Source organism: Actinoplanes sp. NPDC049802, assembly GCF_040656595.1.
GTDB lineage: Bacteria > Actinomycetota > Actinomycetes > Mycobacteriales > Micromonosporaceae > Actinoplanes.
Genome location: NZ_JBFAMR010000047.1, coordinates 1 through 57,059, shown reverse-complemented (window position 1 = coordinate 57,059; position 57,059 = coordinate 1). Strand labels below are relative to the sequence as shown.

The following is a 57,059-nucleotide window of genomic DNA, read 5'->3' as shown; positions in this document are numbered from 1 at the left end:
GCCGGTACATGGCCTCCACCTGTTCGCCGGTCATGCCGATGCCGTCGAGCAGTTCGCTCGCGACGGTGCCGTCCAGGGTGCGGGCCCGCATGTAGGAGCGCATCGCGGCGAGCTTCATCAGCACGCCCCCGGCGGCGGCGGTGTCGCCGGCGGTGAACAGCGAGGCCAGGTACTCGACCGGGATCCGCAGGTCGTCGATGGTGTGGAAGATGTCGTCGGCGTCGGTGTCGTCGCGGCCGGCGGCCCCGGCGGCGTCCAGCACCGGCGACAGCGGCGGCACGTACCAGACCATCGGCAGGGTGCGGTACTCCGGGTGCAGCGGCAGGGCGATCCGGTACTCGCTGATCAGCTTCCACACCGGGGAGGCCTTGGCCGCGTCGATCCACTCCTCGGGGTGGCCGGCCGCGCGGGCGGCCGCCTGCACCGCCGGGTCGTGCGGGTCGAGGAAGACGGCCCGCTGGGCGTCCAGCAGCTCCTCCTCGGCCACGGTCGCGGCGGCCATCACGGCGTCCTCGTCGTACCAGAGAATGCCGAGGTAGCGGAGGCGGCCGACGCAGGTCTCGGAGCAGACGGTGGGCTGGCCGGCCTCGATGCGCGGGAAGCAGAACGTGCACTTCTCGGCCTTGCCGGTGGCGTGATTGACGTAGACCTTCTTGTAGGGGCACGCCGACACGCACATCCGCCAGCCGCGGCAGCGGTCCTGGTCGACCAGGACGATGCCGTCCTCCTCACGCTTGTACATGGCGCCGGACGGGCAGGCCGACACGCACGCCGGGTTGAGGCAGTGCTCGCAGATCCGCGGCAGGTGGAACATGAAGGTCTTCTCGAACTCGAACTTCACCTTGTCGGTCAGGTTCCTCAGGTTCGGGTCCTGGTCCATGGTGTCGCCGCCGAGCGAGTCCTCCCAGTTGGCGCCCCACTCGATCGACATGGGCTCGCCGGTCAGCTTCGAGTACGGCTTCTTCACCGGGGTGTCGGTGAGCCCGCCCGGCGCGCTGACCAGGATGTCCTTGTCGAAGGTGGCCGGCTCGTAGTAGTCGTCGATGGTCGGCAGGTCCGGGTTGGCGAAGATTCGGGAGAGGCGCTTGGCCCGGCCGCCGGAGCGCAGCACCAGGCGGCCCTTGGCGTCCAGTTTCCAGCCGCCCTTCCAGCGGTCCTGGTCCTCGTAGTGCTTCGGGTAGCCGATGCCCGGCTTGGTCTCGACGTTGTTGAACCAGACGTACTCGGTGCCCTCCCGGTTGGTCCAGGTCTGCTTGCACGTCACCGAGCAGGTGTGGCAGCCGATGCACTTGTCCAGGTTCATCACCATGGCGACCTGTGCGCGGATCCGCATCAGTACTCAACCTCCTGGGTGCGACGGCGGATCACGGTGATCTCGTCGCGCTGGCTGCCGATCGGGCCGTAGTAGTTGAACGCGTAGGTGAGCTGGGCGTGTCCGCCGGCCAGGTGGGTGGGCTTGACCAGCAGCCGGGTCATCGAGTTGTGGTAGCCGCCGCGCCGGCCGGACTTCTCCGCCTTCGGGACGTTCACGGTGCGCTCCGGCGAGTGGTACTGGAAGACGGTGCCCTCGGGCATCCGGTGGCTGACCACCGCGCGGGACACGACGACGCCGTTGCGGTTGTGGGCCTCGACCCACTCGTTGTCGCGTACCCCGATCTTGGCGGCGTCCTGGACGCTCATCCAGATCACCGGGCCGCCGCGGGACAGCGCCAGCATCAGCTCGTTGTCGTGGTACATCGAGTGGATCGACCACTTGGCGTGCGGGGTCAGGAAGCGGACCGTCACTCCCCCGTCGACGGCGTCGCCGGGCTTGCCGAAGTGGCGGGCCATGTTCAGCGGCGGCCGGAAGGCGGGCAGCTGTTCGCCCAGCTCGGCGACCCAGTCGTGCTCGACGAAGAAGTGCTGCCGGCCGGTGACGGTGTGCCACGGCTTGAGCCGCTCGACGTTGATGGTGAACGGCGAGTAGCGGCGGCCGCCCTTCTCCGAGCCGGACCACTCCGGGCTGGTGAAGACCGGCTGCGGCGCCTCCTGCGTCTCGGAGTAGGTGATCCGGTCGTTCTCGTGGCCCTCGATCAGGTCGGTGAACCGCTGCCCGGTGCGCTTCTCCAGCTCCTGGAAGCCGGCGTGCGCGACCCGGCCGTTGGTGGTGCCGGAGAAGGAGAGGATCGCCTCGCACATCCGGTCGGCGGTGGCCAGCGACGGCCGGCCGTCGATCACCCCGTTCTGGTGCTTGAGGTAGTCCACCTCGGGTTTCACGTCGACCGTGATGGCCTTGGTGGTGGTGCCCAGCTTCTCCATGAGCGGGCCGACCGTACGCATCTTCGTGCCGATCAGCGTGTAGTCGCGCTCGATCTCGATCAGCTTCGGCATGGTCTTGCCGGGGACCGGCGCGCACTCGCCGAACTTCCAGTCGCGGACCCGGCCGCTGGGCATGGCCAGCTCGTCCGGGGTGTCGTGCTGCAGCGGCGCCGCGAGCACGTCGGTACGGGTGCCGAGATGCACGACAGCCAGCTCGCTGACCTTGTCGGCCAGCGCCAGGAACGTGTCGTAGTCGGTGTGCGCGTCGGCGGGCGGCTCCACGGCCGGGCTGAACGCGTGCACGAACGGGTGCATGTCGGTGGTCGAGATGTCGTGCTTCTCGTACCAGGTGGCGGCCGGCAGGACCACGTCGGCGTGCAGGCCGGTGTTGGTCATCCGGAAGTCGATCGCGGTGAGCAGGTCGAGCTTGCCGACCGGGGCCTCGTCGCGCCAGGCGACGTCGCGGGGCCGGCTGCCCGGCTCGCACTCGGTCGCGGTCGCGGTGCCCTCGACGCCGAGCAGGTGGCGCATGAAGTACTCGTTGCCCTTGCCGGACGAGCCGAGCAGGTTGGCCCGCCACAGGGTGAGGCAGCGGGGGAAGTTGGCCGGGTCGTCCGGGTCCTCGGCGACCGTCTTCAGCGTTCCGGCTTGCAGCTCGTCGATGATGTACTGCTGCACCGGCTTGCCCGCGGCGGCGGCGGCGGACGTCAGGTCGAGCGGGTTGCGGTTGAAGAACGGGTGCCCCGGGCTCCAGCCCATCCGCTGTGCCGCGGCCACCGTGTCGGCGAACGCCATGCCCTGGAACCGCCCGGCGCCCAGCGGCGACGCCAGCTCGTCGGCCGGCACCCGCTCGTAGCGCCACTGGTCGGTGTGCAGGTACCAGAACGGGGTGGACGCCTGGTGGCGCATCGGCCGCTGCCAGTCGAAGGCGAAGCTCATGTGCTGCTGGCCGGTGATCGGCCGGGCCTTCTCCTGGCCGACGTAGTGCGCCCAGCCGCCACCGTTCACACCCTGGCAGCCGGTGAGCGTGACCAGGGAGATGAAGGCGCGGTAGGTCATGTCGGAGTGGAACCACTGGTTGGCGCCGGCGCCGAGGACGATCATCGACCGGCCGTTGCTGCGCTCGGCGTTGCGGGCGAACTCGCGGCCGATCTTGATGGCGAGCCGGGCCGGCACGCCGGTGATCTTCTCCTGCCAGGCGGGGGTGTTCGGCGAGCCGGCGTCGCCGTAGCCGGTCGGCCACTCGCCGGGAAGGTTGCCGCGCCGCACCCCGTACTGGGCCATGACCAGGTCGAACACGGTGGTGACGAGGTGCTCGCCGACCTGCCGGACCGGGACGCCGCGGCGGACCGTCGCACCGCCCTCGGTGTCGCCGACGTCGAAGCGGGCCAGGTCGATCTCGGCGACGTCGCCGGACGCCAGGCCCAGGGAGGGGACGACGTCGCCGAGATCGAGGTTCCAGCGGCCGGGCTCGGCGTAGCGGAAGCCCAGCGAGCCGTTCGGTACGACCAGTTCGCCGGTCCGCTCGTCGACCAGCACGGTCTTGTGCTCGCCGCCCTCCTCGCCGAGGTCGGCGGCGGTCAGGAAACGGTCCGCCTTGCCGTCCACGATCGTGACGAGGAACGGCAGGTCGGTGAACTTGCGAACGTAGTCGGCGAAGTAGGGAACCTGCCGGTCGCGGAAGAACTCGGTCAGGACCACGTGGCCCATCGCCATGGCGAGCGCGCCGTCGGTGCCCGGGTGCGGGGCCAGCCAGTCGTCGGCGAACTTCACGTTGTCGGCGTAGTCCGGTGACACCGCCACGACCTTGGTCCCCTTGTAGCGGGCCTCGGCCAGGAAGTGCGCGTCCGGCGTACGCGTCACCGGGATGTTGGAACCCCACATCATCAGGTAGGTGGCGTTCCACCAGTCGCCGGCCTCCGGCACGTCGGTCTGGTCGCCCCAGATCTGCGGCGAGGCGATCGGCAGGTCGGCGTACCAGTCGTAGAAGCTCAGCAGGGTGCCGCCGAGCAGCGCGTGATAGCGGGTGCCGGCCGCGAACGAGGCCATCGACATGGCCGGGATCGGCGAGAATCCGACCACCCGGTCCGGCCCGAACGTCTTCACCGTGTAGACGTGCGCGGCGGCCATCAGCTCGATCGCCTCGTCCCACGACGCCCGCACGAAACCGCCGCGCCCGCGCTGGGACTTGTAGGCCAGCGCCTTCAGCGGCGTCTCCACGATCTCCGCCCACGCGGCCACCGGGTCGCCCAGCCGCTGCCGCGCCTCCCGGAACATTTCGGCCAGAACACCCCGGAGGTACGGGTGACGCACACGCGAGGGCGAGTACTCGTACCAGGAGAAGGACGCCCCACGGGGACAGCCGCGCGGCTCGTAGTCGGGCGTGTCCGGCCCGGTCGTCGGGTAGTCGGTCGCCTGGTGCTCCCAGGTGATCAGCCCGTCCTTGACGAACACGTTCCACGAGCAGGAGCCGGTGCAGTTGACACCGTGGGTCGAGCGGACCACCTTGTCGTAACGCCACCGGTCGCGGTAGAACGCGTCCCATTCGTTGCCGTCGACCTGGTGCAGGGTGCGCCCGTGGTCGCCGATCGTCTCGCGGGTCAGGAAACGCCGCGCGCCCAGCAGAGGGCCGGTCCCGGGATCCAGTGACACGATCTTCAGTCCTCCGCGATGAGGGGGCGGGGCCGGGCGGTCGCCTGGCACGGGTCAACCCTCTCGAAAAAGGGGCCGGTACGCCTGAGCCAGGCGTCCCGCAACCGACAGGCCCTAGGTCCCGGTGCGGCGGGCCCTCGGACCACCGTGGACGGATGCGGTGGAAGCCGCTCGACCGGCTAACGTCGTCGGCGTGCCAGAGATCCGTCCCTACCGGGCCGGCGACCGCCGGGCCCTCTACGACATCTGTGTCCGCACCGCCGACGCCGGCGGCGACGCCCGCGGCCACTACGCCTCCGACGATCTGATGGGCGACCTGTTCGCCGGGCCCTACGCCCACCTGGAACCGCACCTGGCGTTCGTCGCCGACGACGGCGGGGAGGCGGTCGGCTACGTGGTCGGGACGGCGGACACCGCCCGGTTCGCGCACCGCTACCGGGCCGAGTGGATTCCGCTGCTCGGCGACCGCTACCCGGTTCCGCCGCCCCCGCCGCGCACCCCCGACCAGGACATGCACGCCCTGCATCACCACCCGGAACGGATGCTGGTCCCCGGCCTCGACGGTCATCCGGCGCACCTGCACATCGACCTGCTGCCGCCCTATCAGGGCCGCGGGCTCGGCCGCCGTCTCATCGAGCGTTTCCTCGGTACGGTCGGCGTGCCCGGTGTGCACGTCGGCATGCTCACCGCCAACGTGCAAGCGCGCGGCTTCTACGACCGGCTCGGGTTCGCCGTTCTGCCGGTGCCGGATCCCGGTCCGCTCACCTATCTGGGGCTGTCCCTGCCGTCCGGCCGCTGAGCCGTACACGGCCGGTGGCCGGGGCGGCGTCACGCGTACCGGGAAAGGTGGGTGACGGAATCACCCACCTTCACCGGGCCGTCAGTCGCCGGAGAGGTCGCGGCCGATGCGCCAGGCGGCGATCGGCAGGGCGGCCGCCGTCCAGATGAGAACCCACAGCAGGCCGCGGGTGGAGCCGCTCGCGGCGGCCAGGAAAGCACTGAAGATCATGTCGCCTTCGAGCTGGTAGAGAATCCCCTCGACGAAGAGCAGCCAGCCCAGGTAGCCGGCGATGAGCCAGAGCGGCTTGCGGATGACGGTGGCGTTGGCCACGCCGAAGACCGCCAGCAGCGGTGCGACGAGCAGCGTGTGCAGGTAGCGGTCGGACTCTCCGGAGGCGACGACCGCGATGCCGCTGACCGACACCAGGACCACGCCGAGGCCCAACGCCACCAGGGACTGCGCGGCCAGCACCTTGAGGCGGTTCGGCTCGCCGAGGAAGAGCAGCATGGCGGTGCGGTGCTGATAGTGCTGGCAGGTCACCATGACGGCGAGGCCGAAGGTGCCGATGCCGGCCATCAACGCCCAGAACTCGTCGCTGAGGTAGCCGGCACAGGCCGCCACGATGCCGAACCCGATCAGAGCCAGGACCGAGGAGCGGACGGTGACGGTGCGGTAGAGCTCGCTGCGCAGTACGGCGATCATCGGGCCTCCGCCACGCTCAGGAAGACGTCTTCGAGATGCTGGGTCTCGGCGATCAGTTCGTAGATCGGGATCCGTTGTTCGAGGGCGATGTCGCCGGCCTGTTCGGGGCTGAGGCCGGCCACCCAGAGGGTGCGTCCGTCGGTGGCGACCGAGGCGCCGGCCTGCTCGTACGCCGCGGTGAGCCGCTCGTGGTCGCCGCCGCGCACCCGCAGCTGGGTGCCGGCGCGCAGCTCGTCCAGCGGGCCGGACCGCAGCACCCGGCCCTCGCCGATGATGACCACGTCGTCGACGAGCAGTTCCAGCTCGCTGAGCAGGTGGCTGGAGATCAGCACGGTGCCGCCGACGTAGGCGTGGTCGCGGAGCAGGCCACGCAGCCAGGCCATGCCGGGCGGGTCGAGGCCGTTCGCCGGCTCGTCGAGGATCAGCACGGAGGGCTCGCCGAGCAGGGCGGTCGCCACGGCGAGGCGCTGGCGCATGCCGAGCGAGTACTCGCCGGAGCGTTTGCCGCCGGCGTCCGCGAGGCCGACGTACTCCAGCAGGGCGACCGCTCGTTCCCGGGAGGCGCCGCTCAGTCTGGCCTGGGTCATCAGGTGGGCGTAGCCGGTCTGGCCGGGGTGGCTCAGCCCCTGTTCCAGAACGGCGCCGACCTCGCGGAGGGGGTTCTTCAGGTCCCGGTAGCGGCCGCCGTTGATCAGCGCCTGGCCGCGGGTGGGGCGGGTGAGGCCGAGCAGCATCCGCAACGTGGTGCTCTTGCCGGAGCCGTTGAGCCCAAGCAGGCCGGTCACCCGGCCCGGGGCTGCGGTGAACGACACGTCCGCAACGGCGTGCACCTGGCCATAGGTCTTCGTCAACTCACGGGTCTCGATCATCGCCAAGATCATTTACGCCCGTGTCAAGTCACCTAGCGTCACGAATCGGTAACGACTACTGGAGGGTGCTTCGGGACCCCCGGGGGCGCGACCGTAATCGGGCAGGGCCGGCGCCGCGACCCCGGCGATCCGGTGATCCCCGGATGCGTACGGCCGGCACCGGCGGTCCCACATCCGGGGCGACTTGGTCTAGCCTCCCGGGCAGACTCGTCGAGGAGGAAGCCCATGGGCGCCGGACTGTCCCGCCTGAGCACCATCTACCGCCAGGGCGCCCTCGGGCGGCGGCCCACCGTCCCGGCCGACTTCACCGAACTGGAACGCCGGGCCGAGCGGGCCAGCAGCGCGAAGGCGTGGGCGTACGTGGCGGGCGGCGCCGGCGAGGGCCGCACCATGCGGCGCAACCGGGCCGCCTTCGACCGGTGGGCGATCGTGCCGCGGATGCTGTCCGGGCATGTCGAGCGGGACCTGTCGGTGATGCTGCCCGGCGGCCGGCACGACACGCCGGTGCTGCTCGCGCCGGTCGGGGCCGGCGCGCTGATGGGCGCCGGCAGCGACCTGAAGATCGCCCGGGCGGCGGCCGCCACCGGCACGGCCTACGTCTTCTCCAATCAGGGCTGCACCCCGATGGAGGACTGCGCGGCCGCGATGGGCGACGGGTCCCGCTGGTTCCAGCTCTACTGGAGCAAGGACGAACGGCTGGTCGACAGCCTGATCGGCCGGGCCGAGGCGGCCGGGGCCGCGGCGCTCGTCGTCACCCTGGACACCACGGTCCTGGGCTGGCGGCCGCAGGACCTGAACCTCGGATCGCTGCCGTTCAGCCGCGGCCAGGGCATCGCCCAATACACCTCCGACCCGCGGTTCCGCGAGATCGTCGCCGGGCGGCCCGCGCAGCCGGCCGGGCAGGTGACGCTCGGCGCGATCCGCACCCTGCTCGCGATGACCCGCAACCACCCCGGCGGGTTCTGGGGCAACCTGCGGTCGCCGGCGCCGCGGGCCGCGGTCGAGACGTTCCTCGACATCTACTCCAACCCCGGCCTGAGCTGGGAACACCTCGCCACGCTGCGGGGCCGGACCGGGCTGCCGATCGTGCTCAAGGGCATCCTGCACCCGGACGACGCACGGCGCGCCTTCGACGCGGGCGTGGACGCGATCGTGGTGTCGAACCACGGCGGCCGCCAGATCGACAATGCGATCGCCTCGCTGGACGCTCTGGTCACCATCCGGGCGGCGCTCGGCCCGCGGCCCACGCTGCTGCTGGACAGCGGCATCCGCACCGGAGCCGACGTCTTCACGGCGCTCGCCCTGGGCGCGAACGCCGTGCTGCTCGGCCGGCCCTACATGTACGGTCTGGCACTCGCCGGGCAGAGCGGTGTAGAGGACGTGATCCGCAACGTGATCGCCGAACTCGACCTCACGATGGCGCTGGCCGGCGTCCCGGACATCGCGTCGATCACACGGGACTGCCTGGTCGAAGCGTGACCCGGGCCCGCCGGATCGTCCCCGCGCTGGCCGCCACGAACACGGCCAGCACCACCGGGATCCACAGCGCCGTGGACAGGCCCACCACGGTCGCCGCCGCGCCGATGACGATCGGCCCGACGAGGAAGCCGACATAGCCGATGCTCACCACCGTCGACAGGGCCCGCCCGGCACGTGCCGGATCGGCGGCGGCGGCGGCCGAGAAGAACTGCGGCGCTACACACGACAGGCCCAGCCCGAGCAGGCCGAATCCGGCCACCCCGGCCGCCGGGCTCCCGGCCAGCAGCCCGGCGCCCAGCCCGGCCGCGGCGATCAGCCCACCGGCCCGGACCAGGACGACCGGACCGAACCGGGCGGCCAGCCGATCACCGAAGATGCGGCCGGCCGTCATCATGATCGCGAAGGCGGCGTAGCCGTAGGCCGCGAACGCCTCCGAACTGCCGAGCTCGTCACGCAGGTAGACGGCGCTCCAGTCGGCGGCCGCGCCCTCGCCGACCAGGGTGCACAGGACCACCACGCCGAAGAAGAGCAACAGCGGGCCGGGACCGCCGCGGCCCTTCTCCTCGGCCGGGGCCGCGGGCGCCGGGGTGGACGGCAGCACCCGACGCGACGACCAGACGGCCACCGCCAGCACGGCCAGGCCGACACTGAGCAGGGTGACGCCGATGCCGATGGCGAGGTGGGCGAAGAGGCCGCCGAGCAGCGCGCCGACGAAGCCGCCGATGCTGTAGACGGCGTGGAACGACGACATCACCGGCCGCCCCATGGCGCGCTCGACCTCGGCGGCATTCGCATTCATCGCGATGTTGAGCGTGCCGTGTCCGGCGCCGAAGGCGAACAGGGCGATCGACAGGGTCACGAGGCCGCCGCTGAAGCCGGGCGGGATCAGCAGCAGGCCCTCCAGGATCGCGGCCGGGGCGAGCACCTTGGAGCTGCCGAAGCGGTCGGTGAGGCGGCCGATCAGCGCCATCCCGGCGATGCAGCCGGCGGCGAAGGCCAGCAGGGCGATGCTGAGGCGGCCGTCGGTCAGCCCGAGTTTCTCCTTGACGGCCGGGATCCGCGCGGTCCAGACGCCGAGGGCCACCCCGAACAGCAGAAACACGAGGGAGGTGGCAATCCGGCCACGGCGCACGAGATCCATGGTCAGCACCCTAGACGCGCCCTCTGACAGAATCGTTCCATGTCGATCGGTCGGTCCCTGGCGCCGTTGCTCCTGCTGGCCGGATGCGCGGCGGAGGAACCGGCGCCGCGGCCGGCGCCGACCGCCTCCTGCCCCGCGGTGATCGACCACGTGGCCGAGCCACCGGCGAGCTACCGCGTCATCGGCGGGAACGTGGCGCTGCCCGGCCCGGGCACGGTCCACCGGACGAACGAGTCGGGTTCCGGGCCGACCCGGTTGTTCGCCAAGTTCGGGCTGCTGGTCCGGGCCGGCACGACCACCGAGCTGAGCCTTCCGCCGGAGTGGGGTGAGCGGGCCCGGCTCGGCTGGGGCCAGCAGGAGCCGGCCATGGCGCAGACGGTCTCCGGGTGCCCGCCCGGGTGGGGTGACGGTGAGTGGTCGGTCTTCGCGGGCGGCCTCTACGTGGCCGAGCCGGACTGCGTGCCGATCCGGGTCGGGCCGGACGCCACGGCCGAGCTCTCCGCCGGGACGCCGTGCAGTCGTCCCGGCGGATGAGGACGTACGTCCCTGCCCGCCGGGGATACCGCCGACAAGACTCAGCGTCATGGTTCAAACACTCCTCAGCCTGGTCGGACTGACCCTTCTCGGCGCCGCCGTGGTCCTGGTCTTCCAGGGCCTCGCGGGCCGCCGGCAGGTGACCCGCGAGCTGGAGCACCAGCGCATCTCCTTCCCCGCCGACGGTCTGCCGGCCGCGCTCGGCGGGTACGCCGGACGACCGGTCCGCACCGGGACCGAGGCCCGCGCCTACTCGGAGATGATCGGCGCGCACGTGCTGGCGGCGACCGGCGGCCGCACGTACGCCGAGGTCTCCGCCGAGGCGCAGCGCAACGCCGGTGACGAGAAGCTGGGCAAGCTGCGGCAGACGGCGTTCATGGGCGAGACGCTGCGCGGGGCGCTGCTCGGCGCCTATCAGGCCTGGCAGGTCACCCTGCTCGTGATCGGCCTGGGCGTGCTGTGCGCCGCCATGGGGGTCGGCTTCCTGGCCTTGGCCTGGCAGTAGGCGACGACGGGCGCCGATCACCTGTGGGCGGCGCCCAGAACGAGAGGTGCGGCGGCCATCCGGTCGCCGCACTCGTCCGCCGGCAGGGGCTTCGCCATGAGGTAGCCCTGCCCGTACCGGTAGCCCATGTCGCGCAGCCGCTCCAGCTGGGCCAGGGTCTCGATGCCCTCGGCGACCGCCTTGAGGTCGAGGTGTTCGACGAGCTGGGCGACCGCGGCGGCGACCGCGAGGCGGCCCCGGTCGGCGCCGTCGGCGATCCCGTCGACGAACGACTTGTCCAGTTTCAGCACGTCCACCGGGAAGGCGCGCAGCAGGCTCAGCGACGACTGGCCGGTGCCGAAGTCGTCGAGCGCGAGGCGTACACCCATCTCGTGCAGGTCCTGCAGCGCCTCGGCGACGCGCGGGCCGTCGACCACCGACGACTCGGTGACCTCCAGGATGAGGTTGCGCGGGGTGAGCCCGGTCTCGGAGAGCACGGCCGCGACCTCGTCGACGAAACCGGCCTCGCGCAGTTGGCGGACCGCCACGTTGACGTTGACCGCTTCGACCGCCTGATCCCCCAGACGTTCCTGCCAGCGAGCCAGCTGCGTGCACGCCTCGCGCAGCACCCACGCGCCGAGCGGCACGATCAGGCCGGACCGTTCGGCGACCGGGATGAAGTCGCCGGGCGAGACGAACCCGCGTTCCGGGTGCTGCCAGCGCACCAGCGCCTCGCAGCCGTGCATCCGGCCGGTGACCAGGTCGTAGACGGGCTGGTAGAGCAGCCGAAGCTCGCCGCCCCGGAGGGCGTCGTGCAGTTCGCCGGCGAGCCGGGCGTGCTTGACCATGTCCTGGCGCATCCGCGGCTCGAACCGGGTCCAGGACGCCTTTCCGGACTCCTTGGCGGCGTACATCGCGATGTCGGCGTTGCGCAGCACCTCGTCGGCGGTCTCCCCCGGCTCGGCGATCACCACACCGACGCTGGCGTGCAGAAGGAACTGCTGCTCGCCGGTCTGCACCGGCCGGCCGACGGTGTGCTGGAAGCGGGCGGCGGCGGACTCGATCCCGGCCGGGTCACCGGACGGCAGCAGCACCGCGAACTCGTCGCCGCCGAACCGGGCCACGCACTCGCGGTCGCCGTCGGCGCTCTGCTGGAGCCGCTCGGCGACCTGGCGCAGCAGCTGGTCGGCGGCGGCCGGGCCGAGCGTGTCGTTGACCATCTTGAAGTCGTCGATGTCGATCAGCAGCACGGTGGCGGGCCGGCCGTGGTCCAGGCGTTCGGTCAGGGCGATCGTGAACCCGGTGCGGTTCGGCAGGCCGGTCAGGTTGTCGGTGAGCGCCAGGCGCTCCAGCTCGGCCTGCTGGCGGCGGATGGCCCGCAGTGCGAGCGTGTTCTCCCGCAGGGTGAGCAGCTGGCGGACCACCATGACGGCGGCGATCAGCACCGCCCCGCCGATCACGGCACGGCCGCGCATGTCCAGGTCACGGGCGGAGACGACGATGACCAGCACGGCGGTGCCGGTGACCGCGACGAACTGCAGCGGATCGGCGATCGACCAGCGCGGCCGTCGCGGCGGCTGCACGTCCAGGACCCGGCTCTGCCGGTGGGCGGCGACGCACATGGCCATCCCGACCAGCGGATAGCCGAGCACCGACAGCAGCAGCATGCCCATCTCGGTGCCGCCCAGGAACAGCACGACGGCGATCAGGCCCACCAGCGGGGCGTTGGCCAGCACGGCCAGGGCCACCGGGTCGACGCGGCCCTCCGGGCTGACCGCCGCCTTGCCGAACACCACCAGCGCCAGCAGACAGCCGACACCGACCACGGCGGCCGCGATCTGGGTGGCCACCGCGGTGGTCTCCGGGACCGTGTTCAGCACCACGTAACCGAAGAACACCGCGCCGGCGGCGGTCACCGCGAGGCCGTCGAGCATCAGCCGGGCCCAGTCGAGGCGGGTCCGTGAGACCAGCGGGACGTGCCGGAACGCCAGCATCGCCAGGGTGAGGCTGATCAGCGTGGGGACCGCCTCGTAGACGGGCATGCCGGGGACGCCGGTGGCGCCCCGGACCATGGCGGCGATCGTGCTGGGCACCAGGGCGGCCGCGGAGAACGACCAGAGGACCCAGAATCCGCGTACCGGGGGCAGCGCGGCGGCCTGCCGGCTCACCCGCAAGCAGGCGAACGCCGCCGCGGAGAGCACCACGGTGCCGCCCAGGTTCCCCCAGACGCGATCCTCGGGGTCCCGCACGCCGAGCCAGGCGAGCACGGCCACGAGCGTGGCCAGACCCACGATCAGGGGTACGCGCAGCGCTCTGTCGGATCCGCTCATCTCGGTTACCGATTCGGCACCCGGCCCGATCTTCTGAGCCGCAGCGACCGTCGTCGAACCGTAATTTGATCTTCGTACATGTGATCGACTAGCGTGGCTGTGTGATTGCTGTGCGAATTGCCACCGCCGTGCTTGCCGGCGTTTCCCTGATGGGCCTGGCCGCTTGCGGCGACGACAAGGCCACCACCGCCGCCGAGCCCCCGAAGCCGGCCGCCACCACCGCGGCGGAGGCTCAGCCCACCGCCGAGGCCGCCGAGGCCGCGCCCGCCGACAAGGTCATCTGCGAGGACGCCGCCGAGGCGGCGACGTCCTTCAAGAAGGCGCTGATGACCATCATGAAGACCACCGGCGGCGACATTCCCAAGAAGGACGCCGCGGTGTTGCTGAGCGAGTACGCCGCCAATCTGGAGAAGGCGGCCGGCAGCTCGGACACCGCGGTGGCCGTGGCCCTCAAGGCCAACGCCGCCGCGGCCGCCACGGCCGCCGGGGCTGCCGACCCGGCCACCGCCGCCGACACCCCGGAGTCCGCGAAGGCCTCCAAGGATTTCAACGCCGCGTGCAAGGCCGCCGGCGTCAAGACCAACCTCTGATCCGTCCGTGAGGATGTCCCGGCGTGCCGCGCACGCCGGGACATCGCTGTCTCACGGGTTGGCGAACAGCGGGGTGCTCAGGTAGCGCTCGCCGGTGTCCGGCAGCACCACCACGATGGTCTTGCCGACGTTCTCCGCCCGCCAGGCCAGCTCACGGGCCGCGTGCAAGGCCGCGCCGCTGGAGACGCCGGCCAGGATCCCCTCGGTACGGGCGAGCTGGCGCCCCGCCGCCCGGGCCTGCTCCACGTCGACCTTGACCACCTCGTCGTAGATGGTCGGGTCCAGCACCTCGGGCACGAACCCGGCGCCGATGCCCTGGATGCCGTGCGGCCCGGACTGCCCGCCGGACAGCACCGGCGACTCCACCGGCTCGACCGCGTAGACGCGCAGCTCCGGCCGCTTCTCCTTGAGCACCTGGCCGACACCGGTGAGGGTGCCGCCGGTGCCCACGCCGCCGACGAACAGGTCCACCTGGCCGTCGGTGTCGTTCCAGATCTCCAGGGCGGTGGTGCGCCGGTGCATGTCCGGGTTCGCCGGGTTGTCGAACTGCATGGGCAGCCAGGCGCGCTGCTCCTCGGCGATCTCCAGGGCCTTCGCCACGGCGCCCTTCATGCCCTGGGCCGCGGGGGTCAGGACCAGCTTCGCACCGTACGCCAGGAGCAGCGCCCGCCGCTCGGCGCTCATGCTGTCCGGCATGGTGAGGGTCAGCCGGTAGCCGCGGGCGGCCGCCACCAGGGCCAGCCCGATGCCGGTGTTGCCGCTGGTGGCCTCCACGATGGCGGATCCGGGACGCAGCTCCTCGGTGGCCTCGGCGGCCTCGATCATGGCGAGGGCGATCCGGTCCTTGACGCTGCCGCCCGGGTTCGCGGACTCCAGCTTGGCGACCAGCTTCGCCGGCAGTCCCGGCTCGAACCGGGTCAGCCGCACCATCGGGGTCCGGCCGATCAGCTCGGTGACGTCGTTGTAGATCATTTCCTCGCTCCTGCGTTGTGTGGAAGAGAGTCGGGGACGATTACTGCGGCGGGGGCCCGCACGCGCGCGCCGGCGGGGACATCGGCGACGACCAGGGCCATGGCGCCGATCTCGGCGCCGTCGCCGATCCGGACCGGGCCGAGCACGGTGGCGCCCACCCCGAGGGTGACCCGGTCGCCGACTGCGGGATGGCGGCGGCTGCCCTTGGCGTCCCGCTGCCAGCCGCGGCCTCCGAGGGTGACCTGGTGGTACATGGTGACGTCGTCACCGATCCGGGCGGTCTCGCCGATCACGACGCCGGCGCCGTGGTCGATGAAGAGCCGCCTGCCGACGACCGCCCCCGGGTGGATCTCGATGCCGGTGAGCAGGCGCGTCACCTGGGAGAGGAAGCGGGGCAGGAACGGGACGCGAACGCGGTACAGCAGATGCGCCACGCGGTGGCCCCAGAGCGCCCACAGGCCGGGATAGAGGAGCACCTCGGCGACGCGGACACCGTACAGAGCGGGGTCGCGCCGGCAGTAGGCGCGGAGGTCTTCCAGCACAGGGAGATTCCTAGGTCGGAGCGTGAACGGGCGCGGGTCGGCTCAGTAGCCGAGACAGCGCTCGTCGAAGACGCGCCGCACGTGCGGGCCGGCCATCGGCACGGCGAACCGGTAACCGGCCAACCGTCGCTGGGCATCCCGCTCACTCATGGCGGCTAGGCTATCCGATCACCGGCCCGGCCGGTCAGAGCCGAAGGTAGTGGCGGGGGTGACCTTCGGCTCTGGGCAGAGTGCCGATCGGCGCCTACGTTCGGCCGGTGAGCTCCACGCCGACGCGACCGGCCCGCCGCCTCGTCCGGCAGTTCGTTCCGCCGCAGCACGGGGCGTGGGCGATGTTGCTGCTCCCCTATCTCGCCGGCCTGGTGGCCGCCGGATTCCGGTGGCCGGACGTGCCGCTGCTGATCGCCTGGCTGAGCGGCTACCTGCTGTCGTACTACGTGTTCCAGGCGGTCAAGTCGCGCCGCCCGGCCCGCTACCTGCCCCAGTTCCGGGTGTACGCGCCCGTCGTCGCGGTCGCCGGCGCCGTGGTGCTGTTCGCCGAGCCGGCGGTGCTGTGGTTCGCCCCCGCCTACGCCGTCCTGCTCGCGGCCAACACGTGGTACGCCTGGCGCCGCCGGGAACGGGCCCTGCTCAACGACCTGACCTCGGTCGTGCAGAGCTGCCTCATGATCCCGGTCGTCACGGTGATCGCCGGGGCTCACCCCCGGGAGACCGCCGGTGCGTTCGTGATCGTGCTGCTCTACTTCACCGGCACGGTGCTCTACGTGAAAACGATGATCCGGGAACGCGGCAGTACGGCGTACCGGAACGCCTCTGTCGGATATCACCTGGCCGCGCTCGCCGCGGCGGCCGTGATCAGCGTCCCGGCCGCGCTGGTCTTCACGATCCTGCTGCTCCGGGCCTGGGCGCTGCCCGGCCGCGCCCTGACGCCGAAGCGGGTGGGTTTCGTGGAGATCGGCGCGAGCGTGCTGGTGCTGCTGGCCGCCGTATCAGGACAGTAGGGTCCGCACCCCGGACACATAGGTGCGCCGGTCGATGCCGCCGAGCAGGATCTTCTGCAGGATGTAGCCCTGGACCAGGCCGAACAGGGCCGCGCCGGCTCCGTCCACGTCGGCATCCGGCGGCAACTGGCCGGTCGCCAGGGCCTTCTCGGCGGTCGCCGTGGCCCGCTCCCGCACCCGCCCGTAGATCTCCGCGACCAGCGCGCCGAGCTCCGGGTCGTGCACCGCCTCACCCCACACCTGCACGGCGATCCGGATCGTGCCGTCCTCGGCCGCGGCGTCGTCGATGATCCCCAGCAGCCGATCCAGGATCTCCGGGATCGGCGGCATCGGGTCGAGCGCGAGCAGCCCGTCGAGCAGCCCGGTCACGGCCGAGATCTTCTCCCCGGCGATCGCCGTGATCAGCTCGTTCTTGCTCTTGAAGTAGCGGTAGAACGCCCCGACCGAGAGATCGGCCTCCTTGATCACGTCCTGCATCGACGTCTGATGGAACCCGTTGCGCACGAAACACCGCGCCGCGGCGTCGATGATCTGCCGGCGACGGGCGGCGAGATGAGCTTCGGAGACGCGGGGCACGTCAAGACCTTAGACAACGAGGGTACGCACGTGAGCAGCGGTCGATCGCGGATCGCTCACGGACGGACAGCCGTCAGGGCCGCATCTCGTACGCCCCGGCCAGGGCGAGCACCTGCTCCCGGACGGCGTCGTCGCGCTCGGGGCCCGGCACCGGGCGGCGTACGTGGGCCAGCGCCCAGGCGGCCTGTTCCCCACCCAGCGGATGACAGCGCCGCCACCGACGGGCGTGTCCGTTCGCGGGCGGCGACGCCCTGTAGCCGATCTTGTTCGGCTGGTCGTGGGCGCGCCGTCGCTCGCCGGAGACAGCCGGGCGCTTCCGGGTCACTACTGTCGGCTCGGCTGCGGGGCGGCAGGCGGCTGAAACTCACTGCCCGGCTCACCGGTAGAGTCGAGGGCACGGCTCCCGTATCCAGTCGCAGGTCGCCATCGGAGGCGCGATGACCGCTCGGCTGGCCGGACGCCGATGAGAAGACACGCGTTTCGGGCATGAGCCGTACGGCGGGACGCGTCCAGCAGCCCGCCGCAACGGTCTCGACAAGCTTCGCCGCCGCTTGGCCGTTCACCTGGCCGGCGCGCACGAGGCTCGATCGCTGCCTAACCTTGAATGAACCACCCAGAGGACAAGCAGTGGCTCCTTCGGCTCTGTCCTGTTACCACCTGTGAAGGAATACAACGCATGATCAGTGTGCAGGAGCTCGCCCGGCGACTCAGCGATCTCGGCCCCCAGACGGTGACCAGCCATGACGTCGAGGATTTGGCCGATGCGGCGGGTGTGCGTATCGACCCGGGCCGGGGAATCGACGCCGGCCAGGCCAAACAGATACTGGACCTGATGTCGCCGCCGGTGCCTTTCAGCGCGGCCGCGATGGTGGCGTCGCCCTGGCCGCCGCCGGAGGCCGTCCGCCCCGCCGTTGCTCCGATGGTGTTCTCCAGCCCCGGCACCGTCGACGCCCCGTCCGACCTGCCGGCGCGCCCCCGCAGATCCGGGCAGTCACATCCGGAGCGGCCCCGCTCACGGCGACCCCGGTGAGCACCAGCGACTCGTAGGCGGGAGTCGGCTGTTCGAACCGGTGGTTCTCACTCGGCAACTGCCGGCTGACAGGCGTCCTCCCCCAGGCACAGGATCGTCGGATACCGTAGCGCCGATCATCGAAGAGTCTGCATGGAGGACATTCCCTGATGCCGATCATCGCGCCGCGGCAGATTCCGACCTGGGCACCAGCCGAGCGGCCGATTGAAAACTTCCAAGAGGGTCATAAATGGACCGCCACGGGCAGCAACCTCGGGTCGTCGAACCTCAACGACACCAGTGAGTTCGTGCGCGGCACGCAATGCGCGTCCATCACCACCGCCGGCAACGCCACCGCAACCGTTCAGGAGCAGGCCAACATCCAGCTGCTGGGCGGTCCGGCACGCGATCTCAACAATCGAGCGATTCGACTGACGTTCAAGGTCGACGACACCAGCAAGCTGCGGTGGATCAACTTCTACGTCGGGACGTCCGCCTTCGCGAACAACTTCAGATGGCGGATCTACACCAGACAAAGCACCCAGAATTGGGTCCAGTCCGGCGAATGGGTCATTGTCACGCTGCAATGGGGCGACCTGTCAGGAGCCGGCGGCAACTACACGTTGTCGGCCAATCGAGTGCCGTCCACGCGAAGCGGCTTCACCGATATGCGGTTCTCGGTCATCGATGCCGGCACCGGACCGTGTCACGTCAAGCTGCAGTCGGTCGAGTTCATCGCGGACACGAGGGTGACCTACCCCAACGGCCTGGTGTCGATCACCTTCGACGACTCCTGGTCGGACGTTTTCGACAACGCCCGGCCCGCGATGGACACCTATGGGTTCCGCGGCACCACCTACACGATCGCCGAGCACATCGGCAAGGCCGGCCGCTACACGCTGCCGCAGCTCAAGGCTGCGCAGAACAACTCCGGTTGGGAGGTTGCCGGGCACTCGTTCAAGGCCGCCGCACACGAGAAGCGCTACGACGGCGATACCGCGGAGGCGGTCGATGCCGACGCAGCCGGCCTGCGCGGCTGGCTGGTCGACAACGGCTTCCGCAGCGACTCCTTCGCCTACCCCGGCGGCCGATTCGGTAAGACGACCGACGGCGTACCGGTCGAATCGATTGTCGCGCGGTACTTCTCTACCGGCCGATCGATCATCGCCGAGGACAACCGCGAGATTCCCAGCGCGCCGATGCCGCACCGGCTGCGGTCACTGACCGGCATCAGTTCGTACAGTACGGGCGCTGCCAACCCGCTCACGCTGACCCAGCCCGGCGGCATGCTCGACCGTGCGCAGCTGGCGGGTGGTTGGCTGATCTTGTGTTTCCACCGGGTGGTGACCACCAATCCGACCGACCCCGCCCAGTGCTCCAAGAACGATTTCGAATCGATCATGAAAGCTATCGCGAACCGCGGTATTCCAGTCCTGCCGGTCGGCGAGGTCATGAAGTGACCGCACGCCACTTCCCGTCGGGAAGTGGCAGCGGCCGTGCCGCGCTTCCTTCGGAAGGGAGCGCGGCACGGCCGGGTTCACGAACGCAGACCCTCGACGTGCTCGATCATCCGGGCGCGCTGCTCGGCATCGGGCAGAGGGCCGCGAAGCGCCGCCATGTTCTCCCGCACCTGAGCGACACTCCCGGCAGGCGGAAGAACCACCGTGACGGCCGGATCAGCCAGAACATACTTCAGGCAGAACACTCTCCACGTGAGGGCACCGAAGGCGGCAGCCCACCGGGGCACCGGACGGCCATCGACGAAATCCTCGGCCGGCAGGTTCACCACGACACCGATGCCGCGTTGCACGGCGAGCGGCAGCACGTCCTCCTCAGCTTCCCTGTCAAGGATCGAGTACCGGAGGCGGACCACGTCCACCTCGGCGTTGCGCATCAGGATCTCGAGCGCCGGGTGATACCGGCGCTCTGCGTGCCCGACGCCGATGTGCCGGATCCTGCCGGCCCGCTTCCATTCACCGAGCAGCGGCAGCACATCCTGAACGTCGACCAGATCATCGACATGCAGGAGGTCGATGACGTTGCGGCGCAGCCGCCGGCGGAATGAGTCCAGCTGCTCGCCGAGCATCCGCCACTGCTCCTCGCCGGCGCCGGTCCAGAGCCTCCGGCTGACGAACATGTCGCCGGTGATACCCGACTCCACGGCAGTCTTGCCGAACCGGGCCTCGACCGAGCCATCCAACCGTGAAGTGTCGATCACCCGGCCACCGGCGCCCCAGAACGCTGCCAGCACAGCCGGCAGGTCCGACTTCTCGTCGGCGGCCAGACCGACAGCCGGCAGCTTCCTCCTGGTCCGCCCCAGATCGCGGACCGTGTCACCCTGATGCTCGATCTCTGCGGCCCGCGCGACGCTGATCGGCCCGGCCACACTCGACGCGAGCGTACCGGAACCGGTCACCAGACCGGCTGCCAGCACACGCCGCCTCGTGACCCGGCCAACCAAAGACGCCGCCGGTACCTGATCCACAGATGTCACGTCGCACCTCCGTGCACACCACCGGCCGCATCCGACAACCGCCGTGCAGGTAGCACGGTGGTCGAACACGGACCCTAACCTCCCCTGCACAGAGAGGCCTCGACTGATCGGGGTCAGTGAAAGGAAGGTTCACCTGGCCGGCAAGGTTAGAGATCATTCCTCAGTCCGCCGCCGGACAGGCTTGCATAAACTGATCAACTGAAATCGACCGTGACAGCAACGGAGCTGCCCAACCAGCCCGTCCAGCACACGGCGCCAGACAGGGCCGTTGCGTTCTCGCGGGAGGACGCTCCGAGCTGGGATGACGTCGAGGGATCGGCCCCACCGGTCTTGGTGCCCTGCGTCTTGACCTGGTTGAACGCGTCAGTCTGGGTGGTGACCGTCTGCCCGTTCCTGGTGGTGGACTGCAGGGTCCTCGGGGCGTGTACCGGTAGGTGGCGCCGGCGGTGTCGGACACCAACTGGTTGCGCTGGTCGTAGACGAACGTCGTGGTGCCCGCTTGTGCCCGGTTACCGGAATCGTCGTAGGCGTACACCACCGGGGTGGTGCCGTTGTCCCACAGGGTCAGCCGGTTGGCGAGGTCGTACTCGTAAGTGTTGGCCGACGCCCCGTTGAACCCGGTGGTCGTCTTCTTCTTCGGGCCGTAGTTGAGATTCCATTCGGTCGCCGTGCTCGATGGTCGACGTTGCGGGGACCGCGATGACCGATATGGGGTTCAACGTGCCCGAGTGGGAGACAAGCCGGTCAACTCAGTGACGCTATGATCTCCGCGACCGGAGCGGGGCGGGCCGCCGCGAAGCCGGTGCCGGCCCACAGGTTGAGCGCCCCGGCGTCGCCCTGCTCGGCTGCCGCCGCACGGATCGGCGCGGTCAGATGGTGCACGGCCGGATAGCCGACCGGCGCGACCGCCGAGTACTCGTCGGTGAACCGGTTCCGCAGCGCCCGCGCCGGCTGCCCGGTGAACGCCCTGGTCACCACGGTCTCGCGGGCGCCCGACGACAGCATCGCGGCCCGCTGCGCCGGGCGGGTGCCGGCCTCGTCGGCCAGGAGGAACACGGTGCCCGCCTGCACCGCGACGGCGCCCGCCGCCAGCACCGCGCGCACGTCCCGGGCGGATCCGGCGCCACCGGCCACGATCACCGGCACGTCGGTCACCGCCCGGATCGCCGCGAGGATCTCCAGCGCCGTCGTGGTCCCCCGGTAGCCGGCCGGGCTCGTCGTCGAGGCGTGGCCGCCGGCCGTCCCGGCTTGCGCGATCAGCAGATCAGGCGCCACGGCCAGAGCCGGCACGGCTTCCGCCGCGGATGTCACGGTCACTGCGACGAGGCTCCCGGCCGCCTGTGACGCCGCCACGACATTTCTCTCCGGTACGCCGAACGTGAAACTGACCAGCGGTGGCGCGTACGCGGTGGCGAGGTCCACCTTCGCGTCGAAGTGGTCGTCGTCGCGCAGGCGCAGCGGGGGCAGGTCCACCCCGTACCGGTCGGCCTCGGCCTGGAGCAGGCGGCGGTAGCGTTCCAGGGCGGCGACGTCGGATGGCGGGCGGGACGGGACGAAGATGTTCAGCCCGTATCCGACACCCGCGGACCGGACGGCGCGCAACTCGTCCTCCACCGCCTCGGGGGACTTGTAACCGGCCGCCAGCAGACCGAGGGCGCCGGCCCGGCCGGCGCCGATCACCAGCGCGGGGGTGGACGGGCCGCCGGCCATCGGGGCGACCACCAGAGACCGGATCAGATCACGCATTCGCCGACCCTATTACGCCTGCTCAACACCGGGACGAAACGCGGTCGTGCTTCGCGGGCGGCACCAGGAATGGCCGCCCGGATGCGGGGAACAGAGGTCGTATGACCCAGCCTGATGACGACGCGCGTGCCCCTGACGACGACGCCCCCGCGCCCGGTGACGAGACTCGCCTGCCCGGCGATGTGAGCGGCGCCGCGGACCCTGCCCTGCCGGACGACCCGGAGCCCGCCGATCTCAGCGGAACGACCATCGAGCCCACCGACTAGACAGCGTCCGGAAGGAGATTCCATGGGAACCCCCACCAAGCTCGCCGCCGTCACCGGTGCGTCCAGCGGCATCGGCCACGAACTGGCCCGGCAGTTCGCGAAGAACGGATACGACCTGGTCGTCGTGGCCGAGGACGCCCGGATCCACGAGACCTTCCACGACCTCGGGGTGACCGTCGAGGCGGTGCAGGCCGATCTGGCCACCTACGAGGGAGTCGAACGATTCTGGGCCGCCGTCACCGCCACCGGGCGGCCGCTCGACGCGATCGCCATCAACGCCGGTGTCGGTGTCGGCGGGCCCTTCGCCGAGACCGGCCTCGACGACGAGTTGCGGCTCGTCGACCTGAACGTGCGGTCGTCGGTGCACCTCGCCAAGCGGGCCGTCCGCGCCATGGTGGCCCAAGGGTCGGGCCGGATCCTGTTCACCTCGTCCATCGCGGCGACCCAGCCGGGACCGTTCGAAGCGGCGTACGCGGCGTCGAAAGCGTTTCTGCTCTCCTTCTCCGAGGCGTTGCGGGAGGAACTGGCGGCCGAGGGTGTGACGGTCACCGCGCTGATGCCCGGGCCCACCGACACCGAATTCTTCGAGCGTGCCGGGATGACCGACACCCGGGTCGGGGCCGGCGACAGCAAGGACGACCCGGAACGGGTCGCCGAACAGGCCTTCGAAGCCCTGATGAAAGGCAAGGACCATGTGGTCGCCGGGTCGGTCACCAACCGGCTGCTCGCGGGGGCGTCCAAGGTGACCCCGGAGACCGTCAAGGCCCGCGTCCACCGGGCCATGTCGGAGCCGGGCTCCGGTACGGACTGAGGTCACGCCCGTACCGGATCGGTGAACCGTCTCCCGGCGCGCAGGCCGTTGATCAGCCGCGACACGGCGGCCGGCCCGTCCTGCGCGCCGGCCCAGCGGCTGACCACACGGGGCGGCCCACAGGTTGGCCCATCGACGGCTGCGCGCTCCGCGACGGCAGGCGCTGCCCGCCCGGCGGCGCCGGACCGCGAGGCCCGGCCGTCCCGCTCCCCCGGCGGCTCATGGAGCGCGGGCGATGTCCACGGCCGTGCCGCCGGGGGAGGAACCGTTTGCTCAGGCAGCAGCGAGCGCCGGTCACGGCCCGGCGGCGCCGGCCGGCAAGGGGATCCGGATCGTCTCGATCCAGGACGGTGGGTCATCGCCGCCGTCGCCGATCAGCCCGGCGACGACCCGGACCTGACCGGGCCGGACCTCCGGCCACGGGGTGTGGCCGTCGGTCAGGACGATGACGATGTGTGGTCGTTCCGGTCCTTTCATGGCCTGTTCGATGCCGACGCGCATGTCGGTGCCGCCGCCTCCTTCCAGCACGACGTCGCCGACGGTGGCGGCCCGGCGAACCGCGTGTACGTCGGCGTCACAGGCGAGCACGGTCACCCGGTTGCGGCCGATGCCGACCGCCCGGAGCACCCCGGCGACCTCGCCGAGCACGGCCCGCAGCTCCTCGTCGCCCATCGAACCGGACGTGTCGACGACCACCGCCACCCGCGGCATCGGGCGGCGCAGGCTCGGCAGCACCACCCGGGGGACGGCGGCCCCGCGCCGTGACGGGCGCTGATAGGTGTAGTCGACCGCCCCGGAAGCCCACGATGCCGCCTCGCGGATCGCACCGGTGAGTGCCCGCCGCCAGTCGACCGTGGGTTCGAGGATCGCGTCGGCCCAGCGCCGCCACCCCGCCGGGATCCGGCCCCGTCCCTTCGCGTGGGCCCGCATCTCCTGGGCGGTCAGCCGGCGGATCGCGGCCGCCTCGACCCCGCTGACCCGGGCCGCGTCCGAGGACTCCCACGGCATGGGGCGGCCGTGCGCGCCGGATCCGCACTCCAGGTGGCGGTGACCGGCCGGGATGCCGGGCAGGTACTGCTCGAACATCCGGCCGTCGGGAAGGCCGAACATCTCCGGGCGCATGGCTCCGGACGGCAGCGACGAGAGATCGTCGTTGATCTCGCAGTCCTGGGCGACGTTGACCCGGTGATGGTCGTGCCGGTATTCGGGGACGAGCAGCGCGGCCCGCCCGTGATGGTCACGCAGCAGGTGGGCCGCCTCGTGAATCCAGACGGCTGCCAGCTCGTGCACCGGCGTGGCCGCCACGAAACGGGGATTCACGTAGCAGCGCCAATGCCGGTCCACCCCCATCGTCGGCACATCGACGCTCGGCACGACGGTCAGGCTGAAGAGTGCGGACGCCAGATAGGGCTGGCCGCCGGCCGCCTTGAGCCGTGCGGCCAGCAGTTTCGTCCGGTCGAGGTGCTGCGCCGCGGTGCCGGCCCGCTCCACGGCCCCGGCCGGCCGGGTGTCCGAGCGGCCGGCGGATGCCGGATCGGCTCGGGCGCCGCGAGCCGGCCGAGGATGCCGTCGAAGTCGCCGGGGTCGGCCAGGCCGCGATCCGGATCGCTGATGGCCGGGCATCGGATGATCATGCCGACGTCTCCCCGCGGTCGTGGTCGGGTGGCGAAGCGGCCGGATTCGAACCGGCGTCCTCCTGCTCGATGCCAAGGCGCGACGACCTCTGCGCTACGACTTCGCCGTGCCGGAGCATACGCGGCGCCACCGGCATCTCCGTGCGGTTCTCAGCCGCGCAGCCGTTCGAGTCCGTCGAGCAGCAGGTCCAGCGTGAACTCGAACTCGACCCGGCTGTCGCACCAGCCGAGCTCGGTCTCGTGGGTCTCGCTGGCGACCATGGCGGTGAGGTGCGGCAGGACGTCGGCGACGGCGCTCAGGTCCTCGTCGGCGCCGTCGCCGGCCGAGGTGCTGAACATCTCCTGGACGAAGCCGAGCGGCATGCTCCCGAAGGCGTGCAGCGCCCGGTGGGCCAGCCGGTAGGTGAATCCGCCCTCGACGAGGGTGCCGAGGATCGCGTCGTAGTAGAGGTAGACGCCGAACGGCACGGACCCGCGCGAGCCGAGCAGGCCGGGGCCCCACGGGTGGCGCAGCATGACCTCCCGGGCGGCGAGGAACCGGCCGCGCAGCCGGGACCGCCAGTCTCCGGCCTCGACCCGGCCGACGGCGTCGAGGATTTCGGCGACCAGGGTCTCGGCGACGCCGTCGAGGAGGGCGTCCTTGCCGCGCAGGTGGTGGTAGAGCGACATGGCCTCGACGCCCAGGTCGGCTCCGAGGCGGCGCATGGTGACGGCGGCGAGCCCGTCGGCGTCGGCGATCGTGACGGCGGCCGCCAGGACGCGTTCGCGGCTGAGCGGTTCCTTGCGCACGGCTGCTACCTTACACAGTAAGACCAGCCTTACGACGTAAGGGAAGAATCATGCCCTCGCTTCGCACCGCTCGGATGACCGGCGCCTTCTATCTCGCACTCGCCGTCACCGGGATGATCGGATTCCTGCTGTTGCGCCCCCGCCTCGACGAGGGGGCGGCCGTCGCCGAGCACCCCACCCTGGCCCAGGCCATGGTGTTCGTCGAGTTGCTCACCGTGCTCAGCCAGGCGCTCGCCGCCGCCTGGTTCTACCGGCTGTTCCGTTCCGCCGACCCGGTGAGCGCCGCCGGCGTCGCCGCGTTCGGTGTGGTCAACGCGGTGGTGATCCTCGTCAGCGCGGCGATGCTGAGCACCGCCGCCACGACTGATCCGGCGACCTCGAAGACCCTGTTCCTGATCAGCGAGAACCTCTGGTCGGTCGGCGGGATCTTCTTCGGGCTCTGGCTCATCCCGATGGGCACGGCCGTGCTGAGCACCGGCTGGATGCCCCGCGCCCTGGGCTGGGTGCTCGTCGCCGGCAGTGTCGGCTACGTGGCCAGCGCCCTGGTGAAGGCCCTGGCCCCGGACGCCGCGACGGTCGCCGACCTGCTGACCTTCCCGGCCTCGGTCGGCGAGTTCTGGATCGTCGGCTATCTGCTGATCTTCGGCGTCAAGGAGCGTCAGAGCGGCGGTTCACCGAAGGTCGATCTGATCCGGTGAAAGTCGCGCAGCCGCGGCTCGGTCGCCCCGGAGACCCAGCGGCTGACCGTCTTGGCGGACACCTCGAGCCGCCGGGCCGCCGCCTCCAGAGTCAGCCCCTCCGCGCGTAACCGGCCCGCGAACCAGGCGGCGAACGACGGCGGCGCCGGCACGGCCACCCGGGTTCCCCGGGCCGGCTGTTCCGGCGCCTTCTCCACCGCCGGTGCGGCCGGCGCGGACGACGAGCTGAGCACGTCGATCTCGGCGCCGGACGGGAAGACCCGCAGCGACACCTGGATGGACGGGCTCACCCCGGCGGCGTCGAGCAGCACGTCGGCGACCCGCTCGCAGAGGTTGCGCACGTCCTCGTCGGACACCGGCGTGCCGGTCAGCTGCCGCCGCAGGAAGGCCCGCACGTCGGGCAGCGCCGACGGCCGCGCCGGGAACGCCTGCGCGACCACGGTGAGCGGCAGGATCTCGACATCCGGCAGCGGCACGCCCCCGATGGTACGGAAACCGGCCGTACCCGAACGAGTGACAACGAACGTGACGGATACCCGCCTAGGCTGAACCGATGCTGCACGTCCTCTGGATGAACGGCGGGCTCAGTTGCGACGGCGAGTCGGTGGCGATCACCGCGGCCACCCAGCCGAGCATCGAGGATCTGGTGCTGGGCGCGCTGCCCGGGGTGCCGCCGATCGAGTTGCACTGGCCGTACCTGGACTTTCAGAACGGCCCGGCCTTCATGGATTGGTTCCACCGGGCGGCCCGTGGCGAGCTGGAGCGGTTCGTCCTGGTGGTCGAGGGGTCGATCGCGGACGAGACGAACAAGGCGGCCGGTTACTGGACCGGTTTCGGCGACGATCCGCGGACCGGTCAGCCGATCACCGCGGCCGAGTGGCTGGACCGGCTGGCACCGAAGGCGTCGGCGATCCTCGCGGCGGGCACGTGCGCGGCGTACGGCGGGATCCACGCAATGGCCGGGAACCCGACCGGGGCGATGGGCGTGCCCGACCACCTGGGCTGGGACTGGCGGTCACGGGACGGGGTGCCGCTGGTGTGCGTGCCGGGCTGCCCCACCCACCCGGACAACCTGACCGAGACGCTGATGCATCTGATCGTCCACGTCGCCGGGGACGGCCCGCCGCTGGACCTGGACGAGGAGCTGCGGCCGCGGAAGCTGTTCGAGTCGACGGTGCACTCCGGATGCGACCGGGCGTCCTTCTATGACCAGAGCGACTTCGCGGGCGGCCACGGGTCCCAGGCGTGCCTGGTCAAGGTGGGCTGCTGGGGCCAGGTGGTGCGGTGCAACGTGGCGAAACGGGGCTGGATCAACGGGGTGGGCGGCTGCCCGAACGTCGGCGGCATCTGCATCGGCTGCACGATGCCCGGCTTCCCGGACAAGTTCCGGCCGTTCGCCGAGGATCCGGCGCCGGTGTTCGTCCCGCTGGAGCAGACGCTGCGGGGTTACACGCTGCGCGTCGCCGGCGACTGACCGGTCACCCGAAAGCGTAAGCACCGCCGCAACCCCCGGACAGAACTGTCCGGTCGGGGGCGCTGAGCAGGGCGAACGCGAGCCGGAGGGCCGGCCAGAGGTGGGCGGACAGCCTTGGGTCTGGCCGCGCCCTCCACCGGTCGGGCAGCGTCAGGACCGCGCCGGCAGTCCGGCGTCTCACGGATCCCCAAGGAGTGAAACAGTGTTCTGGCGACGAATCTCCGCGCACCGGGCCCTGGCGGCACACAACTCCGGCCGGTGGACCGGCATCCACGTGCTCGGCCGTCGCTCCCGCAGGTGGCTGTCGCCGTGCGTTCCCGCCCCGTACCCGCAAGCCGTCTTCCTCGAGCCGGAGAGCGCCTGGTGGGACGCCCAGCAGGAGAGCGGGCCGGTGACCGTGGCGGTGCTGAACGAGGGCGACGCGGCCGCGGCGCTCGACCGGCTCGCCGAACTCGCCGACGGCCCGCTGCTGCTGGTGGTCGGCTGGGTGGACGCCGACACGCTGATCAGGGGCCTGGCCCGGCGGCTGCCGCACTGCCGGATGATGGTGCTGCCGGCCCACCCCGGCGAGGACTGGCTGCGCGGCAACACCCCGACCGTGGCCCACTGCCTGCGCGACGGGGTCCTGCCGGTCCTGGTGACCCACGCGGCCGGCATCTCCGCGGTCGCCGCCGACCTCTCCGGCCGGCTGCACGCCGACCGGGTGCTCCGGGTCCAGCACACGCCGTCCGGCGCCGGCCTGCTGCCGGTCTGGCGTCGCGACGGATCCCTTCACCGGTACGCGGAGAGGTGATCCGTTCGCCCCGGTTCAACTCAGCCGATCATTGTGGTCAGCCACGCGTACCAGGCCGGGAGCCCGTCGCCGCGGGTGGCGGAGACGGTGAGGATCGCCGCCCGCGGATTGACCGCGGTGATGTGGCGGCGGCAGGTGTCCACGTCGAAGTCGACGTACGGCAGCAGGTCGGTCTTGTTGATCACGACGAGGTCGGCCACCGCGAACATGTACGGGTACTTGAGCGGTTTGTCCGCGCCCTCGGTGACCGACACGATCACCACCCGGGCGTCCTCGCCGAGGTCGAACAGGGACGGGCAGATCAGGTTGCCGACGTTCTCCACGAACAGCAGCGATCCGGGCGCGGGCGCCAGCTCGTCCAGGGCCCGCCGGGTCATCGCCGCGTCCAGGTGACAGCCGGCCCCGGTGTTGATCTGCGTGACCGGCGCGCCGGCCGCCCGGATCCGCTCGGCGTCGAGCGGTGTCCGCTGGTCGCCCTCGATCACCGCGACCGGGCGCCGCAGCTCCCGTACGGTCCGCTCCAGCAGGGTGGTCTTGCCCGACCCGGGCGAGCTCATCAGGTTGACCGCCCGGATCCGGCGCGCGGCCAGCAGGTCCCGGTTGGCTTGGGCCTGACGGTCGTTGCGGGCCAGCACCCGCTCCTCGAGCGTGACCGTGGTGACCGGCCCCTCCTCGCACACGTCAGGCCACCTCCATGGAGACGATGTGCAGCTCACGGCCGGTGGTGACGGTGACGTCGGCGCTGCCGCACGGGCACAGCGGGATCATGTCGGGAAGCCTCCGGTCGGTACGGCAGGACCGGCAGAACACCGTGGCCGGCCGCAGGTCGAGGTCGAGGGCGGCGCCGTGCGCGGCGGTGCCGGTGGCGGCCAGGTCCCAGCAGAGGCGCATGGCGTCCGGCAGTACCGCGGTGAGCGCTCCGATCCGGACGGTGACCCGCCGCACCGGCCGTCCCGCGGCGCGGGCGCAGACCGTGTCGACGATGTTCTCGGCTATCGCCAGCTCGTGCATGGCGCTTCGTCTCCCGCGTTGGTGACGCTGTACCCCGGTCAGGTGGCGCGGATTGACAGTCTTGCACGGCCGGGAGAACGCTGTTAGCGGCGTCACACCAAAGTGAAAGCGCAGCCGCCGGCGGCGCCGAGTCAGCGGGCTCAGGTTCGAACCCATGTCGGCGTCGCAGCGAAGCGGAGGTGGCGGGCATGAGCGAGCCTGCGAGCGAATCATCGGGCTCAGGGTCGAACTCATGCCGGCGCCGGAGCGAAGCGGAGGTGATGGCGTGAGTGGCGACCTGGTCGACATGGCCTGGGATCCGATCACCCGGATCGTGGGCAGCCTCGGCATCTACACGAAGATCGATTTCAAGCGGCGGGTGGTCGCCGAATGCCGCAGCACCAGCTCGATCTTCCGCGGCTACTCGGTCTTCATGAAGGGCAAGGACCCGCGCGACGCGCATTTCATCACCAGCCGGATCTGCGGGATCTGCGGCGACAACCACGCCACCTGCTCCTGCTACGCGCAGAACATGGCGTACGGCGTGAAACCTCCGCCGCTGGCCGAGTGGATCGTGAACCTGGGCGAGGCGGCCGAGTTCATGTTCGACCACAACATCTTCCAGGAGAACCTGGTCGGGGTGGACTACTGCGAGCGGATGGTCGCCGAGACCAACCCGGGTGTGCTGGAGCTGGCCAACCGGACGGCGGCGCCGCACGCCGGCGAGCACGGTTTCCGCACGGTCGGCGACATCATGCGCTCGCTGAACCCGTTCACCGGCGAGTTCTACCGGGAGGCGCTGCAGGTCAGCCGCCTGACCCGGGAGATGTTCTGCCTCATGGAGGGCCGCCACCCGCACCCGTCGACGCTGTTCCCCGGCGGGGTCGGCACGCAGGCGAGCACCCAGCTGATCACCGACTACCTGACCCGGCTGATGCGTTACGTCGAGTTCATGAAGAAGGCCGTGCCGATGCACGACGACCTGTTCGACTTCTTCTACACGGCGCTGCCCGGTTACGAGCACGTCGGTGACCGCCGGGTGCTGCTGGCCTGCTGGGGATCGTTTCAAGACCCGGAGCACTGCGATTTCCGGTACGCCGACATGGCCGCGTGGGGACGCAGGATGTTCGTCACGCCCGGGATCGTGGTCGACGGCAAACTGGTCACCACCGACCTCGTGAAGATCAATCTGGGGATCCGGATCCTGCTCGGCTCGTCCTACTACGACGACTGGGAGGACCAGGAGATGTTCGTGACGGCCGACCCGCTGGGCAACCCGGTGGACCGCCGCCACCCGTGGAACCAGCACACCAACCCGCGCCCGCAGAAACGCGACCTGGACGGCCGGTACAGCTGGGTGATGTCGCCGCGCTGGTACAACGGCAAGGACTATCTGGCCCTGGACACCGGCGGTGGACCACTGGCCCGGCTGTGGGCGACCGCGCTGGCCGGGACCGTCGACTTCGGCTACGTGCGGGCCACCGGCGACAGCGTGCGGATCGAACTGCCGAAGACCGCGCTCAAGGGGCCGGTCACGTTCGAGTGGCGGATCCCCCGCTGGAGCAACACCCTGGAACGCAACCGGGCGCGCAGCTACTTCCAGGCGTACGCGGCCGCCTGCGCCCTGTACTTCGCCGAGCGGGCGCTGGCCGAGATCCGGGCCGGCCGGACCCGCACCTGGGAGCCCTACGAGGTGCCCGAGGACGGCATCGGCTGCGGCTTCTCGGAGGCGGTCCGCGGCGCCCTGTCCCACCACATGGTCATCCGGGACGGGCGGATCGCCAACTACCACCCGTACCCGCCCACCCCGTGGAACGGCAGTCCCCGCGACAGCTTCGGCACCCCCGGCCCCTACGAGGACGCCGTCCAGGGCCAGCCGATCTTCGAGGAGAACGGCCGCGACGACTTCAAAGGCATCGACATCATGCGTACGGTCCGCAGCTTCGATCCCTGCCTGCCCTGTGGCGTGCACATGTACCTGGGCGGCGGCAAGAAGGTGGAGGTGCTGCACTCCCCCACCCAGTCGGCGGGGGTCACGGCGTGACCGGGCTGGACGCGGCCCGCGCGGTCGCCGACACCGTCCTCTACGAGGGCTACCTGCTCTACCCGTACCGGGCCGGGGCCGCGAAGAACCGGTCCCGCTGGCAGTTCGGGGTGCTCGGGCCGCCGTCGGCCGCCCCGGAGGCGTTCGCCGAGCCGCCGGACATGGCCATGCAGTGCCTGCTCAGCCCGGACGGGGCCGGCTGGGTGACGGTGCGCCTGCGGTTCCTCCAGGTGCAGAGCCGGCAGGTGGAACGGCGCCTCGCCGACGGCGGCCACCAGCCGGCCGAGCGCCTGCGGGTCGGCGAGACCACCCTGCTGACCTGGGACGAGGCCGTCGAACGGGAGATCACCCTGCCGGACCTGCCGGTGCACGGCGACGCCGAGTTCCCGGTGAACGTGCCCGGCGGAGTGGACGTCGAACCGGTCCACGACGGCGACGGACGGCCGGTGGGACGGGTCGTCCGCCGCCGGTGGCCGCTGACCGCCCGGGTCCGGACGTCGGTGCGGGCCGACGGCGGACTGCTGCGACTCACCGTCGCCGTCGCGAACGAGCACGCGGCGCCCGTACCGGACGCCGAGAGCGCGGCCCGGCACTCGCTGATCGCCGCGCACCTGCTGGTGGAGGCACACGACGCGGAATTCGTGTCGGTGCGCGAGCCGATCGACGCCGCCGGCCGATGCCGGCAGCATCGCTGCTGGCCGGTGCTGGCCGGGCCGCCCGGCGAGACCCGGCTGCTGCTGGGCGCGCCGATCATCTTGTACGACCACCCGCGCCTGGCCGGGCAGAGTCCCGGCGACCTGTTCGACGCGTGCGAGATCGACGAACTGCTGACCCTGCGGGTGCGGGCCATGACCGACGCGGAGAAGGCCGAGGCCCGGGCCACCGATCCGCGGGCCGCCGCGATCGTCGACCGCTGCGACGCCCTGGACGACGGCGCCCTGCTGCGCCTGCACGGCGCCCGCCTGGACACCGGCCCGATCGCCCGCGGCGCCCTGGTCCGGCTGCGCCCGGCCCGCCGCGCCGACGCGCAGGACATGTTCCTGGCCGGGCGGATCGCCTGCGTCAGCGAAGTGATCACGGACGTCGACGGTGGCACCCACGTGGCGGTCGTGCTGGTCGGCGACCCCGCCGCGGAACTGCACGAGGAGTACGGCCGCTTCCTCTACTTCGCCCCCGGCGAACTGGAGCCGGTGTCATGATCCTGATCGCCGGCATCGGCAACGTGTTCCTCGGCGACGACGGGTTCGGGCCGGAGGTCGCCCGGCGGCTGGCCGCCGGTGCTCCCCTGCCGGACGGGACCCGGGTCGCCGACTACGGCATCCGCGGCCTGCACCTGGCCCACGACCTGCTGGCCGGATACGACACGCTGATCCTGATCGACGCGCTGCCCGGCGACGGTACTCCCGGCCGGGTGGAGGTTCTCGAGGTGGATCCGTCCGGGGCCGGGGCGGGCGAACTCGACGGGCACGGCATGGATCCGCTCGCCGTGCTGGCCGCGGTGGCCCGCCTCGGTGGCACGCTGCCCGTCACCTATGTGGTCGGCTGCCGGATCGGCGCCGTCGACGAGGGCATCGGCCTGAGCGCGCCGGTCAGGGCCGCCGTCCCGGAGGCGGTCGCCGCCGTCCACGCCCTGCTCCGCGCGCCGGTCCGGGGGTGAGCGGCGTGTGTCTCGGGATTCCCGGGCGGGTGGTGGAGATCCTGCCGGGCGCCGCCGGCCAACTCGCCGACGTGGACGTGGTGGGCGCGCGGCGGCCGGTCAACATCGGCATGCTGGAGACCCCGCCCGAGCCGGGCGACTGGGTGCTCATCCACCTCGGGTTCGCTGTGGAGATCATCGACGCGGAGCGGGCCGCGCGGGCGCTGCGGGGCCTGGAGCTGGCCGGGCGGGCGCGGACGGTGCGCCGCCGGTTCGCCGTCTCCGGGCTGGTGCAGGGGGTCGGGTTCCGGCCGTTCGCCTACACGACGGCCGCCGGGCTGGGGCTGGCCGGATCGGTGACGAACACCGCCGACGGGGTCGCCGTCGAGGTGGAGGGCTGCCCGGAAGCGGTCGACGAGTACGGTCTACGGCTGCGCGAGGGCCCACCGCTCGCCGTGATCACCGCGGTCGAGGAGCTGGAGCAGGAGATCCGCGGCACGGCCGGATTCCGGATCGAGGAGTCCACCGGCGGACCGGCCCGCACCCTGGCCGCCCCGGACGTGGCGATCTGCGACGACTGCCTCGGCGAGCTGCGTGATCCGGGCGGACGGCGGTACCGGCACCCGTTCATCAGCTGCGTCAACTGCGGGCCCCGTTACACGATCATCACGGGCCTGCCGTACGACCGGGCGGCCACCACGATGGCCCGGTTCCCGATGTGCGCGCGGTGCCGGGCCGAGTACGAGGATCCGGCCGACCGGCGATTCCACGCCCAGCCGATCGCCTGTCACGATTGCGGTCCCCGGCTCGAACTGGTCCTCGGGCCGATGACGATGACCGGCGGCGACGCGCTGGCCGAGGCCCGCGCGCTGCTGGCCGCCGGGCGGATCGTGGCGGTCAAGGGGCTCGGCGGCTACCACCTGGCGTGCGACGCCCGCGACCCCGGTGCGGTCGCCGAACTGCGGCGGCGCAAACGGCGGGGCGGGAAACCGTTCGCGGTGATGGCGGCGGGCGCGCGTACGGCGTACCGGATAGGGATCTTCACCGACCGCGACCGGGACCTGCTCGCCGGAGCGCGCCGCCCGATCGTGCTGGTTCCGCGCCGGCCCGGCGGCGGGCTGGCCGGGCAGGTCGCGCCGGACGGTCCGGACGTGGGCGTGATGCTGCCCTACACGCCGTTGCACGTGCTGCTGTTCGGTCTGCCGGGAGACCCGCCGGGCCCCGACGTGCTGGTGATGACCTCGGGAAACGTGGCCGGGGAGCCGATCGTGACGGACGACGCGGAGGCGCTGCGGCGGCTCGGCGCTCTGGCCGACGCGTGGCTGCGGCACGACCGGGAGATCCGGGTGCCGTGTGACGACTCGGTGGTGCGCCGTGACGTGATCCTGCGGCGTGCCCGGGGGTACGCGCCGATGCCGGTGCGGATGCCGTTCCCGGTCGGGCCGTCGCTGGCGGCCGGCGCCGACGCGAAGAACACGTGCGCGATCGGCGAGGGGCGATCGGTGTGGCTGAGCCAGCACATCGGCGACATGGACGACCTGTCCACGGTCGAGGCGCTGCACACCGTCGCCGCGCACCTCGGGAAGATCACCGGGGTGGAGCCGGAAACGCTCGTCACCGACCGGCATCCGGGATACCGGTCGGGGTGCTGGGCGCGGGCCAACGCGGGCGGGCGGCCGGTACGGACCGTGCAGCACCATCACGCGCACATCGCCGCGGTGATGGCCGAACACGGGCTCGGGGTGGGCGAGCGGGTCATCGGGATCGCGTTCGACGGCACCGGCTACGGCGACGACGGGGCGGTCTGGGGTGGCGAGATCCTGGTCGCCGGCTATCGGGACTACGAGCGGGCCGGGCATCTCGGCTACGTTCCGCTGGCCGGTGGGGACGCGAGCGTACGCCGTACCTACCGGATGGCCCTGTCCCACCTGCGGTCGGCCGGGGTGCGGTGGGATCCGGCGCTGCCACCGGTCGCCGCCTGCCCGGAAGCGGAACGGGAGATCCTGGCACATCAGTTGCGTACCGGGCTGGCCTGTGTGCCGACGTCCAGCATGGGGCGGCTGTTCGACGCGGTGGCCGCGATCGCCGGGGTCCGGCAGCACGTCACGTACGAGGGCGAGGCGGCTCTCGTCCTGGAGGGGCTCAGCCGGGACGCGGCCGGTACGGCGTACCCCTGGAGGATCGACGAGGCGGGGGTCGCCGATCCGGGCCCGCTGATCCGTGCGGTGGCGTCCGACGTGCTGGCCGGTGTGCCCGCCGGCGTGATCGGCGCACGGTTCCACGCCGCGGTGATCGATCTGATCGTGGCGCAGGCGCAACGCTGCCGGGAGCGGACCGGCCTGGCCGTGGCGGCGCTCGGCGGCGGCGTCTTCCAGAACACGATCCTGCTCACCGGCGCCTGCCACGAGCTGCGCGAACGCGGTTTCACCGTGCTGCGGCCCCGGCTGCTGCCGCCGAACGACGGTGGCATCGCCCTGGGTCAGCTGGCCGTCGTGGGCGCCGGCTGATGTGCCTCGCCGTGCCCGGCCGGGTGGTGAGCGTGAGCGAGTCCGACGGCACGCCGATGGCCGAGGTCGACTTCGGCGGCGTGCGCAAGAGCGTGTGCCTGCAATACGTGCCGGGCGCGATGCCCGGCGAGTACGTGATCGTGCACGTGGGTTTCGCGATCCAGCGGCTCGACGAGGAGTCGGCGCGCCGCACTCTCGACGAATTCACCAGGCTGGGCCTGCTGGAAGAGGAGTTCGGTGAAATACCTTGACGAGTTCAGCGACCCGGATCTGGCCCGCAGCCTGCTGCGGCAGATCCACGCCGTCACCACCCGGCCGTGGGCGCTCATGGAGGTGTGCGGCGGGCAGACCCACTCGATCATCCGGCACGGTATCGACCAACTGCTGCCGGAGGGCGTGGAGATGATCCACGGGCCGGGCTGCCCGGTCTGCGTCACCCCGCTGTCGGTGATCGACAAGGCGCTCGCCATCGCAGCCCGGCCCGGGGTGATCTTCTGCTCGTTCGGGGACATGCTGCGGGTGCCGGGCAGCGGCCGCGACCTTTACGAGGTACGGGCGGCGGGCGCCGACGTGCGGGTCGTCTACTCGCCGCTGGACGCGCTCGGCATCGCCCGTGCCAACCCGGGCCGGGAGGTGGTGTTCTTCGGCATCGGGTTCGAGACGACCGCGCCGGCGAACGCGCTCACCGTGCACCAGGCCCGCCGGCTCGGGGTGCGCAACTTCTCGCTGCTCGTCTCGCACGTGCTGGTGCCGCCGGCCATCTCGGCGATCATGGAGTCGCCGCGGTGCCGGGTGCAGGCGTTCCTGGCGGCCGGGCACGTGTGCAGTGTGATGGGCACCGGCGAGTACCCGGCACTGTCCGACAAGTACGGCGTGCCGATCGTGGTCACCGGCTTCGAGCCGCTCGACGTGCTGGAGGGCATCCGGCAGACCATCGTGCAACTGGAGCAGGGCCGGCACGAGACCCGCAACGCCTATCCGCGGGCCGTGCCGGAGACCGGCAACCCGGTGGCGCGGGAGATGCTCGCCGACGTGTTCGAGGTGACCGACCGGGCGTGGCGGGGCATCGGCGTCATCCCGGGCAGCGGATGGCGGCTCACCGACCGGTACCGGGACTTCGACGCCGAGCACCGCTTCGACGTGGGCGGGGTGCGGGCCACCGAGTCGGCGCTGTGCCGGTCCGGTGAGGTGCTCCAGGGACTGATCAAGCCGCACGAGTGCGCGGCGTTCGGGCGGGTGTGCACGCCCCGGCAGCCGCTCGGCGCGACGATGGTCTCCTCGGAGGGGGCGTGTGCGGCGTACTACGCGTACCGGAGGGTCACCGGATGACCGGCTTCGTGAGCCGGACGCGCACGGCGGTGACCGGGTGATCGACTTCGAGGGCTGGAGTTGCCCGGCGCCGCTTCGTGACACGCCCGCGGTGGTCGCCGGGCACGGTGGTGGGGGCGCGATGTCCGCGGACCTCGTCCGGCATCTGATCATTCCGGGGTACGGGGACGCCGGCGGCAGCCCGGACCGTGACTGTGCCGTGCTGGAGACGGCCGGGGTGCGGCTGGCGTTCACCACCGACGCGTACGTGGTGCAGCCGATGTTCTTCCCCGGCGGCACGATCGGCGACCTGGCCGTCAACGGAACCGTCAACGACCTGGCCATGGCCGGGGCCACCCCGCTCTACCTGTCGGCCGCGTTCATCCTCGAGGAGGGCACGCCGCTCGCCGACCTCGGCCGGATCACGGCGGCCATGGGCGCGGCGGCCACCGCGGCCGGGGTACGGCTCGTCACCGGCGACACCAAGGTCGTCGGCAACGGCAACGGCGACGGGGTGTACCTGACCACCAGCGGCGTCGGGATGGTCGCCGACGGGGTGGAGATCGAGCCGCGGCGGGCCGCCGTCGGGGACGCCGTGCTGCTCAGCGGCGACCTCGGGCGGCACGGGGTGGCCGTGCTGAGCTGCCGGGAGGGGCTGGAGTTCGAGACGGCGGTGGCCAGCGACACGGCGCCGCTGCACGGGCTGGTCGCCGCGATGCTGGCCACCGGCGCGGACGTGCACGTGCTGCGCGACCCCACCCGTGGCGGGCTGGCGGCGGCGCTCAACGAGATCGCGGCGGCCGCGTCCGTCGGGATCGAACTGACCGAACGGGACCTGCCGGTGCCGGACGGCGTCGCCGACGCCTGCCACCTGCTCGGGCTCGACCCGTTGCAGGTCGCCAACGAGGGACGGCTGGTGGCGTTCGTCCGCGCGGACCAGGCCGACGAGGTGCTCGCGGCGATGCTCGCGCACGAGCACGGGTCGGGGGCGCGGCGGATCGGGATCTGCGTGGCCGGGCATCCGGGCCTGGTGGTGGCCCGGACGGCGCTCGGCGGGACCCGGGTGATCCCGATGCCGATCGGCGAGCAGCTGCCCCGGATCTGCTGATGCCATGAGCGCGTCCGGTCTCTCGCGGCGGCGGCCCGGCCACACCCCGGGGCGACGATGAGCGCGGCCGGGGCGCTGCTGTTCGCCCGGTACGCGTTCCCGCCGAACGAGCTGGGCTACTGCGGGCCGGACGGGGTGGCGCCCGCCGAGCTGGGACGCAGGGCCCGCGACTTCGAGGGCGCGTGGGCGTACCTCTGCTTCATCGCCTCGTCCGCGGGCATCGCCGATCCGCTCGACGAGCGGGTGGTGGTGGCCTACTGGCTGGGCGGGCCGCTGCTGGATCTCGTCGACGGCGATCGCCTCGCCGCCGTCCTGCGGGACCGGTTCGCCGGGCAGTTCCGCGGGTCGCGGGCGATGGCGCACCACAGCTTCCACGTCTTCGAGGTGTACCCGTGGCTGTCGCTGCTGCGGCGGACCGGCAGCGCGCACGCCGTGTCGGTGCTGGACCGGTGCCGGATCCGCGCCGGGACGGTCCGCTCGGTCGACGGCGCCCGTGCCGTCGTCCACTCCCCCGGCCTGGTCTGGCGCGACGGCGTGCTCGCCGTCGGGCCCACCCGGGTGGAGCAGGTGCGCCGGGAGCGGTCGCTGCTGCCCCGGCTGGCCGCCGGTGACCTGGTCACGCTGCATTGGGACTGGGTCTGTGACGTGATCACCCCGCCGGACTCGGACCGCCTGATCGCCCAGCTGCGCGACTGGCTGTAGTCAGGCCCGCGCCGCGATCTTTGCCGAAGGCCGGGCCGGCGCGGTCAAGCGCACCGCGATCCCCGCCGAGGGCCGGGCGGCGCGGTCAAGCGCACCGCGATCCCCGCCGAGGGCCGGGCGGCGCGGTCAAGCCCGCGCCGCGATCCTGGCGAGGGGCAGGCGGGGGTCGAGAGCGCCGTACTCCAGGGATCGGTCCGCGCCGAGGCGCGCGGCCACGAAGCCGTCCGCGATCTCGGCCGGCGCCTGGCGGATCAGCACCGCGCCCTGCAACCCCAGCGCCAGCGCCTCCACCACCCGGCGCGCCGACGCGGCCGCCGACGCCGGGTCCGCCGCGACCTCACCGATCAGCTTGCGGGTCGCCGCCACATGCGCGTCATAGACCGGGTGTACGCCCAGAGCACTCGCCAGCTCGCGATCCACCGCCTGAACCGACTCCGGTTCGCGGGCCATCGCGCGCAGCACGTCGAGGGCGATGACGTTGCCGGAGCCCTCCCACACCGCCATGACCGGTTGCTCCCGGTAGCGGCGGGCCAGCGGGAACGCCTCGGTGTACCCGTTGCCGCCGAGACATTCGAGCGCCTCGTAGGCGTGGTTCGGCCCGCGTTTGCACACCCAGTACTTGCCGACCGCGACGGCCAGCCGCCGGAACGCCACCGATTCGCCGTCGTCGCTGTCGTAGGCGGACGCCAGCCGCATCGCCGTCCACGTCGCCGCCTCCGCCTCCAGCTGAAGGTCGGCGATCACCGCGGTCATCGCCGGCTGGTCGATCAGCAGGGCGCCGAACGCGCTGCGGTGGCGTACGTGCCAGGCGGCCTCGGCGACCGACTGGCGCATCCCGGCCGCGCTGCCCAGCACACAGTCCAGCCGGGTCTGGGCGACCATCTCGATGATGGCGCGCACCCCGCGGCCCTGCTCGCCGAGCAGCCGGCCGACCGTGCCGTCCAGCTCGATCTCCGACGACGCGTTCGACCGGTTGCCGAGTTTGTCCTTGAGCCGCTGGATCCGGAAGACGTTGCGGTCGCCGCCCGGCAGGACGCGCGGAACCAGGAAGCAGGACAGGCCACCGGGCGCCTGGGCGAGCACCAGGAAGGCGTCCGACTGCGGGGCCGAGCAGAACCACTTGTGCCCGGTCAGCCGCCACGTCCCGTCGCCGGCGTCCACCGCGCGGGTGCTGTTCGCCCGTACGTCCGAGCCGCCCTGTTTCTCGGTCATCGCCATGCCGAAGATCGCGGACGCCTTGCCGTCGCGCAGCGCCGGGTCGTAGTCGCGTGAGTAGACGCGGGGCAGCCATTCGGCGGCCGGCTCCGGAGCCAGCCGCAGGGACGGCACCACCGCGTGGGTCATGCTCACCGGGCAGGCGTGTCCCGGCTCCACCTGGGCGAACAGCATGAACGTGGCGGCCCGGGCGACGTGTGCGCCGGGCCGCGGCTCGGCCCAGCAGCTGGTGTGCGCGCCGTGCTCGATCGCGGCGCCCATGATCCGGTGGTAGCCGGGGTGGAACTCGACCGCGTCGACCCGGTGTCCCCAGCGGTCGTGACCGGTGAAGACCGGTGGATGCGTGTTCGCCAGTTCGGCGTCGCGCTGGAAGTCGGCCCGTCCGGTCAGCGCGCCGGCCTCGGTCAGGCGCCCGGTGGCCCAGCCCGCGCCGTACCGGTCCACCGCCTCGGTGAGAGCCGGGTTGATCAGGTACTCGTTGAGATCCACACGTGGCGGGGCCTGGTTCACGACCTCGTGGGTCACGGTTTCTCCTCCAGCAGGAAGGCCAGGTGCTCACGGGCGGCCTCGGCCGCGCCGGTCCGGGCCGCGCGCAGCGCCACCTGGTCGCGTTCCAGCCGTCCCGGCAGCGGGTCGCCCAGCCGCGGGGTCAGCGCGATGGTGCTGAGACCGTGTGACCACCCGTCCCGGACCTGCTGCAACGTCTCCCGGTAGCGGTGCGGGCGGCCCCGGTAGGCGGCGGCCAGCTCCGGGTTGAGCCGCCGCAGGTAGCGCTCGACCACCACGTCGGCCGGTCCGTAGCCGGGCTGGGTGCCGGGCGGCCGGGTGGCCAGGACGATCGCGTGCGTCGCCCCGCGTGCGGCGGCGCTGACCACCGGAACGGCCTCCACGATGCCGCCGTCCAGCCAGCGGCGGCCACGCCAGTGCACCGGGTCGCCGGCCAGCAGCGGCAGCAGACCGGACGCGTGCAGGCTGTTGACCAGGTCCTCCCGGTCGGTGAACTCGGACAGCGCCTCGGCCCGGCCGGTGTCCACGTCGGTGGCGACCATGGCGAGGCGGCCCGCCCAGCCGGTGCCGGCCGCCGCGCCGATGTCCAGCAGGTCGTCGACGTGGGCCACGATCCGCAAGCCGTCGATCACCGGGCGGCCGCGGGCGATGCGGCGGACGTCGATGAACTCCGGGGAGGCGAAGACCTCGGCGTACGACTCGGCCATCGCGTTCGCGGCGCCGACGGCCAGGGCGGCGGCGTTCACCGCGCCCGCCGACGTGCCGACGATCATGTCGATGTGCGGGAGGATGCCCTCCTGCTCGATGACGGCGGCCATCGCGGCGGAGACGATGCCGCGCATCCCGCCGCCCTCGATGACCAGCGCCACCGTCGCCCCGTCGTCGGTGTCGCCGGTGCGGCGCCGCTCCTTGAGCACCTCCTGGACGGTGGGGGTGCCGATGCGGCCCAGGCGCACACTCGCCTTGTCGGTGGCGGCGGCCGCCCGCTCCTGCTGGGCTGTCGTCCCCTCGGTCTGCTCGGGCGTCGTCTCGCGGGGTCTCTCCGGCGCCACGATCGTGCCCTGCGCGACCGCGACCAGGGTCTCGGTGCCGTCGTCGGCGATCGCGACCAGCTCGCAGCGGCAGGCGGCGCGACGGCCCTCGGCGCGCATCACCAGGCCGCTGGCGCGCAGCGTGCGGCCTCGTGCCGGGGCGATGTAGTCGACCGTCAGGCCGGAGGTGACCACGTCCGGTCCGAGGGCCGCCCCACCGGCGAAGGCGAGCGCGCAGTCCGCGGCGTACGCCACGATCCCGCCGTGCACCGCCCCGTGCTGGTTGGTGATCTCCGGGCGGATGTCGAGCTCGACCACGGCGCCGTCCTCGTCGAAGGAGGCCAGCCGGGTGCCGAGCATCCGGGTCACGGACTGGCCGGCGAGCACGCGCTGCGCGGTCGCGAGGGTCGGGGTCACCAGATCACTCCAGACATCCGTCGGTACGCGGTGCGGGTCGCGGTCAGCACGCCGAACCCGCCGTGGCCGGTACGCCGAGCGCGCGGAAGCAGAACGACCGGATCCCGTCGATGACCGCGGCCTGGACCTCCTCGGACGGCTCCGGGCTGTCCGGCCGGATCCAGCCGACGAGGGCCTCGGAGATGGCGCCCATGACGGCCGACGAGGCGAGCCGGGGGTCCTGTGGCACGAACTCGCCGCCGGCCAGCCCGTCCCGGATGATCTGCTCGCCGATGTCGGTGTAGGACCGCCGGTAGACCAGCCGCTCCGCCTCGACGACCGGGCTGACCGGCTCGAACAGCAGCGCCCACGCCATCCGCCGGCCGTGCAGGGCGCGGCTCGAGAAGATCCGGACGAGTTCGTCGACGCGCTCGGAGGCGCGCAGCCCGGCGTCCGAGACGGCGAGGCGGACCAGGTCGATCTCGTGGGTGGCGGCACTGCGGAACACCTCGGCGAGCAGCCGGTCCCGGCCGTCGAAGTAGGAGTACACCGACCCGACGCTGGCCTGGCAGCGCGCGGCGATCGCGGCGACGGTGGCCGCCTTGAACCCGTCGGCGGCGACGAGCGCCCGCGCCGCACGCAGGAACCCGTCGCGCTTGTCCTCAGCGTTCTTCCTGGTCAACGCGGTTGGCCGGTATGCCATCCCGGGGCCCCCAAGTTCTGAATCCGGATTCAGCGCAAGGCAAGAAGTGAACCACGGTTCAAAAGAACGCCGCAAGCGACCCCGGTCACCCCGGTCCCGCGGCCGGGCGGGACTGGTAGGTCAGGGCGAGCAGCAGCTCGAAGCGGGCGCGCGGGTCGTCCAGGTCGTCGCCGAGCAGTTCGCGGAGCCGGTTGAGGCGGTAGCTGACCGTCTGCGGATGCACGAACAGCTCGGCCGCGACCGCCGAGCGGGAACCCCAGTGCCGCAGCCAGCTCTCCAGCGTGACCAGGAACGCCTCGCGCTGGTTCGCCCGCAGCCCGGCCAGGGGCGCGAGCCGCCGGGCGGTCAGCACCGGCAGCGCGCCCGGCTCGCCGCGCAACGCCAGGGCCGCGAAGTGGTCGTCGACGAAGACCGGGCCGGCGCCGGGCGTGACCAGTTCGGCGGTCCGCTCGGCGAGCCGGACCGCCTGCGGCGCCTCGGTCCAGTGCAGCGCCGGGCCGACCACCGCCGCCCGGCCGTGCAGCGCCTCGGTGAGCGCCGCCCGCTCGGACCGGGGACCGGCCCGCAACAGCAGCACGGCGTCCCGGCCGCGCTCGGCGACCACCCCGTCGGCGCCGAACCGGAACCGGGCGTCGCGGGCCTGATCCGGCGGCAGCAGCACCGGGACGACGGCGTCCACACCGGGCCAGCCGATCCCGGCGGCGGCCTCCCGGACCACCTCGGGCGAGCTGCCCCCGCTGAGCAGCAGGTCGGCCACCTGACGGCGGCGCCGGTCCCCCTCGCCGGCCTGTTCGCGCAGCTGGCGGGCCAGGCCGTCGGTGCAGGCGGTGGCCAGCTCGTCGATGAACGCGCTGGTGGCGTCGGACAGGTCGATCACCTCGGCGACGCTGACCGGCCGCAGTTCGCCGAGCGCCTGGGTGGCGGTGCGCAGCAGCAGGCGGGAGGCGACCCGCAGCGAGGCGAGCAGGGTCTCCGGGCCGCGATTCTCCCGGGCCTCGGCGGCGCCCAGAGCCACGAAGACCTCGCGGATCGGTGGCGACAGCGCCGGCTCCCGGGTGCCGGCCAGGTCGAGGAACCGGTCGAGGGCGACCTGGACGGCGGTGCGCACGTCCCGTTCGAACTTCTCCCCGGCGCCGGCGCCGGGGCTCTCCCGGACGGCGGTGGCGATCTCCTGGACGGCGGCGGGCAGGCGCGGGCGCATGGCCAGGGCGAGGTCGGTGGGCAGGTTCTGCCAGGGGGTCGTCATCGCCACCGAGTTTGTCACGCGGTGATAAAGGAACGATTGATTCTTGCTGTTTCGCCGATGATGCCTCGTCCGGGGTCCGGGACGACGATGGTTCCGGTAAGACTCCCGCACGGATCGGAAGTTCGCCGGTGAAACACCGTCTGTCCCGCCAGCACGTCGTCGACATGTGCCGGACGATGCTCGAACGCGGCTACCTCAAGGCGACCGAGGGCAACGTCTCGGTCCGGATCCCGGGTCACCGGCTCTACGCCGTGACGCCCAGCAACTACGACTACGACAAGATGCGGGTGGAGGACATCTGCGTCGTCGACTTCGACGGCAAGCACGTGCCCGACCCGGGCGGTGCGGGTGGCCTGGTCCCGTCGATCGAGTGCGGCATGCACGCCAACGTCTATCGCGAGCGCCCCGACGTGAACGCGATCGTGCACACCCATCAGCCGTTCGCGTCGGCCCTCGCCTTCCTGCGCAAGCCGATCCCGGCGCTCACCGACGAGCAGGTCCGTTTCCTCGGCAAACAGGTCGCGATCATCGACTACGCCCCCTCCGGCACCGGCTTCCTGGCGAAGAACGTGCAGAAGAAGGTGGCGAGCGGCGACAACGCGTTCATCATCGCCAACCACGGCGTGGTGGCGCTGGGCACCGACCCGGACCGCGCGGTGTTCAACATGGCGCTGCTGGAGAAGGTGTCGATCGCCTACCTGATGGCGCTGGCGTCCGAGGCCGGCAAGGTCTACACGATTCCGGACACGATCCGTGAGATCGCGTTCAGCAAGCTGCGCAAGGACGAGAAGCGGATCGCCGCGCAGATCACCGAGGCGGTCGAGCCGGTCCGGGTGCCCGACGACGAGGAGCCGCCCAGCAGCGCCACGGTGGAGGCTCCGGAGGAGACCGCGAAGGCCGAGGACCTCGGCTACTCGATCAGCGAGTACCTCGACGTGGACGACACCATGCGCCGGCTGAAGGCTCTCGTGGCCCAGCCGCTGCGGGGGCTGCGCCACGACGCCCTGCTCGACACGCTGAACTACTTCGAGACCAAGTGCACGGCAAGCAAGGAGATCACCGAGCGGGCCAAGAAGCGGATCCCCGGCGGCGTCCAGCACAACCTGGCCTTCAACTACCCGTTCCCGCTGGCGATCGACAAGGCCGAGGGCGCCTACCTGACCGACCGCGACGGCAACGTCTACATCGACTTCCTCCAGGCCGGCGGCCCGACGATCCTGGGCAGCAACTACGCCCCGGTCAACGAGGCCGTGGCCGAGGTCATCGGCGCCTCCGGCCCGGTGACCGGCCTCTTCCACGAGTACGAGCTGAAGCTCGCCGAGATCATCCACCAGTACATGCCGCACATGGAGATGTACCGGTCGCTGGGCTCCGGCACCGAGGCGGTCATGGCCGCGGTGCGCGCGGCCCGCGCGTACACCAAGAAGAAGATGGTGATCAAGGTCGGCGGCGCCTATCACGGCTGGTCCGACACCATGGTGTACGGCCTGCGCGTCCCCGGCTCGTTCCGGATGAACGCCAAGGGCATCCCGTTCGGCGCCACCGGCCGGACCCGGGAGGCGTTCCCGCACGACCTGGGCCTGCTCAAGCGCAAGCTGATCGAGAACAGGCTGCGCGGCGGCACCGCCGCGGTCGTGGTGGAGCCGCTCGGCCCCGAGTCCGGCACCCGGCCCGTCCCGAAGGGCTACAACGCCGCCGTCCGCAGACTGTGCGACGAGTTCGGCGCACTGCTGATCTTCGACGAGGTGGTGACCGGATTCCGGACCGGTCTGGGCGGCGCCGCCGGCTACTTCGGTGTGACGCCCGACCTGACCGTGCTGGGCAAGGCGGTCTCCGGCGGCTACCCGATGGCCGGTGGGGTCGGTGGCCGGGCCGACATCATGGCGGTGTTCGGCTCCGGCCTGGACGGCAAGCACGGCGCGCACATCCAGGTCGGCGGCACCCTCTCGGCGAACCCGCTGTCCTGCGCCGCCGGCTATTTCGCGATCCGGGAGATGGCCCGCACCAACGCGCCGGTGATCGCCGGCCGGGCGGGTGACCGGCTGACCCGGGGCCTGCAGCGGCTGATCGACAAGTACGGCCTGCCCTACGTCGCCTACAACCAGGGCTCGATCGTGCACCTGCAGTCCAGCGGCGTGCTGATGCTGGACATGCGCAACCCGGTCAAGCTGTTCAAGGAGAACAAGGGCCGCAAGCAGCTGATGGAGCAGATGGGCGCGGCGTATGCGGCGCACGGCATCATCACGCTGGCCGGGTCGCGGATGTACACGTCGATGGCCGACACCGACGAGGTCATCGACGACGCCCTGAGCCGGTTCGACCAGGTCTTCGCGCTCGTCGAGGGGGTCTGACTTGGCCATTGCGCCGCAGATCCTGGCGATCGACCTCGGCACCTCGGGGATGAAGGCCGCCCTGGTCGCGGCCGACGGGACGGTGACCGGCTGGGCCGAGCGGGGAGTCCCGCTGGTCGTGCTGCCCGGCGGCGGGGCCGAGCAGGACCCGGTCGCCTGGTGGGACGCCCTCGCCGAGGTGGTCGCCGACCTGGGACGGGCGTTCCCCGATCATCTGCGCGCGGTGACCACCGTCTGCTCCTCGACGCAGGGCGAGGGCACCATCGCGGTGGACGCCGCGGGTGAGCCGCTCACCCGCTGCATCAGCTGGCTCGACATGCGCGGCGCCGGCCATCTGCGGCGGCAGTTCGGCGGATTCCCGGCACTCGACGGGATCTCGGCGCTGCGGATCGCCCGCTGGCTGCGGCTCACCGGCGGCATGCCCTCGCCGACCGGCAAGGACCCGGCCGCGCACATGCTGCTGATCCGTGACGACATGCCGGACGTCTACGCGAGGACCAAGACGTTCCTCAATGTCCTCGACTGGATCAACCTGAAGCTCACCGGCCGCACGGTGGCGACCGTCGACTCGATCCTCACCTCGTGGGTCACCGACAACCGGAAGGCCCCCGCCATCCGGTACGCCCCCAGCCTGGTCGCCGCCAGCGGGATCGACGCGGACAAGTTCCCGCCGATCGTGGCCTGCACCGAGGTGATCGGCACGCTCTCCCCCCAGGCCGCCGATCACCTCGGTCTCCCCCGGTCGGTGCGGGTCGTGGCGGGCGCCATCGACAACACGGCGGCCGCCGTCGGGGCGGGCACCATCCGGGACAACGAGCCCCACCTCTACCTGGGCACGTCCTCCTGGATCGCCGCGCACGTGCCGCGGAAGAAGACCGACGTCCGGACCGGGATAGCGTCGATCCCGTGCGCCATCCCGGACCGCTACCTGATGACCGCGCTCCAGGCGACCGCCGGCGCCAACCTGACCTGGCTGCGTGACAAGGTGGTGGAGTTCGACGACCCGATCGTCAGCGCCGGCCACGTGAGCCGCGACGAGGGCACCATCTTCGACGCCTTCGACAAGATCATCCCGATGGTCCCGGCGGGAGCGAACGGCGTTCTCTACACCCCGTGGCTGTACGGCGAGCGCGCCCCCGTCGACGACCCGAACCTGCGGGCCGCGTTCCTCAACATCTCCCTCGACACCACCCGCTCCGACCTGCTGCGGGCCGTCTTCGAGGGTGTCGCCCTGAACACCCGATGGCTGGCCAAGGCGGTCGACCGGTTCCTCGGCGCGCCGGTGGAGTCGATGGTCATCACCGGCGGCGCGGCCCGTTCCGGCTCGTGGTGCCAGATCTTCGCCGACGTGCTGGGACAGGAGATCCGGCGCGACGCCAACCCGGTCACCGTGAACGCCCGGGGCGCCGGCTGGATCGGGGCGGTGGGCGCCGGAATGATCGCGTTCGACGACATCCCGGCGCTGTCCCGCAACGATCACGTGTTCACGCCCGGCCCCGACCACACCCGGTACGACGAGATCTACGGCATCTACCAGGAGCTGCACAAACGCCTCGCTCCGGTGTATCGCCGGCTCAACCGCCAGCCCGGCTGAGCCCGGCGGCCCGGCCCGGCCGGGCCAGGTCGCCGATCTCTGGCAGCACCCGGCCAGACCCCGCAGCCGGCCTCTGCCAGCACCCGGCCAGACCCCGCAGCCGGCCTCTGCCAGCACCCGGCCAGACCCCGCAGCCGGCCTCTGCCGGCACCCGGCTGAGCCGGGCGGACGGCCCGCGGCGGCGTACCGCCACGGGCCGTCACGAGTCGGCGGATCAGGGGTAGGTGGCGGGCGGCGGGCCGCCGGCCGAGGGCGCCTCCGGCCCCGGCGGGTTCATCGCCGCGTCGAGGGCGTCGAGAATGTCCTCGACCTGCGGCCGCAGCACCCGCCACTCGCGGCCGGAGGCGAGCGCCTCGTTCTCCGCGTCGACGGCGGCCACCAGGTCGCGCAACAGGACCGCGAGTCCGGTGGCGCGAGCCTGCCGGGCGGCGTCCGACGGCTGGGTGGACAGCCGGCCCCAGCCGGCGATCAGCGCGGCCAGATCGCCACGCACCCGCGGCCAGATGTTGGCCCGCTGGACCGGATCGGTGCTGGCCAGCACCGGCGCGAGCCGCGCCTCGGTGACCATGCGGGTCTCGGCGGCCAGCGTGCCCGCCTCGGCGTCCCACGTGGAGGTTCGCCGGGACCGGCTGATCAGCAGCGCCGCGGCCAGGCCGGCGAACAGCAGGAACAGCAGGATCCAGCCCCAGATGCCGCCGGAGTCCTCCTCGGCGGCGATCGGCACCGCGTCGGCCGACGACGAGGTGGCCGCCGGTGTCGGCGTGGTGGTCTCGGGCGCCTTGGTGGTGGTCGCCGGTGGCACGACGGTGACGGTCACCTCGACCTTGGTGGTGCTCGGCGGATCCGGGACCCGCTCGGTCGTCTTCGTCGGCTCCGGTTTCTCGGTGGGTTCCGGTTTCTGGGTGGTCCTGGTCGGCTCGGGCTTCTCGGTGCGGGTCGGCTCGGTCTCCGCGTCGGGTGTGCGGCTCTCCCGGGTGCGGGTCGGCTCCGGCGAGTCGGCGGTCCGCTCGATCGACGGCTTCGTGGACGGTAGGGTCCGGTCCTCCCCCTCGCCGCTGCACGCCGCCGTCGCCAGCAGGCAGAGAAGCGCGGCCGCCACGGCGGCCGTCCGGTGTGCCCGTTGCATCATGTCGACTCCCATACTCGAACTTCACGGCGGACGGCCCGTGCCCGGGGCACCGGCCGTCCGGTTCAGGCGACGATGCGCAGATCGCGGCTGGTGTTGTTGAAGCGGCGGCCGCCGGTCTCGGTGACCGTGACGATGTCCTCGATCCGGACGCCGAACCGGCCGGGCAGGTAGATCCCCGGCTCGATCGAGAAGCACATTCCGGGGACCAGCGGACGGGACTCGCCCTCCACCAGGTACGGCGGCTCGTGGGTGGTCAGGCCGATGCCGTGGCCCGTCCGGTGGATGAAGTTCTCGCCGTACCCGGCGTCCTCGATCACCTTGCGGGCCACCCGGTCGATGTCCTCGCAGGTCACGCCGGGGCGAACGGCGTCGAACGCCTTCTGCTGGGCGATCCGTACCACCTCGTGGACCTCGCGTTCGAGGGAGGTCGGCTCCCCGACGTGCACGGTGCGGGTGGTGTCCGAGCCGTACCCGTCCTTGAGCCCGCCGAAGTCGAGGACCACCATGTCGCCCTCGAGGATCACCCGGTCGCCCATCTCGTGGTGCGGGTCGGCGCCGTTCGGGCCGGAGCCGACGACGGTGAAGTCGACCTGGCTGTGCCCGTGCTCGCGGAGCAGCCCGGCCAGCTCGGTGCCGACCGCGTGCTCGGTGCGCCCGGCGAACCGGGTCCGCACGATCTCCTCGTAGGCGGCGTCGGCGGCCGCTCCGGCCCGGGAGAGCCGGTCCAGCTCGTCGGAGTCCTTGACCGCGCGCAGCATCGGCAGCGTTCCGGTCATCGAGGTGAACCAGGACGCCGGCAGCTCCCGCTGCAGGGCCAGCAGGTGCATGGCCCAGGCCGAGTCGGAGATGGCGTACCGGCCGTCGGCGGCGAGCAGCCGGGCGGTGGTCGCGTACGGGTCGGCGCCGTCGCGCCAGTCGCTGATCCGCACCGCGGTCGCGCCCGGGGCGGCCTCCGCGTCCGGGCGTTCCAGGGTGGGGACGATCAGGCGCGGCTCGTGGTCACGGTCCAGCACCAGCATGGTGATCCGCTCGGTGATGGCGGTCGGCCGGTATCCGGTGAAGTAGGCGAGGTCCGGGCCGGGCGTGACGAGCAACCCGTTGAGCCCCGCCTCGACGGCCTGCGCGACCGCCCGTTCCATCCGCTGGGTGAAGTCCTTCGTGGTGAATGGTCGTGGCGTCATCACGGAGCGTCTCCTGAGAGGTGTGGCCGGTCGAGGCGGGACGGCGGTCGGACGGTCGTGCCCGGGCGCCACGGCGCCGGCGTGCCCGGCGGAGTGGCGCAGCCGAGCCCGCAGGCTGGCGGCGAGCCGGCGGGTGGTGGCCCGGGTGGGAAGGGTGTCGGCGTAGAGCGCCGAGCCGGCCCGGGCGGACGCCACCCCGGCGCCGAACCGCACCGCGCTCGGCCCGGCCGCGAGCGCCTCGGCCGCCGGCGGAGCGGCAGCCGCCCGCCGCGCGTGGGGGCCGGCCGCGGGAACGACCCCACCGGGCCGGCCGACGGGGGTGCCGGTGCCGGGCGCGGGCGGGCCGGAGACCGGTGACGTCGCGCTGGGCCGGATGACCAGTGTGACGGTGCCCGGCTGGGCCGGGGCGCCGTCCGGGGCCGGGCCGGAGCGGGGTGGTCGCGCGGTGGGCTGAACGGTCATGCGGCTGCGCCTCCGGAGTGAGCGACCGGCTGGGTCGGGATGGTGTGGCTGGTGGCGGCCGCCGCGGCGGCCCGGTGCACGGCGCCCGGCGGTTCGCCGTGATGGCGGCCCATCAGCAGGGCCAGGGCGACGCCGCCGAGGGACATCAGGGTCAGCAGCAGGGCCGCGCCGGAGAGGCCCGCGGCCAGGGCGTCGCCGGCCTGCTCGCCGGCCGTCCGGTGCTGTTCGCTGACCGAGGCGAAGACCGTGGAGGCGGCGGCCACCGCGAGGGAGCCACCGACGTACCGGGCCATGTTGGAGATGCCGGAGGCCTGGCCGACCTGGTCTGCCGGGACCACCGCGGTCGACGCCGACGAGGCCGGCCCGTTGGCGAAGCCGAGGCCGATCGCCAGCACCATCAGCGGGATCACGAAGGTCGCATAGCTCCAGCCGGCGGTGACCAGGATCAGGAATCCGGCGCCGGCGGCCGCCATGGCGAAGCCGAGCGCCACCGCCTGGCGGGAACCGATCTTCACGGCCAGCGGGGTGATCAGTGGGGTCACGGCGATCATCGCCGCGGCCGCGGGAAGCGTGGCCAGACCCGCCTCCAGGGCCGTCATCCCGAAGCCGGCCGGATCCTGGAAGTAGAGGCTGAGCAGGTACATCAAGGCGTTGATCACCCCGGCGACGAGCAGGATCGCGATGGTCGACCCGACCAGCACCCGGTTGCGCAGCAGCCGCAGGTCGACGAGCGGGGCGGCGGCCCGGCGCTCGGCGGCGACGAAGCCGGCGCCGCCGAGGACCGACACGACCAGGCAGCCGATGGTCGGCGCGGACACCCAGCCCCAGTCGGCGCCTTCGCTGAGGGCCAGCACCAGGGGCACCAGCGCGACCGCGACCAGCACGGTGCCGAGCACGTCGATCGAGCGGGACCGGGCGGTGTCCCGTGATTCGGCGACCGTTCTCATGGTGACCGGGATGCAGGCCGCCGCGATCGCCGCGTCGATCCAGAACAGCCCCTGCCAGCCGGTCGTGCCGACCAGCACTCCGCCGACCAGGGGCCCGATGGCCGCGCCGACCGCCGACGCGGCGCCCCACAGGGTGATGGCCCGTAGTTGCCCGGCGCCGGACGACGCCACCGACAGCAGGCTCATCCCGCACGCCAGGATGGTGGAGCCGGCCGCGCCCTGGATCATCCGGCCGCCGATCACACCGGCCGGGCCGGTGGACAGCGCGATGAGGGCGCAGGACGCCACGAACAGCAGCAGACCGCCGAGGAAGATCTTGCGCCGGCCGAAGACGTCGCCGAGCGCGCCGGCGGTGACGATCACCGCGGCGCCGACCAGCATGTAGCCGGTGACGGCCCACTGGAGCACCGACACCGGGGCGCCGACGTCCGCACTGATGGCCGGCAGCAGGATCGTGACGGCCGAGGTGTTCGCGTTCACCACCAGCGCGGACACGCACGCGGCGAACAGGACACCCCGCCCGGCGGTCCGGCCGGCATCGGCTGCCGGGGTTTCATGACCTGTCGCGGACATCGGCGGTCCCTTCGGTTCGGCGCCACTGCTGCCGTCAATCTCCCGTTCGACCCGCCTCGCGGGCATCGCTCGCGAGGGATGAATCTCATCCCGCAGCGGTGAGGCGACGACCGAACGGCCCGCCTACCTTGCAGCGAATGAGCGACTCGACGATCTCCGACCGCGAGCTGCAGCAGTTCCTGCTGTATCTGGGCAGCGCGCTCACCGCGGCCGGCGAGGCGGTCAACCAGATCGAGGAACACCTGCTGCGGGTCGCCAAGGCGTACGGCGCTCGCCACGCCCGGTTCAGCGTCCTGCCGACCTATGTGGTCATGTCGCTGTCGCCGGGCCGGCCCGCGACGCTGGAACCGACCCGCGCGCTGCGCGGCGGACTGCGCCTCGATCAGACCGCGGCCATCTACGGGGTGCTGCGCGAGGCCGAGCAGGGCCTGGCGACGCCGTCCGAAGGCAGCCGGCGGATCCGGGAGATCGTGCGGATGCGGCCCCGGTTCAGCCCGGCCGTCCAGATCATGGGGTACGCCGTACTGACCGTCGGCATCTGCCTGATCCTCCAGCCCACCTGGGTGGACCTGCTGTTGTCGGCGGCCTTCGGTGTGCTGGTCGGCGCTTTCAAACTGATCGGGGCCCGCTGGGCCAGCCTGCAGATGATCATGCCGGTGACGGCCGCGTTCGTGGTGGCGTCGCTGACCTTCGTGATCGCCGGGACCGGCTGGGCGGACGCGGACCTGCGCGCCATGGTGGCGCCGCTGGCCACGTTCCTGCCGGGCGCGATGCTGACCATGGCGGTGGTGGAGGTGTCCGCCGCCGAGATGGTGACCGGCGCGAGCCGCCTGGTGGCCGGGTGCCTGCAGCTGCTGCTGCTCGCGTTCGGGATCATCGGCGCGGCCCAGATGGTGGGGCTCCCGCGAGCCGAGGAGCTGGTCAGCGCACCGCAGAACGACATCGGCGCGTGGGCCCCGTGGCTGGGCGCGCTGGTCGTCGGGATCGGCAACTACCTGGTGCTGTCCGGCCCACCCCGTACGCTCGGCTGGCTCTGTCTGGTCCTCTATTCGGGCTGGATCGCCCAGTACCTCGGCAACCTGGCGGTCGGCGCCTACCTGAGCGGTTTCGTCGGCGCGGTGGCGCTGACCGTCGTGGCGTACCTGGTGGAGCGCACCCCGTCCGGGCCGCCGGCGCTGGTGTCGTTCCTGCCCGGCTTCTGGCTGCTGGTGCCGGGGGCGCTGAGCCTGATCGGGGTGACCGAGTACCTGAGCCGCGACTCGGTGCGCGGCACCGAGGACCTGATCGGCGCGCTCGGCTCGATGCTGGCGGTCGCACTCGGCGTGCTCTGCGGCCATCCGATCTATCGCGCGCTCGCGCGGGCGCTGGGCGCCTGGAATCTGCGGGAGGAACGGTCCTGACGGCGGCGCGGAGGCTGATCGAAAACCGCGGAACCGTTCTCCAGGGGTGAGGCGACAGCCATCCATCCGGGCCGATGATCCGCGAAAACCCCGTGATGGGAGGCAGCGTTGAGTGCGATGGATGTGCCCGCCAAAGGACCGGTGGGCGACAAGGCCGCGAAACCCAAGGCGGCACGCACCATTCAATACATTTCCTGGGTTGCGCTGGCGCTGATGACGACGAGTTCGGTGGCCAGTCTGCGGCCCGCACCGACGATGGCCGTCTACGGGCTGGCCAGCATCTTCCTGTACGTCGTCCCGGCCCTGGTCTTCCTGCTGCCGACCGCGCTGGTCTCCGCGGAGCTGGCCTCCGGCTGGGAGGGTGGCGTCTACAAGTGGGTCAGCGAGGGTTTGAACAAGCCGATGGGCTTCCTCGCGGTCTGGTGCCAGTTCGCCATGACGATCTTCTACTATCCGAGCCTGCTCGGGTTCGTGGCGAGCACGCTGGCGTACGTCATCAATCCGGACCTGGCGTCCAGCGGCGTCTGGACGGCGCTGGTCATCATGGTCTGCTACTGGACCGGCGTGTGGGTCTCCTCGCGCGGCACCAGCGGCGTGGCCGGCCTCGCCAGCGGCGGTCTGATCATCGGCACCCTGATCCCGGGCGCGCTGCTGGTCATCCTCGGTATCGCGTTCCTCGGCCAGGGCAACGAGTCGGCCGCCCCGATGACGGCCGACAACCTGCTGCCGGCCTGGGCCGGTCTGTCCAGCCTGGTGCTGATCGTGAACAACTTCCTGTCGTACTCGGGCATGGAGATGAACGCGGTGCACGTCGGCTCGCTGAAGCAGCCGGGCCGGGAGTTCCCGAAGGCGATGTTCCTGGCCATGGGCCTGGTTCTGCTGATCTTCATCCTGCCCGCGCTGGCGATCAGCTGGATCGTGCCGGCTGAGCAGCTGTCGCTGACCGCCGGTGTGATGCAGGCGTTCGACGCGGTGTTCGCCGCGTTCGACTCGCAGTGGCTGACCCCGATCCTCGGCGTCATGCTGGTCGCCGCCTCGCTCGGCGGCATGCTCACCTGGCTGGCCGGCCCCTCCAAGGGCCTGCTGCTGATCTCCCGCCAGGAGGGCTACCTGCCGCCGTTCCTGCAGAAGCTGAACAAGCACGGCGTGCAGCAGAACATCCTGGTCACCCAGGGTCTGGTCACCACGGTCATCGCGCTGGCGTACGCGTTCATCCCGGACGTCTCCAGCGCGTACTGGATCTTCTCGGTGATCACCACGCAGGTCTACCTGATCATGTACCTGCTGATGTTCGTGGCCGCCGTCCGGCTGCGCCGCAGCCACCCGGACCACCCGCGCGGCTACCGCGCCCCGATGCTCACCGGCCTCTGCGGCGTCGGTTTCGCCGCCTCGCTGGCCGCCCTGCTGATCGGCTTCGTGCCGCCGTCGCAGTTCGGGTCCGGCAGCGTCGGCGTCTACCTGGCGGTCGTCGCCGGCGGCGCGCTCGGCCTGGGCCTGCTCGTCCCGTTCCTGTTCTACAAGTTCCGCAAGCCGTCCTGGAAGGAAACTCCCGCATGATCAAGGAACACAAGGCGCTGACCGTCTCCGTCGTGGTGCTCGTCGCCCTCGCCGGATTCGGGCTGATCAACCGTTACCGGAGGAGGGGGTTCCTCGGATGATGCAGGACAGTAAGGTGCTCGCCTGGATCTCGGGCGGGGTGCTCGTGCTGATGGCCGGAATCGGACTGGTCACCTACAGCGGCGCGAAGCAGAGCGTCGAGGCGCAGGAGAAGGCGGACCAGCTGGTCGCCGAGCTCACCGCGGCCGGGCTGCGGGTGCCGCAGACCGACCAGATCGTCCAGGTGCTCGGCGACGACGGCGGCGCGGTCTGCCTGGACCCGGGCAACGCGCTGCGGCGCGGGATCCTCTACGGCCAGCTCACCAACGGGGCGGCCGGACCGGGTCAGCGGCCGGTGATCGCGGACGACAACGTGGTCCAGGGCCAGCTGCTGATCATGAAGGTGTACTGCCCCGACGAGCTGGAAGAGTTCCAGGAGGTCGTCGACGACCTCAAGTTCGACGAGGTGGCGACATGAGTTCGAACCTGAGGGAGCGGATCGAGAGCCTGATGGGGAGGGCCCGCACCGATCTCGGTGAGCTGGTCGCCATCCCGTCGGTCGCCGACCCCCGCCAGTATCCGCCCGAGGAGTGCCTGCGCGCGGCGAACTGGGTGGTCGACCGCTTCGCCGAGGTCGGTTTCACCGACCTCGGGCTCCACGAGACCAGCGACGGCAGCCAGGCGGTCTTCGGGGTACGCCGGAGCGCCGACCCGAACGCCCCGACGGTCCTGCTGTACGCGCACTACGACGTACAGCCCCCGTTGGACGAGACGGCCTGGCACACCCCGCCGTTCGCGCTGACCGAGTCCGGCGGCCGCTGGTACGGCCGGGGCGCCGCCGACTGCAAGGGCAACATCGTCATGCACCTGACCGCGCTGCGGGCGCTCGGCGACCGGCTCGGGGTCAACCTGAAGCTGATCGTGGAGGGTTCCGAGGAGCAGAGCACCGGCGGGCTGGAGGATTTCGTCGAGCGCAACCCGGAGCTGCTGCGCGCGGACGCCATCCTGGTCTGCGACACCGGTAACGCGGCGGTCGGTGTGCCGGCCGCCACGGTGACGCTGCGCGGGCTGGCGAACGTGGTGGTGAGTGTGGAGGCGCTGGCCGGGGAGGTGCACTCCGGCATGTTCGGCGGCCCCGCCCCGGACGCGCTGGCGGCGCTGATCCAGATCCTGTCCACGCTGCGCGACGCCAACGGCAACACCACGATCGCCGGGCTGGAGAACGGCCAGACGTGGTCCGGGGCGCCGTACCCGGAGGACCGGTTCCGCACCGACGCGGGGCTGGTCGAGGGCGCGGCGCTGCTGGGCGACGGCACGGTCTCGGACATGGTCTGGGCCCGGCCGGCGGTGACCGTGCTCGGCATGGACTGCCCGCCGGTGGTGGGTTCGGCGGCGGCCATCCAGCCGCACGCCCGGGCCCGGCTCAATCTGCGGGTGCCGCCCGGCATGGACGCCGTCAAGGCGCAGGACGCGCTGGTCGCGCACCTGCAGGCGGCCGCGCCGTGGGGGGTGCGGGTGACGGTCGAGCGGGAGGCCCTCGGGCAGCCGTTCGAGGCCCGTTCCGGTGGTCCGGCCTACCGGGCGCTGGCGTCGGCGATGCGGGAGGCGTACGGGCGGGAGATGGCGTATCTGGGGCAGGGCGGGTCGATCCCGCTGTGCAACGTGTTCGCCGAGACCGGCCGGTACGCCCTGGAGATCGCCGCCGCGGGCGGCCACCACCTCGCCCTCTTCGGCCCGCCCGGATCCGGCAAGACGATGCTCGCCGAAC

General features: G+C 71.9%; 51 protein-coding genes and 1 tRNA gene (1 of these 52 running past the window's edge). 27 read left to right on the top strand and 25 right to left on the bottom strand.

Annotated elements, in window-relative coordinates:
• Together narH and AB0I88_RS27710 are read right to left on the bottom strand one after the other, a co-directional pair.
• Positions 1-1,333 carry the 5' portion of a nitrate reductase subunit beta gene (narH, locus tag AB0I88_RS27715; protein ID WP_361030662.1) on the bottom strand. It extends 167 nt beyond the left edge of the window, so only the first 1,333 of its 1,500 coding nucleotides appear in the window; it begins with the start codon at positions 1,331-1,333; its stop codon lies beyond the left edge, outside the window.
• Positions 1,333-4,923, bottom strand: coding sequence for a nitrate reductase subunit alpha (locus AB0I88_RS27710; RefSeq protein WP_361030686.1), 3,591 nt, complete (start codon positions 4,921-4,923; stop codon positions 1,333-1,335). Before AB0I88_RS27710 ends, narH begins: the two co-directional genes overlap by 1 nt.
• Before the next feature lie 220 nt (positions 4,924-5,143).
• On the opposite strand from AB0I88_RS27710, the gene AB0I88_RS27705 reads away from it, so the two are divergent.
• Positions 5,144-5,749 carry a GNAT family N-acetyltransferase gene (locus tag AB0I88_RS27705; RefSeq protein WP_361030656.1) on the top strand — a complete coding sequence of 202 codons (606 nt, stop codon included), beginning with the start codon at positions 5,144-5,146 and terminating at the stop codon, positions 5,747-5,749.
• An 81-nt stretch (positions 5,750-5,830) separates the two neighbouring features.
• Here AB0I88_RS27705 and AB0I88_RS27700 read toward each other — a convergent pair whose 3' ends face one another.
• Positions 5,831-6,433, bottom strand: coding sequence for a hypothetical protein (locus AB0I88_RS27700; protein WP_361030654.1), 603 nt, complete (start codon positions 6,431-6,433; stop codon positions 5,831-5,833).
• Complete coding sequence (locus AB0I88_RS27695) at positions 6,430-7,302, bottom strand: ATP-binding cassette domain-containing protein (protein WP_361030651.1); 873 nt, start codon at positions 7,300-7,302, stop codon at positions 6,430-6,432. Before AB0I88_RS27695 ends, AB0I88_RS27700 begins: the two co-directional genes overlap by 4 nt.
• 225 nt (positions 7,303-7,527) lie before the next feature.
• Between AB0I88_RS27695 and AB0I88_RS27690 the strand changes: the two genes are divergently transcribed.
• Positions 7,528-8,781, top strand: coding sequence for an alpha-hydroxy-acid oxidizing protein (locus AB0I88_RS27690; RefSeq protein WP_361030648.1), 1,254 nt, complete (start codon positions 7,528-7,530; stop codon positions 8,779-8,781).
• Here the strand turns inward: AB0I88_RS27690 and AB0I88_RS27685 are convergent.
• Positions 8,753-9,922: an MFS transporter gene (locus AB0I88_RS27685; RefSeq protein ID WP_361030645.1), complete on the bottom strand. Its 1,170-nt coding sequence runs from the start codon at positions 9,920-9,922 to the stop codon at positions 8,753-8,755. The two genes, AB0I88_RS27690 and AB0I88_RS27685, sit on opposite strands and share 29 nt — an antisense overlap.
• A gap of 39 nt (positions 9,923-9,961) precedes the next feature.
• Here AB0I88_RS27685 and AB0I88_RS27680 point away from each other — a divergent pair, with 39 nt between their 5' ends.
• Both AB0I88_RS27680 and AB0I88_RS27675 read left to right on the top strand, forming a co-directional pair.
• Entirely contained in the window at positions 9,962-10,456 is a 495-nt protein-coding gene (locus AB0I88_RS27680; RefSeq protein WP_361030642.1) for a hypothetical protein, read from the top strand.
• 49 nt (positions 10,457-10,505) lie between these two features.
• The gene (locus AB0I88_RS27675; protein ID WP_361030639.1) at positions 10,506-10,961 is read left to right on the top strand and encodes a hypothetical protein; all 456 of its coding nucleotides are present in this window, start codon (positions 10,506-10,508) and stop codon (positions 10,959-10,961) included.
• A gap of 17 nt (positions 10,962-10,978) precedes the next feature.
• Here AB0I88_RS27675 and AB0I88_RS27670 read toward each other — a convergent pair whose 3' ends face one another.
• A complete protein-coding gene (locus tag AB0I88_RS27670; RefSeq protein ID WP_361030636.1) occupies positions 10,979-13,270 on the bottom strand; it encodes an EAL domain-containing protein in 2,292 nt (763 codons plus the stop codon).
• Positions 13,271-13,371: 101 nt separating this feature from the next.
• Between AB0I88_RS27670 and AB0I88_RS27665 the strand changes: the two genes are divergently transcribed.
• The gene (locus AB0I88_RS27665) at positions 13,372-13,860 is read left to right on the top strand and encodes a hypothetical protein (protein ID WP_361030633.1); all 489 of its coding nucleotides are present in this window, start codon (positions 13,372-13,374) and stop codon (positions 13,858-13,860) included.
• A 51-nt stretch (positions 13,861-13,911) separates the two neighbouring features.
• On the opposite strand, the gene cysK is transcribed toward AB0I88_RS27665, so the two are convergent.
• Together cysK and epsC are read right to left on the bottom strand one after the other, a co-directional pair.
• Entirely contained in the window at positions 13,912-14,832 is a 921-nt protein-coding gene (gene cysK, locus AB0I88_RS27660; RefSeq protein WP_361030630.1) for a cysteine synthase A, read from the bottom strand.
• Positions 14,829-15,374: a serine O-acetyltransferase EpsC gene (gene epsC, locus AB0I88_RS27655; RefSeq protein WP_361030628.1), complete on the bottom strand. Its 546-nt coding sequence runs from the start codon at positions 15,372-15,374 to the stop codon at positions 14,829-14,831. Before epsC ends, cysK begins: the two co-directional genes overlap by 4 nt.
• A gap of 257 nt (positions 15,375-15,631) precedes the next feature.
• Between epsC and AB0I88_RS27650 the strand changes: the two genes are divergently transcribed.
• Complete coding sequence (locus AB0I88_RS27650; RefSeq protein WP_361030625.1) at positions 15,632-16,375, top strand: YwiC-like family protein; 744 nt, start codon at positions 15,632-15,634, stop codon at positions 16,373-16,375.
• Here the strand turns inward: AB0I88_RS27650 and AB0I88_RS27645 are convergent.
• Positions 16,364-16,951 (bottom strand): TetR/AcrR family transcriptional regulator, encoded by a 588-nt coding sequence (locus AB0I88_RS27645; RefSeq protein WP_361030622.1) that lies wholly within the window; start codon positions 16,949-16,951, stop codon positions 16,364-16,366. The genes AB0I88_RS27650 and AB0I88_RS27645 overlap by 12 nt on opposite strands.
• 73 nt (positions 16,952-17,024) lie before the next feature.
• Positions 17,025-17,276, bottom strand: coding sequence for a hypothetical protein (locus tag AB0I88_RS27640; RefSeq protein WP_361030619.1), 252 nt, complete (start codon positions 17,274-17,276; stop codon positions 17,025-17,027).
• Positions 17,277-17,627: 351 nt separating this feature from the next.
• On the opposite strand from AB0I88_RS27640, the gene AB0I88_RS27635 reads away from it, so the two are divergent.
• Positions 17,628-17,981 carry a hypothetical protein gene (locus AB0I88_RS27635; protein ID WP_361030616.1) on the top strand — a complete coding sequence of 118 codons (354 nt, stop codon included), beginning with the start codon at positions 17,628-17,630 and terminating at the stop codon, positions 17,979-17,981.
• A 149-nt stretch (positions 17,982-18,130) separates the two neighbouring features.
• The gene (locus tag AB0I88_RS27630; RefSeq protein WP_361030613.1) at positions 18,131-19,420 is read left to right on the top strand and encodes a polysaccharide deacetylase family protein; all 1,290 of its coding nucleotides are present in this window, start codon (positions 18,131-18,133) and stop codon (positions 19,418-19,420) included.
• Positions 19,421-19,497: 77 nt separating this feature from the next.
• Here AB0I88_RS27630 and AB0I88_RS27625 read toward each other — a convergent pair whose 3' ends face one another.
• Both AB0I88_RS27625 and AB0I88_RS27620 read right to left on the bottom strand, forming a co-directional pair.
• Positions 19,498-20,376, bottom strand: coding sequence for an aldo/keto reductase (locus AB0I88_RS27625; protein WP_361030611.1), 879 nt, complete (start codon positions 20,374-20,376; stop codon positions 19,498-19,500).
• Between the two features lie 822 nt (positions 20,377-21,198).
• The gene (locus AB0I88_RS27620; RefSeq protein ID WP_361030608.1) at positions 21,199-22,200 is read right to left on the bottom strand and encodes a nitronate monooxygenase; all 1,002 of its coding nucleotides are present in this window, start codon (positions 22,198-22,200) and stop codon (positions 21,199-21,201) included.
• A gap of 101 nt (positions 22,201-22,301) precedes the next feature.
• Here AB0I88_RS27620 and AB0I88_RS27615 point away from each other — a divergent pair, with 101 nt between their 5' ends.
• Positions 22,302-22,466: a hypothetical protein gene (locus AB0I88_RS27615; protein ID WP_361030605.1), complete on the top strand. Its 165-nt coding sequence runs from the start codon at positions 22,302-22,304 to the stop codon at positions 22,464-22,466.
• Between the two features lie 22 nt (positions 22,467-22,488).
• Entirely contained in the window at positions 22,489-23,277 is a 789-nt protein-coding gene (locus tag AB0I88_RS27610; RefSeq protein ID WP_361030602.1) for an SDR family NAD(P)-dependent oxidoreductase, read from the top strand.
• A 294-nt stretch (positions 23,278-23,571) separates the two neighbouring features.
• Here AB0I88_RS27610 and AB0I88_RS27605 read toward each other — a convergent pair whose 3' ends face one another.
• The 3 genes from AB0I88_RS27605 to AB0I88_RS27595 form a co-directional block, all read right to left on the bottom strand.
• On the bottom strand, positions 23,572-24,768 hold the full coding sequence (locus tag AB0I88_RS27605) for a VWA-like domain-containing protein (RefSeq protein WP_361030599.1): 1,197 nt from the start codon (positions 24,766-24,768) through the stop codon (positions 23,572-23,574).
• A gap of 172 nt (positions 24,769-24,940) precedes the next feature.
• A tRNA-OTHER gene (locus AB0I88_RS27600) sits at positions 24,941-25,018 on the bottom strand.
• A 43-nt stretch (positions 25,019-25,061) separates the two neighbouring features.
• A complete protein-coding gene (locus tag AB0I88_RS27595; protein ID WP_361030596.1) occupies positions 25,062-25,700 on the bottom strand; it encodes a TetR/AcrR family transcriptional regulator C-terminal domain-containing protein in 639 nt (212 codons plus the stop codon).
• A 50-nt stretch (positions 25,701-25,750) separates the two neighbouring features.
• Here AB0I88_RS27595 and AB0I88_RS27590 point away from each other — a divergent pair, with 50 nt between their 5' ends.
• Positions 25,751-26,398, top strand: coding sequence for a DUF4386 domain-containing protein (locus tag AB0I88_RS27590; protein ID WP_361030594.1), 648 nt, complete (start codon positions 25,751-25,753; stop codon positions 26,396-26,398).
• Here the strand turns inward: AB0I88_RS27590 and AB0I88_RS27585 are convergent.
• Entirely contained in the window at positions 26,359-26,874 is a 516-nt protein-coding gene (locus AB0I88_RS27585; RefSeq protein ID WP_361030591.1) for a helix-turn-helix transcriptional regulator, read from the bottom strand. The two genes, AB0I88_RS27590 and AB0I88_RS27585, sit on opposite strands and share 40 nt — an antisense overlap.
• A gap of 77 nt (positions 26,875-26,951) precedes the next feature.
• Here AB0I88_RS27585 and AB0I88_RS27580 point away from each other — a divergent pair, with 77 nt between their 5' ends.
• Together AB0I88_RS27580 and AB0I88_RS27575 are read left to right on the top strand one after the other, a co-directional pair.
• Entirely contained in the window at positions 26,952-27,872 is a 921-nt protein-coding gene (locus tag AB0I88_RS27580; protein ID WP_361030588.1) for a hydrogenase expression protein HypE, read from the top strand.
• A gap of 202 nt (positions 27,873-28,074) precedes the next feature.
• Positions 28,075-28,665: a hypothetical protein gene (locus tag AB0I88_RS27575; RefSeq protein ID WP_361030585.1), complete on the top strand. Its 591-nt coding sequence runs from the start codon at positions 28,075-28,077 to the stop codon at positions 28,663-28,665.
• A 20-nt stretch (positions 28,666-28,685) separates the two neighbouring features.
• On the opposite strand, the gene hypB is transcribed toward AB0I88_RS27575, so the two are convergent.
• Both hypB and AB0I88_RS27565 read right to left on the bottom strand, forming a co-directional pair.
• Positions 28,686-29,345: a hydrogenase nickel incorporation protein HypB gene (gene hypB, locus AB0I88_RS27570; protein WP_361030582.1), complete on the bottom strand. Its 660-nt coding sequence runs from the start codon at positions 29,343-29,345 to the stop codon at positions 28,686-28,688.
• 1 nt (position 29,346) lies between these two features.
• A complete protein-coding gene (locus AB0I88_RS27565; RefSeq protein WP_361030579.1) occupies positions 29,347-29,676 on the bottom strand; it encodes a hydrogenase maturation nickel metallochaperone HypA in 330 nt (109 codons plus the stop codon).
• A gap of 265 nt (positions 29,677-29,941) precedes the next feature.
• Between AB0I88_RS27565 and AB0I88_RS27560 the strand changes: the two genes are divergently transcribed.
• From AB0I88_RS27560 to AB0I88_RS27525, 8 genes are read left to right on the top strand one after another with little or no spacing between them, the layout of a single operon-like run.
• On the top strand, positions 29,942-31,699 hold the full coding sequence (locus tag AB0I88_RS27560; protein ID WP_361030576.1) for a nickel-dependent hydrogenase large subunit: 1,758 nt from the start codon (positions 29,942-29,944) through the stop codon (positions 31,697-31,699).
• Complete coding sequence (locus AB0I88_RS27555; protein ID WP_361030573.1) at positions 31,696-32,898, top strand: hypothetical protein; 1,203 nt, start codon at positions 31,696-31,698, stop codon at positions 32,896-32,898. Before AB0I88_RS27560 ends, AB0I88_RS27555 begins: the two co-directional genes overlap by 4 nt.
• On the top strand, positions 32,895-33,356 hold the full coding sequence (locus AB0I88_RS27550) for a hydrogenase maturation protease (protein WP_361030570.1): 462 nt from the start codon (positions 32,895-32,897) through the stop codon (positions 33,354-33,356). The genes AB0I88_RS27555 and AB0I88_RS27550 overlap by 4 nt, the downstream gene beginning before the upstream one ends.
• Positions 33,357-33,361: 5 nt before the next feature.
• Entirely contained in the window at positions 33,362-35,842 is a 2,481-nt protein-coding gene (hypF, locus tag AB0I88_RS27545; RefSeq protein ID WP_361030567.1) for a carbamoyltransferase HypF, read from the top strand.
• The gene (locus AB0I88_RS27540; RefSeq protein ID WP_361030564.1) at positions 35,842-36,093 is read left to right on the top strand and encodes a HypC/HybG/HupF family hydrogenase formation chaperone; all 252 of its coding nucleotides are present in this window, start codon (positions 35,842-35,844) and stop codon (positions 36,091-36,093) included. The genes hypF and AB0I88_RS27540 overlap by 1 nt, the downstream gene beginning before the upstream one ends.
• Complete coding sequence (gene hypD, locus AB0I88_RS27535; protein ID WP_361030561.1) at positions 36,080-37,171, top strand: hydrogenase formation protein HypD; 1,092 nt, start codon at positions 36,080-36,082, stop codon at positions 37,169-37,171. Before AB0I88_RS27540 ends, hypD begins: the two co-directional genes overlap by 14 nt.
• Before the next feature lie 37 nt (positions 37,172-37,208).
• Entirely contained in the window at positions 37,209-38,258 is a 1,050-nt protein-coding gene (gene hypE, locus AB0I88_RS27530) for a hydrogenase expression/formation protein HypE (protein ID WP_361030558.1), read from the top strand.
• 57 nt (positions 38,259-38,315) lie between these two features.
• Positions 38,316-38,960, top strand: coding sequence for a DUF6390 family protein (locus AB0I88_RS27525; protein WP_361030555.1), 645 nt, complete (start codon positions 38,316-38,318; stop codon positions 38,958-38,960).
• A 126-nt stretch (positions 38,961-39,086) separates the two neighbouring features.
• On the opposite strand, the gene AB0I88_RS27520 is transcribed toward AB0I88_RS27525, so the two are convergent.
• The 4 genes from AB0I88_RS27520 to AB0I88_RS27505 all read right to left on the bottom strand — a co-directional run bounded on the left by AB0I88_RS27520 (position 39,087) and on the right by AB0I88_RS27505 (position 44,058).
• Positions 39,087-40,700, bottom strand: a complete 1,614-nt coding sequence (locus tag AB0I88_RS27520) for an acyl-CoA dehydrogenase family protein (RefSeq protein WP_361030552.1) — start codon at positions 40,698-40,700, stop codon at positions 39,087-39,089.
• Positions 40,697-42,130: a patatin-like phospholipase family protein gene (locus tag AB0I88_RS27515; protein ID WP_361030549.1), complete on the bottom strand. Its 1,434-nt coding sequence runs from the start codon at positions 42,128-42,130 to the stop codon at positions 40,697-40,699. The genes AB0I88_RS27520 and AB0I88_RS27515 overlap by 4 nt, the downstream gene beginning before the upstream one ends.
• Positions 42,131-42,173: 43 nt before the next feature.
• Complete coding sequence (locus AB0I88_RS27510) at positions 42,174-42,812, bottom strand: TetR family transcriptional regulator (RefSeq protein ID WP_361030546.1); 639 nt, start codon at positions 42,810-42,812, stop codon at positions 42,174-42,176.
• An 85-nt stretch (positions 42,813-42,897) separates the two neighbouring features.
• Entirely contained in the window at positions 42,898-44,058 is a 1,161-nt protein-coding gene (locus AB0I88_RS27505; protein WP_361030543.1) for a helix-turn-helix domain-containing protein, read from the bottom strand.
• A gap of 128 nt (positions 44,059-44,186) precedes the next feature.
• On the opposite strand from AB0I88_RS27505, the gene AB0I88_RS27500 reads away from it, so the two are divergent.
• Complete coding sequence (locus AB0I88_RS27500) at positions 44,187-46,409, top strand: aminotransferase class III-fold pyridoxal phosphate-dependent enzyme (protein ID WP_361030540.1); 2,223 nt, start codon at positions 44,187-44,189, stop codon at positions 46,407-46,409.
• 1 nt (position 46,410) lies between these two features.
• Entirely contained in the window at positions 46,411-48,003 is a 1,593-nt protein-coding gene (locus tag AB0I88_RS27495) for an FGGY-family carbohydrate kinase (RefSeq protein ID WP_361030537.1), read from the top strand.
• A gap of 214 nt (positions 48,004-48,217) precedes the next feature.
• Here the strand turns inward: AB0I88_RS27495 and AB0I88_RS27490 are convergent, their stop codons facing one another.
• The 3 genes from AB0I88_RS27490 to AB0I88_RS27480 all read right to left on the bottom strand — a co-directional run bounded on the left by AB0I88_RS27490 (position 48,218) and on the right by AB0I88_RS27480 (position 52,295).
• Positions 48,218-49,132: a hypothetical protein gene (locus AB0I88_RS27490; protein WP_361030534.1), complete on the bottom strand. Its 915-nt coding sequence runs from the start codon at positions 49,130-49,132 to the stop codon at positions 48,218-48,220.
• A 62-nt stretch (positions 49,133-49,194) separates the two neighbouring features.
• Positions 49,195-50,775 carry a M24 family metallopeptidase gene (locus AB0I88_RS27485; RefSeq protein ID WP_361030531.1) on the bottom strand — a complete coding sequence of 527 codons (1,581 nt, stop codon included), beginning with the start codon at positions 50,773-50,775 and terminating at the stop codon, positions 49,195-49,197.
• Positions 50,772-52,295 (bottom strand): MFS transporter, encoded by a 1,524-nt coding sequence (locus tag AB0I88_RS27480; RefSeq protein WP_361030528.1) that lies wholly within the window; start codon positions 52,293-52,295, stop codon positions 50,772-50,774. The genes AB0I88_RS27485 and AB0I88_RS27480 overlap by 4 nt, the downstream gene beginning before the upstream one ends.
• 137 nt (positions 52,296-52,432) lie before the next feature.
• On the opposite strand from AB0I88_RS27480, the gene AB0I88_RS27475 reads away from it, so the two are divergent.
• From AB0I88_RS27475 to AB0I88_RS27460, 4 genes are all read left to right on the top strand, one after another.
• Positions 52,433-53,695, top strand: coding sequence for a threonine/serine exporter family protein (locus AB0I88_RS27475; protein ID WP_361030525.1), 1,263 nt, complete (start codon positions 52,433-52,435; stop codon positions 53,693-53,695).
• A 117-nt stretch (positions 53,696-53,812) separates the two neighbouring features.
• Entirely contained in the window at positions 53,813-55,252 is a 1,440-nt protein-coding gene (locus AB0I88_RS27470; protein ID WP_361030683.1) for an APC family permease, read from the top strand.
• Between the two features lie 97 nt (positions 55,253-55,349).
• On the top strand, positions 55,350-55,769 hold the full coding sequence (locus AB0I88_RS27465; protein ID WP_361030522.1) for a hypothetical protein: 420 nt from the start codon (positions 55,350-55,352) through the stop codon (positions 55,767-55,769).
• Positions 55,766-57,059: M20/M25/M40 family metallo-hydrolase (locus tag AB0I88_RS27460; RefSeq protein ID WP_361030519.1), on the top strand; the 1,294-nt coding region annotated here is incomplete at its 3' end. The genes AB0I88_RS27465 and AB0I88_RS27460, both read left to right, overlap by 4 nt.

Bases quoted from the DNA above. Each gene is read 5' to 3' on its own strand.
- AB0I88_RS27700 (WP_361030654.1), bottom strand. From the start codon at position 6,433: ATGATCGCCGTACTGCGCAGCGAGCTCTACCGCACCGTCACCGTCCGC.
- AB0I88_RS27695 (WP_361030651.1), bottom strand. From the start codon at position 7,302: ATGATCGAGACCCGTGAGTTGACGAAGACCTATGGCCAGGTGCACGCC.
- AB0I88_RS27690 (WP_361030648.1), top strand. From the start codon at position 7,528: ATGGGCGCCGGACTGTCCCGCCTGAGCACCATCTACCGCCAGGGCGCC.
- AB0I88_RS27685 (WP_361030645.1), bottom strand. From the start codon at position 9,922: ATGGATCTCGTGCGCCGTGGCCGGATTGCCACCTCCCTCGTGTTTCTG.
- AB0I88_RS27680 (WP_361030642.1), top strand. From the start codon at position 9,962: ATGTCGATCGGTCGGTCCCTGGCGCCGTTGCTCCTGCTGGCCGGATGC.
- AB0I88_RS27675 (WP_361030639.1), top strand. From the start codon at position 10,506: ATGGTTCAAACACTCCTCAGCCTGGTCGGACTGACCCTTCTCGGCGCC.
- AB0I88_RS27670 (WP_361030636.1), bottom strand. From the start codon at position 13,270: ATGAGCGGATCCGACAGAGCGCTGCGCGTACCCCTGATCGTGGGTCTG.
- cysK (WP_361030630.1), bottom strand. From the start codon at position 14,832: ATGATCTACAACGACGTCACCGAGCTGATCGGCCGGACCCCGATGGTG.
- AB0I88_RS27635 (WP_361030616.1), top strand. From the start codon at position 17,628: ATGATCAGTGTGCAGGAGCTCGCCCGGCGACTCAGCGATCTCGGCCCC.
- AB0I88_RS27630 (WP_361030613.1), top strand. From the start codon at position 18,131: ATGCCGATCATCGCGCCGCGGCAGATTCCGACCTGGGCACCAGCCGAG.
- AB0I88_RS27620 (WP_361030608.1), bottom strand. From the start codon at position 22,200: ATGCGTGATCTGATCCGGTCTCTGGTGGTCGCCCCGATGGCCGGCGGC.
- AB0I88_RS27615 (WP_361030605.1), top strand. From the start codon at position 22,302: ATGACCCAGCCTGATGACGACGCGCGTGCCCCTGACGACGACGCCCCC.
- AB0I88_RS27610 (WP_361030602.1), top strand. From the start codon at position 22,489: ATGGGAACCCCCACCAAGCTCGCCGCCGTCACCGGTGCGTCCAGCGGC.
- AB0I88_RS27590 (WP_361030594.1), top strand. From the start codon at position 25,751: ATGCCCTCGCTTCGCACCGCTCGGATGACCGGCGCCTTCTATCTCGCA.
- AB0I88_RS27580 (WP_361030588.1), top strand. From the start codon at position 26,952: ATGCTGCACGTCCTCTGGATGAACGGCGGGCTCAGTTGCGACGGCGAG.
- AB0I88_RS27565 (WP_361030579.1), bottom strand. From the start codon at position 29,676: ATGCACGAGCTGGCGATAGCCGAGAACATCGTCGACACGGTCTGCGCC.
- AB0I88_RS27550 (WP_361030570.1), top strand. From the start codon at position 32,895: ATGATCCTGATCGCCGGCATCGGCAACGTGTTCCTCGGCGACGACGGG.
- AB0I88_RS27540 (WP_361030564.1), top strand. From the start codon at position 35,842: ATGTGCCTCGCCGTGCCCGGCCGGGTGGTGAGCGTGAGCGAGTCCGAC.
- AB0I88_RS27525 (WP_361030555.1), top strand. From the start codon at position 38,316: ATGAGCGCGGCCGGGGCGCTGCTGTTCGCCCGGTACGCGTTCCCGCCG.
- AB0I88_RS27510 (WP_361030546.1), bottom strand. From the start codon at position 42,812: ATGGCATACCGGCCAACCGCGTTGACCAGGAAGAACGCTGAGGACAAG.
- AB0I88_RS27505 (WP_361030543.1), bottom strand. From the start codon at position 44,058: ATGACGACCCCCTGGCAGAACCTGCCCACCGACCTCGCCCTGGCCATG.
- AB0I88_RS27490 (WP_361030534.1), bottom strand. From the start codon at position 49,132: ATGATGCAACGGGCACACCGGACGGCCGCCGTGGCGGCCGCGCTTCTC.
- AB0I88_RS27485 (WP_361030531.1), bottom strand. From the start codon at position 50,775: ATGACCGTTCAGCCCACCGCGCGACCACCCCGCTCCGGCCCGGCCCCG.
- AB0I88_RS27480 (WP_361030528.1), bottom strand. From the start codon at position 52,295: ATGTCCGCGACAGGTCATGAAACCCCGGCAGCCGATGCCGGCCGGACC.
- AB0I88_RS27475 (WP_361030525.1), top strand. From the start codon at position 52,433: ATGAGCGACTCGACGATCTCCGACCGCGAGCTGCAGCAGTTCCTGCTG.
- AB0I88_RS27470 (WP_361030683.1), top strand. From the start codon at position 53,813: ATGGATGTGCCCGCCAAAGGACCGGTGGGCGACAAGGCCGCGAAACCC.
- AB0I88_RS27465 (WP_361030522.1), top strand. From the start codon at position 55,350: ATGATGCAGGACAGTAAGGTGCTCGCCTGGATCTCGGGCGGGGTGCTC.